We start from the raw sequence: 50163 nt of genomic DNA, 5'->3' as shown, positions 1-50163 counted from the left end.
AAAAACCTGAGCCCGGTGGAATACCGGACGCAGGTTCTAAAGGTCGCCTAACGAAACTATTTAGTGTCTAACTTTTTCGGTTCAGTTCAAACGTGACGGATTCTTTTTTTGTTGGAAAGGGAAACGATGGAATCTGTCGAATAAGAACTATGTAAGCGAATTGCGGTCATACATACAGGATACCGCACAACGAAAAAGGAGGAATCACCATGTTCCATCGTCGCAAAACGTATACGATTCGACCTGAACGCCTGCAAGAATTCACCGACTTTTTTCATACATACATCTACCCGATCCAAGCGTCCCATGGCGCTCGTCTTGTCGGACGCTGGGTGACGGAAGACAAATCTGAGGTTATGGCCTTATGGGAATACCGGGACCGTGAACATTATGAGCAAGTCGAACGGGATTACCGAGGCAGTGCGTTACGGCGAGAAGCGATGAAAAAACGAGCCCGTCTCGGAAAAGACTTGTATATCAAATCGAGCGAAGAGTTCATGATGCCGACGGGACATTATACGCCACCTCGTACTATCGTCTCTGTGACAGCCCATATCACGAACGAAGCGGGCGAGGTCCTACTCGTCAAAAACATGCATCGGAACGACTCGTTCGAAATGCCGGGTGGACAGGTCGAAGAACATGAGTCACTCGTTGACGCCATCCATCGCGAAGTGCGAGAAGAGACTGGTGCAGAAATAGAAGTGGAAGGCATCACCGGGATTTATCAAAACGTCTCATCCCGCGTCCTCTGTGTCACCTTCCGCGCGAAATACGTATCAGGTGAGCTCAGGTCACAAGCAGGCGAGACGCAAGAAGTCGGGTTCTATCCGATTGATGCGGGTAACGTCGGCGACTATATCAAGCGGGAACATTTCCAAATGCGCTTCCTTGATGCAATCGACCCGATTTATATGCCGTACGCGATTTATAAAGTACGTCCATATGAATTGATTGAACGGATCGAACGCCAATCGGTATAACAAAAAAAGAGATGATTCGCTCATAGCGAATCATCTCTTTTGCTTATGCTTCTTGCTTCGATTGGCCGGTCTCCACTAATAGCTTACGGACGCGACGTTTTTCCACGTGGAGGACGGTGAACGTCATGTCTTCATACATGACTTGCGCACCTTTCTCCGGGATGTCACCGAGCAATTCAACGAACCATCCACCCATCGTGTTTGAATCGATGTCTGGGTCTTTGATTCCCATTTCTTCTGCGAACTCATCAACATCCATATCGGCCATACACTCATACACACCTTCACGGAGACGTCTGAGATAGACGACGGATTCGTCGTGCTCATCCCAAATATCACCGACAAGTTCCTCGAGCATGTCTTCTAGAGTGATCAAACCTGCTGTCCCCCCGAATTCATCGAGGACGACAGCCATGTGAGACTGTTTCTGTTGGAGAATCGGAAGCAGTTCAATCAGTTTTGTCTGCGGTGACACGAACGTGACCGGTCGAATGAGCGAACGGACATCGGTCACTTCATCTCTCATCATCGAACGCAAGAAGTCTCGCTCCGACAAGACACCGATGACGTTATCAATCGAGTCTTTATAGACCGGTAACCGTGAATGACCACCACTGAAAATCGTATCTTTGATCTCATCGAGCGTATCATCGATGTCGACGGCCAAAATATCAATACGTGGTGTCAGGACGTCATCCACGGAAATGTCGTTAAAGGCAAATGCGCTGTGCACAAGCTCAGCTTCCGTCTCGCCGAGTACACCTTCTTCTTCACCCATATCGACGAGCACTTTCAACTCTTCTTCTGTGACTGATGGCTCTTTATCTTTCATCCCGATGAGACGTAATGTCACATTTTTGAGACCTGTGAACACAACAGTGACCGGTTTGAGGATTTTGACAAGAAAGACAAGAATCCCGCTGATTGCGAGCGAGTACTTCTCTGCGAATTCTTTCGCAAGAGACTTCGGTAAAATCTCACCAAAAATCAAGATGAGAATCGTCGTTACGAATGTCGCAACAAGGAGTCCCGTCCCTCCGGTAAAGATCGTAGTCGCAATCGTAGTCGAGACCGTCGCCGAACCGATGTTGACGATGTTGTTCCCGACGAGGATTGTCGAGAGCGTATCATCGAAATTGTCGACAAGGCTGAGGACGCGCTTGGCACGTTTATCCCCATCCTCTGACATTCGAATCATCCGCACTCGGTTCACACTCGATAAGGCGGTCTCAGATGACGAGAAGAACGCTGACAATAGAATCAAAACTGCATATAGAATTAAACTTGACGAGGGCACAGGGTCCACGTTAGCTTCACACTCCGTTTCTTCTTAACAAATAATTTTTTACTCCACAAATTCGAATTCGAAATCGAGGATTGCGACGACGCTACCGTCTTCGGCACCCAATTTACGAAGATCGTCATCGACGCCCATCTGACGCATTTGACGAGCGAATCGCTTGATTGACTCATCATGGTCGAAGTTCGTCATCTTGAAGAGCTTCTCGATACGTGGTCCCGTGATGACGAAGCGTTCGTATTCATCGATGTGGATTTGATAACCTTTTTCTTCCTTCTCATAACGATACACGACACGAGGCGTCGCTGTCTTCTCTTCAAGCTCATCGAGTGGGAATTCAGGCGTCGTATCGACGAAGTTCGCCACTTCAATCAACAAGTTGCGAAGACCATCTTGAGCGAGTGCAGAGATTGGGAAGACTTTGACATCGTCCCCTACCTTCTTCTTGAACTCTTCGAGATGTTCCTCTGCGTCCGGCATATCCATTTTGTTCGCCACGACGACTTGTGGACGCTCGAGGAGGCGTAAGTTATACGACTCGAGCTCACGGTTGATTGTCGTGTAGTCCTCGAACGGGTCGCGTCCTTCCATTCCGCTCATATCAATCATATGAACAATGACTTTCGTCCGCTCGATATGACGCAGGAATTGGTGACCGAGACCGACGCCTTGACTCGCTCCTTCAATGAGACCAGGAAGGTCGGCCATGACGAAGCTACGGTCGTCCGCTGTCTTGACGACGCCGAGATTCGGTGTGATCGTCGTGAAGTGGTACGCCCCAATTTTAGGACGTGCAGATGAAACGACCGAGAGTAGCGTAGACTTTCCGACAGACGGGAAGCCGACGAGTCCGACATCAGCGAGTAATTTCAACTCGAGACGTAACTCGCGCTCTTGACCTGGTTCTCCGTTCTCTGCAATTTCAGGAGCCGGGTTGGCTGGTGTCGCGAAACGACAGTTCCCCCGTCCACCACGTCCACCTTTGGCAATCGTTGCTTGTTGTCCGTGCTCGGTCAAATCGGCGATGACCGTATCCGTTTGTGCATCGAACACAATGGTACCAGGTGGAACTTTGACGATGAGCGGCTTCGCTTTACGTCCGTGCATCCCTTTTGACATCCCTTTTTCGCCATCATAGGCGATAAACTTCTTCGAATAACGGAAATCAACGAGTGTACGTAACCCTTCTTCTACTTCAAAGACGACATCTCCACCGTGACCACCGTCACCACCTGCAGGTCCACCATCTGGGACATACTTTTCGCGGCGGAAGGCAACCATACCTTTTCCGCCGTCTCCAGCTTTTACAAAAATATTAACCTGATCGACAAACATTTATTTCCCCTCCTTTATGTGAAACGTAGTACTATCTACGTTCTGTTCGTACACATCGGCTGATGGGTTCACACCTGCCGGGACAGTGCCCGTGACGCGAACCATCAGTCCGTCCGTGAACGTCACATGAATCGGCCCGTCCGTGTCTTCTAATAAACGGACAAGCATCTCTGCCACTCGCGCGTCATCGATGGCAAGTTGGTCGGTCGAAATCGTATACGTCATCCGTCCTTCCCAATTCGCTTGAATCACGACAAGGCTCGTCTGCGGCACGTTCAGACGAACGAGCGCACTCTCCTCGTCAGCCTGTTTCCGATAGCGTTCGTAAAGTTCCTCGAGCTTAGTCGGATCGAGTGCCGCATAGAGTGAGATCAATTGAAGCCGATTCATCCATTCGTGACGGACGGTCGATAAGAGCTCGAGTGTCTGTTCTGAATCCATTTGTTCCTCTCCTAGAAAAAAAGACTCTAACCAAAAAAGTGGCTAGAGTCTTCTGCGTCGTTCAACTTACGCGCCTGGGTAAACGCTCACTTGTTTCTTGTCGCGACCAAGACGCTCATAGCGTACTACGCCGTCAACTTTCGCAAACAAAGTGTCGTCGCCACCACGGCCAACGTTTTCACCTGGGTGAATCTTTGTACCGCGTTGGCGGTAAAGGATTGATCCAGCTGAAACTGTTTGTCCGTCAGCGCGTTTTGCACCGAGACGTTTCGAAATTGAGTCACGACCGTTTTTAGTCGAACCAACTCCCTTTTTCGAAGCGAAGAACTGAAGGTTCAATTGTAACATGAGGTCCACCTCCTATTGTTCAATTTGGATATATTCACCGTAGCTTTGGGCGATCGTGTCTAACTGCACGAGCATCCCTTCTAATAACAGTTGGGTGCGTTCCATATCCTGCGGTGATAAGTCAGGATACGTCTCGACATAAAAGTAACCACCCTCTGTTTGATCTGCCATTTCTACAAGAAGCGATTGACCCGCAAGCGTTTCGACGGCGTTATAGGCACCAAATATGATGGCTGAAACACCGGCGCACACCAAGTCAGAACCAGGTTCTGCAAAGTTGGCATGACCAGTCACTTCGACAGAGCGAATCAAATTCGCTTCGTCTCGTCTTACCTTGACCCGAATCATAGCTTACGCTTCGATTTTCTCGATGCGAACTTTCGTGTAAGGCTGACGGTGACCTTGCTTACGACGGTAGTTTTTCTTAGCTTTCATTTTGAAGACAGTGATCTTCTTAGCGCGGCCGTGTTTTACCACAGTACCGACAACTTTAGCTCCTTCTACGAGTGGAGCGCCGACTTTAACATCGTCACCACCAACAAAAAGAACCTCACCGAATTCTACAGAACCTTCGACATCAGCATCGAGTTTTTCGATGTAGATCTCTTGACCTGCTTCAACTTTGATTTGCTTACCACCAGTTTTGATGATTGCGTACATATACGTGCACCTCCTTGTTAAACTCAGACTCGCCATCCTGGGCAGGGCAAAAACCTTTAAAAACCCGTTCTGTGCGGTTGTAGCCATTTGGGTGCTTCCAAACGAACTAACGTTATAGATAATACCATTCTCAATTATTCATTGTCAACGACGAGATAAGAAATTCTGACATTCTTCGGACGTCCCGTAAAAGGCGAACTCTGGATTCCCTTCAACGAGGTGCACCTCGATGTCACATTCGTGCCAAGAAGCATCGTGCCACTTTTTTGGTAGCGAGAGTACGACCGCTTCATATTGATCGTTCAAATCAAGTAGTGCACGTTCGAACTGTGAGAAGATGGCCAGTTTCGAAGGCTTGCCGGCATACGTCATTCGATCTTGAATCGAGCGTCCTGTCCGTTCACGTGATAGTTCGAACAACCCCATCCGCGTGAATCCATACACCTCGACACGTCGCGGATCACGCGCCCCAAGTTCTTTCATCTTTTTAAGGAGCCGAGTCTGACCTTCTTTCGAACCGCACAAGAAATCAATAGTAATCATGCCTCCGATGTTACGCAAGCGCAACTGCTCCATGATCGTGTAGAGGGCGGCCTCGTTAATCGTGTCGGCCGCTCGTCCTTTGTCTTTGACGGCAACGTTCTTTCCGCTGTTCACGTCAATGACGGTCATCGTCTCGACTTGTTCGATTAGGACGAATGCCCCTCCGTCTAGCCAGACGACACGACTCTCGAGCTTCTCAATTGCGCCGTCGAGACGTTTCGCCTCAGGCATTCGTCCTTTCCCGATGTGACGTTTCACGGGGACGTCTAATCGTTCGATTCGTGTTTGTCCTTCTTTGTCGTTCAGAAGAACCGATTCGACTGCATGACGCCTCACGAATTGTTCGCATAGTAACTCATCCTGACCGTAGCGTTGATCGATTACAGCCATGGCACGTTCACGAAGAAGGTTCAGTTCTTCCTGTAAAGCATCAGGGGCCACTTGTCCGGCTTCCGTCCGAAACAAGACCCCTTCCTCTTCTGAAAGCTCGAGCACCTTCGAGAGACGATCCTGCGTGACGAGGTCAAGCTTCCGACTAAACAATTTCCGCCGACCGAACGGGAAGTAGACGAGATAGCGTCCGCCGAAACGAATATTTTCTGTCACTTTATGATGCTTACCGTTGATTCCTTCTTTCGTCACTTGAACGAGTCGCTTTTCCCCGACGATAGCAGCCTGACCGATTGCCGGCACCTCTGGGTAAGAGGCGAGCGCACGGAGCGTCTCTGCGATCGGCAGGAAGAACGTCGTCTCACCGTCCGTCAAAAAGGCTGCACCGAGCGACGGATGAATCCGTTCGATTGCAGCTTCGACGATCGTACCGACCGACAGTTGGTCGACAAACCGTTCCTCGACTTCAAGTAAACGTTCTCCGTCCACGAGCATTGCCCGCTCAACCGAAGGGGTGCGTTCATAGATTAACTTCATGTGCATCACTCCTTTCGACAGAAAAAGGCAACTTTCGTTGCCTTTACACTTTTTTCATTCCAAACTTCATCATCAGTTTTGCCCAGAAGCCGACCGGTGCAGCGTCCGTCTGAATCGACATGAGCGGGACCGATTCGCCGAGGATACGGCGTGTGATGTTCCGGTACGCCTGTCCAGCATAGTTATCTGGGTTCATCGTGACCGGGACCCCGCGGTTTGCAGCAGCAATCACTTCCTCATCGTCAATCACGACGCCGAGCAGGTCAATCGAAAGAATCCGCATGATGTCATCGATGTCAAGCATATCACCTGACTCGACGAGGTGATTCTTGACTCGGTTGACAACCAGCTTTGGTGCATCGATATGCTCCGCTTGTTCAAGCATCCCGATGATCCGGTCTGCATCCTGAACAGCTGCCTTCTCAGGTGTCGTGACGACAATCGCCTCATCCGCTCCAGCAATCGCGTTCATGAATCCTTGCTCAATTCCTGCAGGACAATCAATCAAGACGAAATCATATTCCGTCTTCAACTGGTCGACAATCTCCTTCACTTGTTCGGGATTGACCGATGTCTTATCTTTTGACTGTGCTGCCGGGAGTAGGTACATCTCCTCGAACCGCTTGTCGCGAACGAGCGCCTGGTTCAATTTACACTGCCCTGTGATGACGTCGACGAGGTTATAAATGCTCCGGTTGTCGAGTCCGAGAATGATATCGAGGTTACGTAATCCGATATCAGTGTCTACGAGACAGACCGAGTGACCAGACAAGGCGAGCCCCGTCCCGATGTTCGCGGTCGTCGTTGTCTTACCGACGCCCCCTTTTCCTGATGTCACGACGATGGCTCTGCCGTTTTTCACTTCTTTTTCTGTATGTACAGGCTCCACTACTTGCTCCATTCCACTCACCCTCTCTGTAATTCCATTGCATATGCGTCTTTCAGACCGGTCATGACGTGCCGGAGACGTGTCATCTCAATCCCGTCACTCGTCTGATACGCACAACCCATCTCGATTTCAGGAAGTTCTTCCTCGTCGTCGGAGGTGAGAACATGTTCGCCGATTGCTAAAAATTTCGGATGGAGCAGGCTCGCGGTAATCACCGCTTCTTCCCATCCTTCGACACCCGCACGTACATTTCCTCGTATCGTTCCTAAACAATAGATACTTCCTGTCGCCCGGACTTCTGACCCGGGATTGATATCCCCAATCACGAGCACAGAACCATCAAACGTCAGGACTTGCCCGCTACGAATCGTCCCACTGTGATAGTGGAACGTCTTTCTGCCGTACGTCGCTTTCGCTTCTTCCGTCAACATGACATCGCTCGACAAGTCTTCAATATAAAAAACGCCATGACGAGCGACGACCTCACGAATTTGACGTGACAGCTCCTCGTCAAGATAACGAGTACCCGCATGCAACTTCAGGGCAATCTTCCCGGACGGCGGCTCCATTTCTTGCAATGTCGCTTCTAAGTCCGTAAGCACCTCGTCGATGCCACTCTTCGGATTGAAGTGAATGGCAATGCCGTTGCGATGTCCTTTAATCGTAATGTGTCGTTTACGCTCCATCATGGCTACCCTCTTTTCACAACAGGTCGTGTCGTCACGTATCGCGTCATCGGATAATAAAGAATCACGATGGCGATGGCATTGACAAACATCGTCCCTGGAATCTGTTCAACCAATAGTGTTTGAATCGTCATCAACGTCCCACCAATCGCCGCCATGATCCCGTAAATCGAAACGGTGAAAACGAGAATCATAAACGTAAATGTGATGGTGACGGAGAAAAAGTTCTCACCTATATATTTTAACACGAAGCTGGCTAAGAGAGGAATGAGTGAAAAAGTAAATACGTAAATTCCGAGCAAGTCGGTGTAGACGATGTCATACAGCAATCCGAATACAAGACCAAACCCGAGCGCCGTTTCCCATCGACCGTACAGACTGACAAACATCAGCCCGATGAGCGTCAATAAGAGAAACGGCGTCGCATAGTGCCAAGAGAAAATCGATGCCCATGTTCCTTCAATAAGAAAAAGGAGGAACAGGGCGATGAACACTTTCATGTTACTCACCCGCTGCTCCTCCTTCCTCGGGACCCGTTAGAAACGGTTCGTCTAGTGTCCGATTAATCACGTACATTTGTGAGAACTCATTGAAGTCGGCCTCTGGTTTAATTCGGGCGACTTGTGAGACGCCGTATTCGTCCGTCTCAATCGACTCGATTGTACCAATCACGAGTCCGGCCGGGTAGCGTCCCCCGAGTCCAGAAGTCGATACGAGTTCTCCTTCTTTCAACTTGACGCTATTCGATACTTTCGTGAAGAACAATTCGTTCGTTTCGGTATCGAATCCGTCAATAGTTCCATATGTCGTTTTTCCATCCGCATCTTTGACGACAGCCGAAACGTTATTCGTCCGATTGTTGTCGCTGAGCAACTGAACTTGTGACGTATAGGCACTCGTCTGGATGACACGACCGACCATCCCACTTGCCGCGGTTACGGCCATGCCTTTCTCAACGCCTCGTTCTGAACCGACGTTGATAGTGACGTAGCGTTGCCAATCGTTCGGTGTACGACCGATGACTTCCGCGGGAATGAGGTCGAAGTCGCGTAACGACTTGTCTTTCGCTTCGACCATCTTTCGAAGTTCCTCATTCTCACGACGCAAATCATCCGCTTCAACCGATACCTCGGCGTACTTCGCCAAATGTTCTTTCAGCTGGCGGTTCTCTTCGTAGATATCGCGGACGTCTGAGATGGAAGAGACCGTCGAGTCCATCCATCCGATTGGTACCGCGAACACTCGCTGGAACGTGCCGACCACATCACGCGTGACGTCTTGGTACCAGGCTGATTCCGATCGTCCTCGAATCGAAACCCCTAAAATGACAAAAAACAAGATCATTACAACTAGCGTGATGATGAGCTTTTTATTACGTACGAATCGGCTCATCGTGTCTCACCTCTCATCGACGTGACGAGATGCCTGATTTCGAACGGAGGACGTCCATCATTTCAAGAGATTTCCCTGTACCAATCGCAACGCAGTCGAGTGGTTCATCCGCAACGAGTGTCGGGATGTGTGTCTCGTCTGAAATCACGTCGTCCAAGTTTTTAAGGAGCGCGCCGCCACCAGTCAAGACGATTCCGCGGTCCATCACGTCAGCTGCGAGTTCAGGAGGTGTTTGTTCGAGCGTCTGCTTGACACCTGCTAAAATCGCTTCGACCGTATCCGAAAGTGCTTCACACACTTCTGTAGATGTGACTTCGATTTGTTTCGGAAGTCCTGTCACGAGGTCGCGACCACGGATTTCCATCTTTTCCGCTTCGTTCGATGCATCGATGCGCGCCGAACCGACTTCCATTTTGAGCGTCTCGGCCGTACGTTCCCCGATCATGAGGTTGTACTTGTTTTTGATGTAACGAATAATGGCATCATCCATTTCGTCACCACCGACACGAATCGATTGGCTTGTCACGATGCCACCGAGTGAGATTACTGCGACTTCGGTCGTTCCGCCACCGATATCGACGACCATCGAGCCAGTCGGTTCCCAAACCGGGAGGCCTGCACCGATTGCTGCCGCGAACGGTTCTTCGATCGTATATGCTTCACGAGCACCTGCTTGTTTAGCAGCGTCTTCCACGGCACGTTTTTCAACAGACGTGATACCGCTCGGTACACAAATCATGACGTTCGTCTTCGATGCGAACAAACCGCCTTTTGATTTTTGAGCTTGTTCCATGAAGTATTTAATCATCGTTGCAGTCGTTTCAAAGTCAGCGATGACGCCGTCTTTCATCGGACGACGTGCAGAGACGTTCCCTGGAGTACGTCCAATCATATCTTTGGCCTGGTTACCAACGGCCTCAATTCTTCCTGTATCAGTGCGGAACGCCACGACGGACGGTTCACGTACAACAATTCCTTGACCTTTTACATAAACGAGCGTGTTAGCCGTTCCAAGGTCGATTCCGATTTCTCGGTTAAAACTACGAAACATAGGTGTTGCTCCTCTCTTCGTTACACTATTTTTTATTATAACGGAAAAATCATGTTTGAAAACGTTCATTCGATTACAGGTTATTTACAATAACCGCATCTCAGTCCTGTCTTACCGTCTTTTAGTTTGCCTTCTTTTCGGTAAAAAGGCAAATCAAAAAAGCAGACGCGAGTAAGCGTCTGCCTAAGAAGAGAACGGTTACAATCCTGGTTGGAGCGGGATGAGTAACATCGCCCCGTAGAAGAAGACCGAGAAAATTAATACTGGTCGAAAGAAGCGGGACGGCTTCAGGCGCGTCGCCCCGGCTAAAAAGCTCGATGTCGTCACGACGAAAAGGTAGATGCCGACGTACATGAGCATGAGGCGGACGAGTACCGTCCACATGCCGAGTTGGTCGATTTCGTTAAAAGAGAGCACAATTAGACCAATATAAGCGATGAGCGATAGAGCACCGACCCCTATACCGACGAGCGGTGAGACACGATCGAGCCAATGGTCTTTGTCGAACCGGAGGAAAAGCACCGTACTTACAAATAAAAACAAGATAAACAAGACAATCGAGAAAAGCGTCGGCTCCAAGTGTATGTAGCTGACGAATAGTGACATCCCGATCATCAAAACCCAAATGATTTTTTCCATGTTGAACACCTCATTTATCATTTTACCAAAGTCACTTTCCCGAATGGAGAAAACTGTATATTCTTTTTGAGGTTGTCATAATTTTTTAATGTAATGAGGATGGACTGTCGTAGCGGCTCATGAATATCCTCTTCACTTAGCCGGATATACAGACTCTTCAAAAATATTTTCACGTTGTGGACGACATACCAATACGTTTCCTCATCAAGTTGTTGTTTACGTTCCTCTAAGAGATGTGGGAGCCTCTCCACATGATGAAGGATGATTTCAGAATCCATTCCTCGTTCGAGTAAACGTAGGAGCGGATGGATAAGACGTTAATCTTCGTCATGCGCCAATACGTCGGAACGCATGATTTGATTGATGATGATGTGGAAGAGTTGCGGAAATGACTCCGGACCGAGTTTCGGATTTGCAATCAGTTCGTCCACCGCGTCTGCCGCGTGGGCAATCGAATGGGCCCACCCACTCCCATCCACATAACCTCTTGTATCTCTTTCAAGTTGGAGATATCGAATCAAACCTTCTGCTGCCTGTTGGAATTGCTCTTCTGTCAAAAAGTTCTCTTCTACATCCCGATGCAGAATCAAAGCCATCAATAAAGTCGTAAAGGCTCTCGTGAAGATAGCGTCCGACTGTGTTTCCTCAATTCTATGAAACAAAAGAGCATGCAAGGACGTCTCAAGGAGTTCACTCATCTTGTCGAAATCGATGTCTTTTTGTTCAATGATGAGGCGAAAGAACATCGTGTATATGAGTCAATCACGGAGTTCACCATCCGTTGATCCAATCTGATCAACCATGCTGGTGAGGATACTTTCTTTGTGGACTTCGTAATACGTCATATCCCCTTCCTTCATCATCCGAAGGGTTTCTTTTAATTCATCATTCGTCATAACATTCATATTCGTACACCGCTCTTTTCAATTTGATTCTTCATCTGATTTTTAGTCGAATGACAGTCTAGATAGCGCTGTTCATTCAGGCCATCCATTCGAATGTTGTGATGTTTCTTCTTCACCGGAATAAATCATCCACAAACTCAACATCAAACAAATCAATCCGCCCAACCCAGTCGTAATCAACGACAATTGCTCACCAAAAAATGATTTACTGACTGATAAGAAAATGAGAAACACCCAACCGATCACATTCCATACCGTAATACGCGACATTCGATAACCTCCTATGAACAAACTCATACATCATCATTCCTACTCTTTTCAAATTCTACATCTTCATTTATCATTTTCCAACTATATCCAAAATTGAATGCGGTGCCATGCTTCTCTTAAAAAAACAAAAAAGCAGACATCGCAATGCCTGCTTCCTACGCCTTACCCATTCATATACCCCCGCTGCTTCATACTGACATAATGGTCTTCCCCGATGATGACATGGTCGAGACAGGCGATGCCGACGATATTGCCTGCTTCGACCAAACGTTCGGACACCTCGATGTCTTCCCGACTCGGGGTCGCGTCCCCGCTCGGATGATTGTGCACAGCGATAAAGCATGCCGCCGACAACTTGAGCGCCTCACGAAACACATCGCGCGGGTGGACGATTGACGAGTTGAGCCCTCCGACGAAGAGCGTCTTCCGCGCAATCAGTTGGTTCTTCGTATTCAAATACAAACAGACGAAATGCTCCTGATTCAACAGTCTCAATTCATCACGCAACAACTCATAGGCGTCTTGCGGCGAACGAATCGTCGGCATACTCGCTTTCGGTTCCTCGACGTATCGAATCCCGATTGTGAATGCGGCGAGGAGTTGCTCTGCTTTCTTCTTCGTCATCCCTTCGATTTTGCATAAGTCGTGGACGGACGCTTGTGACAACGCCCGTAACGTCGGGTAGACGTCCGAGATACGACGAGCCGTCTCCATCGGGTCAGGTCCCCGTCCTCCGATTTGAAGCAATCTGGCGATGGCGGTCTCTACACTACGGTCAAGCACCATGGTCATTCCTTCACCTACTTTCAAGTTCACAGGAAGCGAGGCGTCACCCCATGCCGGTCGAGCGTCTTGACGAGCGGATGAATCGGCAATCCGACGACATTATAAAAATCCCCTTCGATTCCTTCGACGAAGAGACCACCCGATCCTTGGATGCCATACGCGCCAGCCTTATCGTAGGGCTCTGTCGAATCTAGATAATCTGCTAGCCAGGTTTCAGGAATCTCAGCGAACGTCACATGCGTCGTCGTGACGAACAAATCTTGAGTCGCACCGATGATACTCACACCCGTCAGCACTTCATGGGTCGAACCGGATAATCGTTCAAGCATCCGTTTCGCATCCTCCTGGTCTGACGGTTTCTCTAAGATGACCCCATTCAAGACGACGACCGTGTCCGCTCCGATGACGATGGCATCACGGTGTTGTCTTGCCACATCCATCGCTTTCTCCCGGGCCAGACGAGCGACATAATCACTCGGTGTCTCCCGACCGTCTGTCCCTTCCGTCACGGTCGATGGGATGACCTCATGCTTGATTCCAGCTTTCGTCAATAGCTCGGTACGTCGCGGTGACATCGAGGCGAGAATGACACGCTTCTGTGTTGAATTCATTGTATCGACTCCTTCTCTTCTTCCAAAACGGCGTTCCTTTCCGTTTCGGTCTTCACTGTTGATTGTAGGCAACGTGCCTCCTAAACACAATTACCTGCGACGAAAAACACGTCCCTTCAATTGCGAAGGGACGTGCCGATTTATGGTGTCGTATAGTCGTATACCGGGATATCCTTTTGCTCAAACGCCGGTTCCGGAATGTATCGGTCTGGAACGAGTTGGTCGAGGTCTGGACGATAGAAGGCATCGAGCTCGACTGTAAACTCGAGCGACTGCACTTCTTCGACCGTATTCGGTCCCGTCTCGGCAGGTCCGGTAAATTGAACCGTCCGTAACACGTGAATCCGATTCATCGACTCGATCGACTCCAAGAACGAGACGAGCGCTTCATACGTCTCTGCTTGAAGATTGACCGTCGAACGGACCGTCGAGGCATTGACGGGTGCAACGTCCATCGGTTCAGCCGGTTCGTTCGTCGCACTCACGTCAGCCGGATTGAACGGCTCGACCGTTTCTGGCACCTCCGACTCGGCCACGACGCCATCCGCAAATGCGATGCTCGTCACGTTGACACCCGCAAGAAGACTTGCCTGTGACAACGCTTCGACGACCGTGTCGAGGGCAGGCATCGTCGGAACGCGTGTCTGAAGCGTCTGAGAGTCCGCTACGTCAACAGCCTTCCCTTCTTGACGCAACAACTCCAGTTTTGTCTGCTCGAGCGAGAGGTCGCGTTCAAGCGCTTCGACCTCACCTTGTTTGACGTAATACGTATATCCGAAGTAAGCCGGTGCGATGATTGCGACGAGGAGGCAAATCGCAAATAACGCATAGATTGTCGAACGTTTCATTGACTCACCACCTCCTCATTCGTGTCCTCTTCTTCCGTCAATTCTTCCTCTACGTCCTCGAACATGAACGTGAACTCGCCGATGTAACGTGGAAGCGGATCCTCTTCAAACGAGTTCTCTTCTTCTGAATCCACATCCGCTTTCAACTCCGTCGTCACACCGAGGAGATTGACGTCGAGAAAGCGCTCGTCGGTCATGAGCGAGCGTTGGAATTCATTTAAATCCTCTAACGTCTCGAACTGAGTCCGTACGCTCATGATGGAACCGTCAGCGTAGTTATACGTCAAAACGTAGCCTGTCGGCGGCAATTGTTCGGTCAACGCGCGCAGTGCCGGTACCGCGTCTTTTTCCATGTCGGTCAATGCCGTCACGGTTTGGTCGAGCGAGAGCACTTGTTGCGCTTTCGAATTCACTTGTTCCGTTTGATAAATTTGGACGAGCTGTAACTCTTCTTCGATTCGCATCTGTTCTGCTTCCAATTGGTCGACCTCATAGTACAAGTATCCGGCCGCCCCACATCCAAGAAGAAGCGCGACAAGACCGGTCACGATCGGCCAACGAAGCGTCACATCGGTCGAGTTGATGAAGTTCGTGTCGCGATCCCGTTGAAGCGTCGCCATTCCGAGGAGCGGGAGCATTTGATGCGATAGCGGTGTCCCGTGAGCGATGGCGAGCGGTTGCTCGACTCGCGTCACTGAGACGAGTGACTCTGACTGAATCATACGGACAAGGTCATCTACCTCAGGGACAGTACCGGAAACGTATAACTCATCGATGGCCCGTCCGTCTGTCCGTAATGAATACCGATAGAAGTCGAGGAAGCGAGCGAGTTCGTTCAGCCAGTCATCCAGTTGATTCGCCTTCATCTCGCCGGTACCATCATATGTATACGTCACGACCCCGTCTTTCGTCCCGACCTGATACGGAAGATCCAATTCAATGGAACGAATGAAACGAATTTGTCCTTCTTCGAGCACGAGCAACTGATGCGAAAATGGCGTGATATGCCAAAGAAGCGTCGACTGGAACGGGTCGATCTCCGACAAGCGCATGACCCCGTTGGCGACCGCGACGGAACGTGGTGTGATCTTCTTCAAGGCGAGACCACGTTTTTTCATATAAGAACGGAGCGACTTCGTCAATTCAATGGAAACGGCATGTAACATGACGTCCGTCTTGACCCCATCTTCTCCTAACACTTCATAGTCGAAAGACACGTCATCGAACGGCAAGATGATCGAGCTCCCGATTTCCATGAAGAGATAACCGCGAATCTCGTCCTTCGGAATCGAGGAAGGAATCTCGACTTTCCGTGACAACACCTCGGTCTCGTCCAATGCGACCGCACACGTCATCCCACGACGGACTTTCAACTTACGACAGAGTTCATCGAAAGCGAGCGTAAACGCTGTCTCATCAAGAATCTTACCTTCTCCGTATGCATCTTTTGCTAACTGAACCGAGGCGCTTCGTTTGAACACCCCTTGTTTGATGACGGCCCCGTGGATGCTGAGTGCATCAAACGAAAAATACGTGACCGTCCCTTTCTCTATCCCACGACTCATGATCGTTTCCCCCTACATCAACTCAAAATACCAATCAAAAAAGCTTTCACTAAACCAAAACGTCAACATCGTCCCGAGCGCGATGGATGGCACGAACGGTATCGGTTGTTTTCGTCCGATTTTCTTTGTCATCATCAACCCGATCCCGACAATCGCCCCTATCAAGCTCGATAAAAACAAGGCGACGAGCACGTCACGCGGACCGAGCACAAGACCGATCATAGTAAACAATTTGACGTCGCCTGCCCCAAGTCCCCCTTTTGACACGAAAAAGACGGTCGCAAGAAGCGAAAATCCGAGGAGTGCTCCCGCAAGTGGTGTCCACCAGTATGCTCCAGCAATGTATGTAAGGACGAGTAGTACCGGTGCCGTAATGCGCAAGATGACGTTCGGCACGAGCATCGTCGATAAATCAGACATCGCCAGCGCCAGGAGGGTCGACAAGAAAGCGAACGCGAGAAGCGTCGTCACACTGAAGCCATAAAGCGAAAAGCTATAGCCATATCCAATGGCTCCGAGCAGTTCAAATATTGGATACGTCGGCGCGATCCGCTCGCCACATCCGCGACATCTGCCTCTTAAAGCAAGATAGCCGAAAATCGGGATGAGTTCCCACGGTGACAATTCGTGACCGCAAGACGGACAATGTGACCGAGGTGTCACAATCGATTGCTGACGTGGCACGCGGAGCCCGACGACGTTAGTGAACGACGTGATGACCGCCCCAAGGACGATGCTATATAGGAATCCAATCAATTCAATCAAGGAAGGATCCTCCTTTTGTCAGTATATGCCAAAAATAGAAAACCGGCTAGGCTGAGCGAGTGCCCAGCGCCAGCCGGAGAATATATCATTCCTTTGTTTTTTCCAACTCAGTTTTATTTAAGCTTGATTCTGGAGATGCTTTAAAGCTATATTTTGTTTCTTCACTAGTCAAAGTAACTGAATAGTTATATTTACCGGCCGCTTCAGTAATAGCTACAGAGGCTGCAGAATAAGATTCGGAACCTGATTCATCGAATGGATCTTTTAGACCAGAAATATACTTTTTACCTTCTTCACTTGTAAAATCAAGGGTAGTTGCACCTGGATTAGAAGCGGTATGTAACTTCGCCGCACTGACCATCTGCTTCGCATCAGCAACCATTGCATCTTTCTTCGAGTTCTCAATGATCCCACCAATCGCAACGACTGCGATGGCTGCGATAATCCCTAAAATAACGACGACGACGAGTAACTCGACGAGTGTGAGTCCGCGCTCATCTTTTAACTGTTTAGCATCTTGCCAAATCATTTTCAACTTTTCTACCATGATTCATTCTCCCCTTTTGTGTAAAGTACTGTGATTAAACTAGATGAATTACTAAAGACCTAATATAGAAGTAGAACAATTTTACTATACCTTCAAAATATAGTATTGAAAAGGCATATTTTCAAAAGCCTGCATATTCTTTCTACTGATTCTGAATATCCCCATAAATTTGGAACATCGGGACGACAATCGAGATGACGATGACTCCGACTACACTTGCCAATACGACAATGAGAAGAGGCTCAATAATCGACTTCAATCGGTCGGTCGTCGTCTCGACCTCGGTCTCATAAAACTCCGCCACTTCGTTCAACATCGAATCTAAATCCCCACTCTCTTCCCCGACCGCAATCATCTGGGTCATAAGTGCCGGAAAGTTCGAGTTACGCATAAGTGGTTCATGGAGCGGCACCCCTTGCGCCATCATGTCACGAGCCTCCATCAGTCCTTTTCGGATGACGCGGTTTGATACGATGCGCTCGGTGATTTCAATCGCCGTCAAAATCGGCACGGCCGCCTGTAAGAGAACAGCTAAACTTCTTGTCAATAACGCAATCTGAGACTTCATCACAATCGTCCCGAAAATTGGCATCTTTAGTAGCAACCTATCGATAACGAACCGCTCCCGATCCCGCTTCAACATCCAAGTGAAGGTGAGGACTCCGAGAATTGCGAGTCCGAGCAACAGCCACCAGTAGGCAGCGATGAAGTCAGAGATCGCGACGACGATTTTTGTGATAAGCGGTAGCTCACCACCGAGTTGACCGAAGATACTCGCGAACGTCGGAACGACGTTCACCATCAAAAAGGCGACCACACCGATGGCGACGATTGAGACGACCAACGGATAGGTGAGAGCGGAGATGACTTTCCGCTTTATATCATATTGCTTTTGGAGTTGAAGCCCGATTTGGTCGAGCGCTTCCTCTAAGTTACCGCTCGTCTCCCCGGCGAGTGCCATCGAACTAAAGAAGTTTGAGAAGACGCGCGGATGTTTTTGAATCGCGACGGAATAGGCAATCCCTTCTTTTAAATCATCCTCGATTTGACTAAGTGCTTTCTTCAACACTTTCGATTCAGTCTGTACCCGTAAAATCGAGGTCGCGCGAACGATTGGGACACCTGCCCGGATGAGCGTCGCAAACTGTCGAACGTACATGATCAGGTGTTCAATCTTCACACGTTCCGGAAGTAAATTCACTTCCATATTCAGTCCGGTCGACTCGAGCTCGGATAGGTCTGTCACGAGAATCGATTCTTGACGCAATTTATCTTTCGCCTCCCGAAGTGAGACGGCCGTGATGCGCCCTTTCTTGCGTTTCCCGTTCAATAGTTTCCCTTCATACTGGAATATCGCCATCACTCATCACCTCATCTCTTCTGTCGGGACGGCATTTGGATTGATGATTCCTTGCCGTACCAATTGCTCGATGGCAGCATCCATCGATTGCATCCCGTTTTGGCGACTCGTCTGGATGACGGTCGGCAATTGGAATTCTTTTTCATTTCGAATCAAATTGGCGACAGCCGGATTCCCTAACATGATTTCCATGGCGGCGACACGGCCTTTAGGCACATCGATCCGAGGAAATAACCGCTGACTGACGACCCCGAGAAGGACGTTGGCGAGTTGCGTCCGGATTTGGTCTTGTTGCTCAGCTGGGAACGCATCGATGATTCGGCTCACGGTCGACATCGCACTCGATGTATGGAGCGTCGCCATGACGAGGTGACCCGTCTCTGCCGCCGTCATCGCCGTCGAGATCGTCTCTAAGTCACGCATCTCCCCGAGCAAAATGACGTCCGGATCTTGACGTAAAGCAGCCCGCAACCCGCTCACGAACTTCATGACATCGGAGCCGATCTCCCGTTGGTCGACGATGCTTTGGTCATGGGAATGCAAATATTCGATTGGATCTTCTAACGTGATGATCCGTTTTCGCTGTGTCCGGTTGATCTCATGAATCATCGCCGCAAGCGTCGTTGATTTTCCTGAACCGGTCGGACCCGTCACAAGGATGAGACCGTGCGGCTTTTCAATCAAGCGCTTCAACACCGTCGGAAGGTTCAGCTCATTCAATGTCGGGATTTCCCCGGAAATGGAACGGAATGCGATGGCAATCGTACCCCGTTGATAGTAAGCATTGACTCGAAAACGCGAAACGCGTGGAACACCGAACGAGAAGTCAAGATCCCGGTCACGCTCTAAACGTTCCCGCATGTCCTCCGTCATAATTTCTTTTAAATATCCTTCGAGATGATGAGGCAATACCTTCTCCTCGCCCATCGTGATGAGACTCCCATCTACTCGAATGATCGGAGGTGAGCCTGCCGTCAGATGAATGTCTGAGGCACGTTTCTCGACCGCATTCGTCAAGATGACTTCAATCGATTGATTAATCATAAGCATTCTCCGAAATGACCGTTCGTAATATTTCTTCTGTCGTCGTCAAACCGGCGGCGACTTTTTCTAGCCCATCGGCAAGCAGGAACGTTGCGCCTTGCGACTTGGCGTAATCGACCATCTCGGACTCGGTCGCTTGGTTCATAATCATCCGACGCAAACCCTCATCAATCGGAATGACTTCATGAATGGCAAGGCGACCCCGATAACCCGTGAAGTTACATGAGGTACATCCTTTTCCACGAACGACCTGTTCGATGTGAACCCTTTCCGTTTCAAACAGACTCTGTTCACTTTTCGAGACTGGTTCGGCATGCCCACAGTCACGACAGACGCGCCGAACGAGACGTTGCGCGACGAGTCCGGTCGTCGAAGCGGCGACAAGAAATGGCTCGACGCCCATATCGACGAGACGTGTGATGGAACTGATTGCTGAATTCGTATGTAGCGTTGATAAGACGAGGTGACCGGTGAGCGAGGCACGAATGGCAATCTCAGCCGTCTCGGTGTCACGTATCTCCCCGACCATGACGATGTTCGGGTCTTGTCGCAAAATTGAGCGAAGACCTGACGCAAACGTCAACCCGACTTTTGAATTGACCTGGACCTGGTTGATGCCATCAAGTTGGTATTCGACCGGGTCTTCAACCGTGATGATGTTCTTCGTCTCATCATTCAATTCTTTCAACGATGCGTATAGTGTCGAGGACTTCCCTGAACCGGTCGGACCGGTAATCAGGATAATGCCATTCGGACGTTTCAACATGTCGCGGTACGACTGTTCGTTTCGTTCACCGAATCCGAGTTTCGTCAAATCGGTCAGTCCTTGTGATGAATCAAGGACCCGAATAACAATCTTTTCCCCATACATCGTCGGGAGCGTCGACACCCGGAAGTCATAGGCCCGGTTGCGCAGCGTATACTTGATCCGACCATCTTGCGGCAGACGACTCTCCGTGATGTCAAGGTTACTCATGACTTTGAGACGCGTCAGCATGACGCTTTGAATTTTCTTCGGGTAGACCGTTTCTGTCCGTAAGTCCCCGTCGATCCGAAAACGCACATGAAGTTGTTTCTCGTGCGGATCAAAATGAATATCCGATGCACGTTGGTCAATTGCACTTAAGAACAGTTGGTTCACGAGTCGGATAATCGGGGCATCATCTCGACTGGCCGTGTCTTGACGCTCAATCTCTGGAGCATCCTCTTTCAAAATTTCGATGAGCGAATGGTCCATCTCGTAGTAGCGACTGATCGTCTTTCGAATTTGCTCTCTCGTCGCGATTCCGAGTTCAATATTCATACCCGTCTGTAAACGAATGTCGTCAATCGCAATTAAATCGAGCGGGTCAGCCGTCGCAATATGGAGCGTATTCCCGTTCAACTCAAATGGCATGATGTCGTGTTTTTGCGCCAACGCTTTCGGCACGAGTTTCGTGACCGTTACATTAATGTCATGGGAATACAATGCAATGATTGGAACTTGCAACTGTTCATGAATCATTTGAATCAACTGCGTCTCCGTAATATGGTTCAGTCGGATCAGCGCATCACCAAGTTTTTCTCCGGGACGCTTTTGTTCGAGTGCCTCGTCGAGCTGACCCGTTGTAATGAGTCCTGCTTCAATTAGCATCTCGCCTAATCTACGTTTCGTTCGTCTCACGTTACTTCACCATCCTTCGAGGAGCCTCCTCTTGCTTGTCTTTGTCTTCACGTTCTTCGATAAAGACACTCACAGCTACCCCTCCAATCAATGCAACAACAAGAATGAGCCATGCCCACCACGTTTGGACGAGCGCTTCTTGTACCATCAAATAGATGCCACCAGACATGAGGGCCGTCCATAGACTGATGACGAGCTTCGTTTCACGCTTGCGCATCATCGGGACGGACAAGGCGAACAACGTCAGGGTGGCGAGTACCCAAAATCCAAGTAAAATCAAATAGCCAATCATCCGACAGCTTCCTCCTCTGTAGGGACCTCTTCCAATACGGGTGGTTCTGCCTCAAACGGATTTCCGTTCGAATCCTCTGTGAACGGATCTTCTTCATTCTCATCCGGGAATGTCGGAATCACCGGTTCGACCGGGTCAGGTAGCGGGAGTGGAACTGAGCTCTTCGTCACGATTTCCGGTGTCGGGGCATAAAAGTCAAACCCGAGCAATTCCATTTTTTCCCCTTCTTCTGTCACTGTGACACGGTAGAGCTTACCTGATTGTCCATCTTGACCAGACTGCGTGACAGATGAACTGCCAGACGGGAGCGACGATGAGAAACGGACGACTTTTTGATGCGGAACCGTCTTCACTTCCTCCACCCTTGCCTCAAAGGCAGCTTCAAACGGCTGACCTAATAACTGAACTGTCACCGTGCCTCCTTCATTTAAGACTAGGATTGCGTAAGATGAATCCTCACGATTTTGGACTGCAAAGTTCGAACGATCGTCCACTTTCGTGTCATAACCTAGCTCCACACCAGGCGGAAGCGTTTCATGCGGGACCCGTTCAAGAATCGCAAACGGTGTCGCGGCGAACATTCGATAGAGCGAAGAGCCGAGCGTCGTGAGGGCTTCATAGTCTTCCCCGAACGCTTTGAGACTAAAGATATCCCCAGAGGCCATCTCAAATCCGCTCATCCGATCGAGTGCCGACTGCATCGCCGGTGTCGGGCTCACAGTGAATGAGGCGACGACTTCACTTTCAGCCGCGACTTGCTCTAACGTCACAGTTGATTCAAGCATAGATGCAGCTTCCATCAATGTCGGAACAATCATCGTCATCGTGACAGGTTGCCCTTCAAGATAAGGTTCGACCTTTGCTTCGTCAACAGACGTTAAAAGTGGATAAGCGCCCGTGTCCTCGATGGAGTCAAGCGTATTCGATACATCGAACGTCACGATTTCTTTCCCAATCTCCATGATCGTTCCATCCACCAAATTGACCGAAAATGGCAACGTATTAAAATCTTTGATTGCATTGTCAAGACGAACGTTCGCTTCTTCCTTCGTCATCCCTGACACGTCGATGCCTGCGACCGTCGTCTCGATATATGTAGCACTCGACTCAGCAGACGCGTCTAAATAATTGACGAGTCCGATCGTCGGCAATGTCACGAGTACGACGAGTCCAATCAAAATGACTAGATGCATCCCATACCGCTTCATGTAAAATTCCCCCCGTGTCTGATCCGACTTCTATTCTATGTATCCGTTTAGCGTATAACTTTAGTATAATATGTATTGTACAAAAAATAACATTTAATTCAGTATTTCATACGTTATTTACCGAATGTTTTACTTTTTTGAATAGGAGGTCAATGTCTTGTCGCATTCCGAAAAAGGTTTTACGCTCGTAGAAGTACTCGTCTCCATCGTCGTTCTATCAATTGTCTCATTTTCTCTACTTACCATTTTTAGTCAAAGCTTGAAGACGACCCACGATAGTCTCAATCAAACGATTGCGAACCAAGTGGCGCAAAACACACTACATACGTTGAATCGGCGGGCGGCTTCCGTCGATCAACCGCTCGAGCTACGTCAATTATTGAATCGGGACGGCATCAGCCTCACATGCGACTTCTGCGAAGATACGCGGATTCATGGGGATACGTATGTCGCAACGATTCAATCGTTATCCACCGCACCCGGACACACGATCGAGGTCGAAATCTCGGTGACGACCGACCGATTACAAACACCCGTCACCTTGAAAGGAGTCATATCGAATGCGACATTGCGCGAACCGTTCCCTGAAACGGCTGTCCCGACAACTGACTGAGATAAAGAAACGAGAAGACGGCTTCACACTCGTCGAGTTGCTTGTCACCGTCGTCGTCGCTTCGATCTTAAGCGGAGTCATCATTACGGCTTTCATCACGGGCACGCTCGGTTTTCAAATGACGAACGAAACGAGCGAACTCCGCAGTGAGGCGGATTATTTGATTGCCTCGGTCCTCTCCGACGTGAACCGGACCGAATTCGATGCGGTGACGGAAGTGGGCGGCACGTTCCAATTTTATCGGTTATCTGCACCAGGCATCTCAGAGGCCGGAATGATTTACCGAGAGGCGGGATACGTTCCGACCGATTTGGTGCTCTCAGAGGAATCGTTCACCCCATCCAATCCGCAAATCACAGTTGAACGGTTGACGATTCAATTGAAAGATCCGGTATTCGATCCCCGACGCCCCACATATACGACGGGAGGTCTGATTGAAATCGAAATGGATTTGACCCAGACGAACGATTCTGATTCAGTGACCACATTTGAAAGCTCAATCCCATTTTAAGAAAGGAGGCATCCCGATGCAAAAACGTGAAGACGGGTACGTCCTCGTGCTCGTCCTCGTGACGATGGCGGCTCTCGCCGTCTTGTCGCTCGCTGCTATGCAAGTGAATTTATCGACGAACAAACTGACAGTCATCCGGACGGAAGATACCCAATTGAATGAAGATGCGAAAAGCGCGCTCCGTCTCATCGCCGACGAGGTCCGGACCCAGTTCCCGCTCCACGGTGAAGCGGAAGTCCCTATCCATATGGAGTCCGAAACTGCATTCAATAACAAGATACAGTCTCTCATTATCAATGACGAACCGTTTACAGCTTTGACGACAGATAGCGAGGTCCGCTACTCGATCGAACTGAAGAAAGATGCGACGGATACCACCATTCAGACGGCGCCGTTCACGATGATTCTTCAAGTGAATGTCACGGCATCGCGTCAAGTGAACCCGGAACAGCCCGTGCTCGCGGTCGAATACACGCAAGATCTGTATTTGACGGCGCTCCCGTCCTTTTTATACTACGTCCTCGGGTCCGACCAACAGTTAAACGTGAATGGTATGCCGACGGTTCAAGGAAATATCTATTCAGGTGGTCCGCTTTCCTTCATGCGTAAGGCTAACTTTCAATTAGATGGCGTGCCCAAGCAAATCGATAATGTGGATACAAGCAGACTTCATTTAGACGGTCGAATTGATTTGTTGCAGTTGAACGACTGCTTAAGTTGTCAACAAGAAAACTATTTCACGGCAGGTACGGAACAGGCTGGTGAAAAAGCGGACTTTGGGGTGTCCCCAAGTCGCTTCTCCCCGTTCCAATATGACTATTCGATCATTGAATTTTTGAATCGTCGACTCGACACACCCCTCACCTTCACGAACAACGTCAACTCGAAAATCTTTGATGAAGGGCTGATTGCCTCGACGAATCGAGTATTCGAGCTCGAACGGGTATTGTCGGAAGACGGCTCTTCAATCATCGAACGACCGACTTCATATTTACGGGCGGATGCCTATAACGCTTTAACGGATCCGACCATTTTGACATTGCCTACTACCATTTCTGATCGTGCCATGTACGTCACCGAGTCCATTACCGAATCGAACGCCCCGCTCCTATTCGATGGAGATGTCGTGATTGAATCACTTAACAAACTGACGATTGCGCGCCCATTAATCGTGCGGGGAAATTTGACCATTAAAGGCAATGTGTCATTCAGTTCAACTGTCTACACGCTCGGCGACACCTTCATCGACCGTGCCAATATCCTTCCAATCGATGCAGAGAAAGGGAACTCCCTCATCCTCTTGTCAAAAGGAAAGATCTTATTGAACCGAATCAACGAGTTTGATGACACACCGACGACGCTCCAGGCGTTCATGTATAGTGACTCGAACGAACCGACCTATGTCTATGCGGTCGGCTCTATCCTCGAAGTCAACGGGGGTCTATACAGTAAGGGACCACTCGAAGTGAACGTCTTCAGAGGGGAATTTAATGGGGGCAACGGCTTAAGCCCTGCTGAGAACTTCGACCAACAAATCCCTCGCCAAGAAGCTATCCATTCTCGGTTAAAACTGACGTATAACGATTCCGTGTTTAATCAACTCGAAACATTACCGGTCACGAATCAACTTCAGTTCTTCGTCAGTCACCCCGTTCAATTGAAATGAATTCAAAAAATCGGCTTCCTCTCTGATTGAGAAGAAACCGATTTTTTTAGTTCCCCATCTTTAGAATGAGGTCCGAGTTGTAGTCTTTGGCCGTCTGTTCCATAGCATTGGTCCACTTCGCACCGTTGTCGAGCAGCAGTCGAGTCAACTCGACCTGGTTATGACGGACCGGCTGCAATAACACCGATTCGTCATCTTGAATCGGATAGCCCTGATCGAGGAGATGTTTGACTGCCTCAAGATTCAACGAGTCGACAGCAATCCCGAGAAGTCGCTCATCCTCGACATAACGTATGGCGAGCTCCCATTGCTCGGGACTGCCGTTTGCGCTGAACAAAGGCGTGATGATCGGCATCCCTTCCACTTCTTCAAACGGGTCGAGCCCTTGCTCGAAATACGCTTCAATCACGTCCATCGGTGCAGTAGTCACCGCCGTCGCAAATTGCTCGGCTGTCGGCACAACTTTTTTGTCTTCTAGAACAAGTCGGACGGCCTTCCATTCCTCTCTTGCCTGTAAATCTGTCAATTCTTCTTCTGTTACCGAAGAGCGTTGATTCACTTCTTTTACTAAATCGTCACCGGATAACTGTGAAAGCTCGGGTTGGGATTGACTCCAGTACAGGAGCCCTCCCAATCCAATCACGAGAATCAATCCGGTGATGCCAATCATTATTCGCTTGCGATTCATCATTCGCCAACTTTCTGCCATTCACTTAATAACGGTCATCATCCTGTCCTGAGGCATTCGTTTGGATGATGCGTACATAAAACGTGTCCTTCACGGCTTCAAACGGTTTTCCAGCCGGGAGAGTTGTATATACTTCCACTTTGGCCACACCCGGTTTCACTGGAATCAACTTTTTTCCTGACGCACTGACTTGAACAAATTCTTCACCAGACACAATCTCCATCTGATAATCACGCCAAGTCGAGGTCCTCGGCCAGTACTCGAGAAGCGGTGGCCGTGGTGCCATTCCTTCACCGATATTAATCGTCATGTCTTTTGACATCAATTGGTTCGGATATTCGTTGACACGTACGATTGAAATGTTTGAACGAATGTTCCGTAAGGCATTGTCATTAAATGTTGTCTGAATCGGAATGTCCGTAACGATCCCGTTATTTCCATATCCATGATTGGCACGTAATTGGTATCCGGTCGCACTTTCGGTGACCGTCAAAGCCGACGGGGTGGTCCCGATTCGTTCAAGCGGGATGGTTACACTTGGTGATGAGGTCACTTGAATCGTCGCGACTTCATTCACTCGTTTTTCTTCGTCCACACTATCCCATACCCACAAGTCGAGTTGGCTCGGTGTTTGGCTCAAGGATGGTGCCGTGACATTGATTGTAAAGACAGTACTAGGTGCAGCGATATTTAACCCACTGAAAAAGTCACCGACGTCAACAGTCGCCTTGAATTGAGTCATCCCTGGTTTTAATCCAACGATTTTCAGGTTGTTTCCGTCCTGTTCGAAGCGGACACTGTCACCGGATTCAACGACATAACGAACCGACTTGTACTGTGCCGTTTCCGGCATGACTTTTGGTGTCACGGTAGTCGCTTGACCGACATACAGTTCTTTTGACTGAACGGTAAGCTGTTCAGGCGGGCTGATGACCTTTACGTTCGACTCCGCTACGACACGTGGTTTCCCATCACCTGGATCAATCGTCAACCGTAACGTGGCAGTTCCTGTCTTCAGTCCGGTCACAATCGCATTGTTTCCTTGTGAGACAAGTTTGGCGACACCGTTCGCATCGATGATTTCCCATTTCAAGCTTTTCCATTTCGGGTTTGAATAAGGATCCCCTTTTGCATCGGTGATGGTCGGACTGACAATCTGTTGTGCACCAATTTGCAGTGTGACGTTCGGGATCTTCGCACCGTACGCATACGGTGCCCCAATATTGATCAATAAATCAGGGAACGAAGAGTGAACGATCTGCTCCTTATCCCAGTCGTTGTGCTTATCTAAATTATGACCTTGCTTCTTCGCATACTCAATCAATGTCGTCAATTGGTTATCCGCTTTTTTCAGTTGAATGAGCGAGGAAGAAGACTCGATGGCACGGACAACTACTTCAAACGTCACAGTCCGGTCACCACTCTCGTTCGGGAGAAATACGTTCGAGTTCCCGTGTCGCTCGTAATACAGATTCGGTTTTAACTCTAGATTGATTTCATTTAGATTCGTGACCGGATAGTCTGTTCCATTTCCATCACGAATCGCAACGATTTCAAGTTGTTTTGGCAACTTCTCTGTGAAGGTCGTCGAATCAATCCGCAGGAACTTGTCACCCTTTTGGTCTTTCGATCGATCAAATTGTTCTGGATATTGAACTTGGTATCGAATCGTTCCCGTCTCAAACAAGTTGATGGTCGAAGGATCAATCGAACGGGACACTTGAATCAAGTCCGATACATTCTCCGCACGTTTTACGTTAATCGTGAACGTATCAATCACTTTGGCATTCCGTTGATCGGACGTCTCGATTTTCACTTCAATCGGTCGGTTTGCGACAACGTCCGCTGCAGGAATCGTGAACTCTTTGACTTCATAGTTTTGCAATTCTTCAAATGCTACCGACTTTCCGTTGTATGTGATTGTTGAATTCAAAAATAAGTCTTGGAAGTCATAGTCACTCGGACGCCACATCAACTTGACATCTTTGCCAGCAGTCACTTCAACTACTCCAGCTTCTATGTCGGAAGAAGTGTATGAGTTTGTAGAATCGCTGACTGATTCGATCACATTATAAGGTTTGTGGTTCGCCCCGATAAAAGCGCGATACATCGTATTGATAAAGATTTTTTTCTCGTCTTGAACTGAAAACTGATTCGTGTGACCCGCGCCCGAATAGGTGAAGTTATTTTTCGTGTACGTGTAGTAATGGTTACTCGCATCTCCATATGACCGTTCCTTACTAGAATTATCCGAAGACAAGTTGTACCAAGGTGTAACTTCAGGGTCATTCAAATCAAGCGTGAAATATTGGTTGTGCGTTTTTGAGATCTTTTTAGGCTCATCATTCAAAGCATATGGATATGAAGTGAAAATTCCATCCTGCACTTTTTCAATCACCTGAGTAACTTGCGGTGCACCATAACCCATATTCGTATAGATTTTTTGTCCTGAAATATTCTTTGTGGAGTCTGAATTGACAAACTGACGTTCCCACTCCGAAGTGGCAGAGTTCCCACCACCGGAACGGAAAATTGTATCATGGGTCAACATGACTCCTTGTCCCGTTTCTGAGAACGTCTTTACTTTGGAAGTAGCCGCAACGTTCATGCTACCTTGTGTGTTATAAGAATCCTGAAAACCAAAAATCAACATATCATACGTATTATTATTCAAACCTTGATCGAACTTACCTAGTTGAAAATCACTGGTTGTTCCATTATTTAACGTGAATTGATATTGACCGTTACTGTCTGTCAGCATATTTGACAAGTAGTCAGAAATTTTTCCTTTACTCGCTGTTCCTGCAGTTAGTTGCAAGATGTTTGCTTCTACTTTTTGATCGATATAGAGGAACGTCCCCTTTTTATAATCTTTACGCCCGGTTACTGTATCTTTAGCAACAATCATCCAATTCTTCGGACCGGTATACGTAGGTCGAGATAATAGAAACTCGAGTTGATTCGTTGAATTTGCGACTACTTCTCTCACCTTATCTTCAGCATCAAAGCGATCGTTGTGATTAAAATCAATGTATAATTCTACAATCGTGCTTGAAGTTGGTGGGTTTACAAATTGATAGTTGAACTGAAACGGCTTTCGATCATTGTTTTTGATTTGTACCGTTTGATTCACAAGCGGTTGTTGATTATACGTCACGTCAACATTCGACAACAATGGACGAATGCTCGATTGATTGACTAATTGATTGATCAGCGCCCCGTCCGTATCAAACTGTTTGACGTTGGCATACTCTTTGAATGCGGCTATTTTTTTTACATTTTCTCCACCGAGCAACAAATCTTTATGAAGGTATACCGGTAACCCTGTTTTTACGTAAAATTCTGTAATCTCATCGAACTTTAAATCTGTTAAATCATTTAAAATCGTCGTCGTATTATGTTCAGTATTACGATTCGATGTACTTTTTATTTTATTCACTTTATTAAGTGCTTCTTGATACTTTTCATTTTCACCAAGTGGGCTACTTGCCAATACAATCGCATCGTAAGCTCCATCCATCGGGAAACGAGTCGCATTGAATTGTTTAACCGTTAAAAAATCGATCTCTAACTTATTCAATGTATTCAAATCGTTTACTAATGTCTTTTTATACGAGTCAATCGCCGTTTCTAAAGCATCTTGAGTCAATACATTGCTTGCTGTATACGCATCTCTTAAATATAGTACTTTATATTTCGGTAATTCCTGCGCCTCTACAAACTTGCTTTGAGGGACGAACGAAAATAGTAAAATGAAGATTATGGCCACATGCATGATTTTACGCAATGTATAGTCCTCCCTATTTTTAGTCTTCACTACTAATTATCCCACCCCCTTGAAAAAATATACATCTATTTCTTTGACATCAGGTAAATGTTTTAGCTCAAGAAACGTCTCACTTCACTGATGAAATAAAGAGACCCGGTCACGATCAACGTCTCGCTTGTCGGCGACTCGACCCACTTCCGTAGCCACGCTTTCCATTCGACAAAGCACGCCCCATCTTTTTCTAGTTGGGCTTTCGTTCTCGCACGTGGAAAGTCAAACGTCGTCTCATATACATCTCCGACTTGTTGAAGTGAACGAACCATCGTATCGCGGTCTTTATCCTCTAAAATGGCGGTCAGCACGGTCACGTCTGTCTCTTGTTTAGCTTGTAAAACTAATGCCTCGATGCCTTCCTGATTATGTGCCCCATCTAAAATAATACGCGGTCGTTTTGATACGAGCTCATATCGTCCCGGGTGTTGCGTTCGCTCGAGACCCGATTGAATGGCTTCTTCCTTCCAACCGAGGTGACGTGCCACCGCCACGGCGCATGCCCCGTTATAGGCCTGATGATGCCCTGTCAATCCGAGCACGACAGGTGGCATGGCTTGATATGTCACGACTGTCTCTGCCCCGTCTTCAATCTTAGTCACGAGCGCACGTGCGTCATGAATTTGTGCATCTAAGGCCTCACCTTTTTTTTGCAACAACTCAATCAACTGGTCCTTCTCGACACTATGGAACATCGGCACACCGCGTTTCATGATGCCATACTTCTCCATCGCAATCTCTTCAAGCGTATCGCCGAGAATGCCTTGATGATCATGTCCGATCGACGTCACGACGGTCGCAAGTGGATGTGTCAACACATTGGTCGAATCGAGTCGTCCCCCAAGACCGACTTCCCAAATGATCAGGGCAGGATGTGTGTCATCAAAATAGCACCATGCCATCATCGTCAATAGCTCGAATTCCGTCAACGTCTCCGGCGCTTCGTCCGCACAAACTTTGACACGGTTCGCCACATCGACGAGCGCCTCTTCAGGAATCGGTTCGCCGTTCAACATGATCCGCTCCTCGAACTGAACGATGTAAGGGGATGTGAATGTACCGACGGATAAACCGTTCTCCATCGCCATCGCCCGTAAAAACGCGACGGTCGACCCTTTTCCGTTCGTCCCGGCCACATGGATCGATGGGCGTTCTTCTAACCCTAACTGCTCAATCATCCAGCTCATCCGCTTAAGACCCGGTTTGATCCCGAAGCGAAGCTGTCCACTCAACCAATCGAATACGTCTTGTTTCGTCTTCATCTTCCACACTCCTACTGTTTACACTTCTGTTTCATCTTATCAAAATTCATGACAGCCGTTATGGAAAACAGTCTGTGCTATACTCGAAGCGAAGAAGGAGGCATGCGCCATGACAACTGACTGGAACTTCGAGGCGACGTACCTCGAACTACGTGATATTTTTTACGAACGTGGACCCATCCATCCGGTCGACAACCCGACACTCGTCTTGTTTAACGATTCATTAGCCGCTTCGCTCGGCCTTGATGCGGAAACACTCAAACAAGACATCGCTTTACTTGCCGGCAATCGTCAAACCGAGACGTCTTTCTCTCAAGCATACGCCGGACACCAATTCGGCAACTTGACGATGCTCGGGGACGGACGCGCACTCATGCTCGGAGAACATGTGACTCCGAATGGGAAACGTGTCGATGTGCAACTGAAGGGATCCGGACCGACAGAGTATTCTAGAGGGGGAGACGGACGGGCCGCACTCGGGCCGATGGTACGCGAGTTCATCATGAGCGAGGCGATGCATGCTCTCTGCATCCCGACGAACCGTGCGCTCGCCGTCGTTCAGACAGGGGAAGCCATCATGCGTCAAGGTCCAAAACACGGGGCCATCCTGACTCGGGTCGCTTCAAGCCATCTTCGTGTCGGAACATTTCAATTCGCAGCAGGCGCCGGCTCCATCGATGACGTCATCGCTCTTACTGAAGTAGCAATCAAACGACACGACCCAGACTTGATTGATGCACCGAATCGCTATGAACAGTTCCTCGGACGCGTCGTCGAAAGACAGGCGAGACTGATTGCCAACTGGCAACTTGTCGGTTTCATTCATGGGGTGATGAATACGGACAATATGTTCATCAGCGGAGAAGGTCTCGATTACGGACCGTGCGCGTTCATGGACACGTATCATCCGGAGACGGTCTTCAGCTCGATTGACCGAGACGGACGTTACGCCTATGCGAACCAACCATATATCGGGTCTTGGAACCTCGCCCGACTGGCAGAGACATTGCTGCCGCTTCTTGGCGAGACGAAAGAGGAAGCGGTCGATGTGGCGAACAAACAGCTCACCCGTTATACCGAGTTGTATAAAGAAGCGTATTTCACTGGACTCGCGCATAAGATTGGCCTATTCGTCCGAAAAGACGGAGACGATGCGCTAACGGATGAACTGCTTCGATTGATGGTAGAAACGGAGGCAGATTATACGAATACGTTCCGCTCGTTAACGCTCGGTGAGATCGATTCGCTCCCATTCGCAACCCTTGAAGACGGGAAGGCGTGGCTTGGTGCTTGGCGTAAACGCCTGAGTGAGCAAGGTCTCCCGGACGAGGACGTCAGTCGAATCATGTGCCAATATAATCCGGCCGTCATTCCCCGAAATCATCATGTTGAAAAAGCGATTCAAGCAGCAGAGTGCGGTGACTTCGGTCCGACCGAGGCGCTACTCACCATTTTGCGTGACCCGTATAACTACGACTATCCGTCTGAATACGTATCGGCAGGTCCACCACGAACATATCCGTATCAAACGTTTTGTGGCACGTGAATCATTTCGCATTCGCGAGATGGTTTTTTTGAAACTTATTTTTCGCTCATACGTACGATGAGGTGTTCTTATTTGAAAGGAAATGATCATGATGAATGAAATGACACTCGCTTATTGGAATAAATATTTGGAAAAAAGTAAATTTCACCCGCTGACCGAAGTCGAAGCGTTTCAATTTGGTGATGACGCAAATGCGTTAGCAGAACTAGTCGTCTCTGGAAAGAAAACCGCAACATGTTCTGCATATATGCTTTATGAGATTGAGAATGAACCACTCCCTTACATCGGACAGTACGCTATCGTTCTCGATGCAGCAGATCAACCCATGGCCATCATTCAAACGACCGAAGTCACGATTCAGGCGATGAATAAGGTATCCGAAGCGTTTGCATTAGCTGAAGGTGAAGGAACATACAAAGAATGGTGGGATAATCATGAACGATTCTTTGGTGAACTACTCGGTTCGTATCAAATGTCTTTTGCACCAAACATGAACATTGTCTGTGAACGCTTTATTGTCGTGGACCGATTCAATGAAAAAGAGTGATCGAACGGGAAGATGACCTCGAGTGAAGAATAAATTTTTGATAAAGACCCGAACGTCACTCTTGACGCTCGGGCTGCTCTTTATTTCGAATTATGGAACGGGAATGATTCGGACGAAGGATCCGGTAGAGAGTCAACGAGTGTCAACAACTCTTCTTCCGAGACATTTCCCGTCACAAGAATCAGTTTGTCTTGGCTGATGTAGTATAATCCATTCCCACTTGGCTGGTTCAATCGATACCGCTCCGCCCCATCGGCATTCTGATTGATCGACTCCCCATCCCCTACACTGAATGCGTCGGTCATCAAAATGGTGACCAATTGCGTCTCATCATACAAAGTCCACAGTTTTACAGGTCGTTCACTATCATCAATTTCACTATCGATTATGTACATCGAATCTTGTGGGAGCGCCAAACCATGTTGTGTTTTTTCAGAAACTTCAGCTATCCCAAAGTGCTTCATCCCGTGCATGACCCATTCCTTGTCACGTGAATAGTGATATACCCCGAAGGATGGTGTTTGATCCGGGTGACCAAGCGCGATCAGACCGATATTTCCAACTGTCGTCTCATAGATGACATCGTTTTTAGAAAGGTGTCCTTCTGATCCGTCCTTATATTGAAGCGTGATTTGTTGAACCACCGCATCTGATAGCGATTCGGTGCCTTTTGGTACGTCTTCAACCAGCGTCCCTACCCATTCACTCGTTTCAATTTCCTCTCCACCTGTCTCGACAAACTCCATCTCTTCTGACGGCGTACACCTGGCCAATCCTAATACAAGAACACCTATTATCCCGATTCGTCTCATCTCATATCCCCTTTTCCATCCATCTCTCCAAATTCTACCAAAACATAAAAAAACCTTCTATGGAGAATCAATCTCCAGAGAAGGTTCATGTCTTACTTACGCAACTCTTCCAAACGGGCGCGGACCGCGTCACGCTTGTCGAGGTAGTCTTTTTCTTTTGCTTTCTCTTCGTCGATGACGTGAGCCGGCGCCTTGGCGATGAAGCCTTGGTTTCCGAGTTTCTTCTGCACGCGCTCGACTTCTTTCTCATACTTCGCCACTTCTTTTTCAAGACGGGCGATTTCTTCTTCGAAGTTGATCAAGTCTGCGAGCGGGATGAAGAGCTCCGCTCCTGTCATGATCGCTGACATCGACTTATCCGGAGCCGTGAGACCACGTCCGATTTCAAGCTCTGTCGCGTTCGTGAACTTGCCGATCGTCATTTCGTTCGCGCTCAAGTAACCTTGTGTCGTATCGTCGCTCGTCGAGATGAAGAGCTGGATCGTTTTCGACATCGGTGCGTTCACTTCGGCACGGATGTTACGAACCGAACGGATGACGTTCATCACCGCTTCAAACGCTGGAACCGAATCCGCAAAGTGAAGGTCGTCACGACGTGTCGGGTAGCTTGCACGAACGATTGAATCGCCTTCGTGCGGCAAGTGCTGCCAGATTTCCTCTGTGAGGAACGGCATGAACGGGTGCATGAGACGCATGATCGAATCGAGCGTATGCGCGAGGACCGAACGTGTCGTGTGCTTCGCTGCTTCGTCCTCACCATAGAGCGTGAGTTTCGCCATCTCGATGTACCAGTTACAGAACTCTTCCCAGATGAAGTTGTACAAGTAACGACCGGCTTCACCAAACTCGTATTTGTCGACGAGACGAGTCACTTGATCGATCGTGTCGTTCAAACGAGTCAAAATCCACTTGTCAGCAAGCGTCTTCTCACCCGTGAGGTCGATGTCTTCCACTTTGAGTCCGTCCATGTTCATGAGGGCGAAACGGCTCGCGTTCCAAATCTTGTTCGAGAAGTTCCACGTCGACTCAATCTTCTCCCAATAGAAACGAAGGTCGTTCCCTGGTGTCGATCCTGTGAGGAGGAACCAGCGAAGTGAATCCGCTCCGTATTGGTCGATGACTTCCATCGGGTCAACGCCGTTTCCGAGTGATTTCGACATCTTGCGCCCTTCCGAGTCACGGATGAGACCGTGGATGAGCACATCGTTGAACGGTTGCTTCCCTGTGAACTCGAGTGATTGGAAGATCATGCGTGATACCCAGAAGAAGATGATGTCATAACCTGTAACGAGTGCGCTCGTCGGGAAGTAACGGTTGAAGTCCGGTGCGTCCGTATCCGGCCAACCCATCGTTGAGAACGGCCAGAGTGCTGACGAGAACCATGTGTCGAGGACGTCCTCGTCTTGTGTCCAGTTCTTACTGTCCGCTGGCGCTTCTTTCCCTACATACACTTCTCCTGTCTCGTTATGGTACCAAGCCGGGATGCGGTGGCCCCACCAAAGTTGACGGCTGATACACCAGTCGCGGATGTTCTCCATCCAACGAAGGTATGTGCCTTCGAAGCGTTCTGGGACGAAGTTGACTTTCGTTTCGTCGTTTCCTTGTGCCTCGAGTGCCGTTTTCGAGAGTGGCTCCATGTCAACGAACCATTGTTTCGAAAGGTATGGCTCGATGACTGCGCCAGAACGCTCTGAGTGTCCGACCGAGTGCGTGTGCGGCTCAATCTTCACGAGTGTGCCGTCCGCCTCTAGGTCTTTGACGAGTTGCTTCCGGCATTCGAAGCGGTCAAGCCCTTCATAAATGCCTGCGTTCTCGTTCATCTTCCCGCCTTCGTCCATGACGAGGATGCGTGGAAGTTCATGTCGATTCCCGATTTCAAAGTCGTTCGGATCATGCGCCGGTGTGATTTTCACGCAACCTGTACCGAATTCCATGTCGACGTAGTCGTCCGCAACGATTGGAATCTCACGGTTCATGACGGGAAGCATGATCGTCTTGCCGATGAGGTGTGTGTAACGCTCATCTTTCGGGTTCACGGCAACCGCTGTATCACCGAGCATCGTCTCGGGACGTGTTGTCGCGATTTCGATGTGACCAGATCCGTCAGCGAGTGGATACTTCATGTGATAGAACGCACCCTCGACTTCTTGGTAAATAACCTCGATATCTGAAACGGCCGTCTTTTGAGCCGGGTCCCAGTTGACGATATATTCGCCACGGTAGATCAAGCCTTTTTCATAAAGACGGACGAATACTTCTTGAACGGCTTTTGAGAGCCCTTCGTCAAGTGTAAAACGTTCACGCGAGTAGTCGAGGCCGAGTCCAAGTTTTGACCATTGGTCGCGAATCGTCTTCGCGTACTCGTCTTTCCACTCCCACGTCTTCTCGAGGAACTTTTCACGTCCGAGGTCGTAACGCATGACGCCTTCTTCACGGAGCTTTTGCTCGACTTTCGCTTGTGTGGCGATCCCGGCATGGTCCATCCCTGGGAGCCAGAGCACGTCATAACCTTGCATACGCTTGAGGCGTGTCAACAAGTCTTGAAGCGTCGTGTCCCAAGCGTGACCGAGGTGAAGTTTCCCCGTAACGTTCGGTGGCGGGATGACGATCGTGTACGGTTGTTTCGAATCGTCCTCGTCTGCTTTAAATACATCGTTCTCTAACCAGTAGTCGTACCATTTCGATTCCGTCGCACTTGGGTCGTACTTCGTCGGCATGGTGATTTCATTTGTCTCATGGGCCATGTGTAGCGCCTCCTCTATCTTATTGGTGAACACAAAAAACGGCTTCTCTCGTCCTATACGCTAAGGACGAAAGAAGCCGAATCTTCCGCGGTACCACCTTAGTTCGCCAACAAAGTGGCGCACTCAAAATCGAATAACGGTCGATAGACCGAACTTTCCTACTCCATTCAGAAAGTCAGCTCCGAGGCGACTTCCGCGTCCATCCCTCGCAACCTTTCACCAAGCGGTCACGTCTCTAAAAGGAATGAATGATGCGTACTACTCCTCATCAAAGCAATTCATCGTATCTGTTAAATAATTGTAGCGACAGAAACGTCAGCAGTCAAGATTAGAGTGAAAACTCTTCTTGAAGCTCCTTGAATGTCGCTTCGACCGCTGCGATCGTCTTCTCGATATCCTCATCCGTATGAGCAGTCGAGAGGAATAAGCCCTCGAACTGTGACGGTGGCAAGAATACGCCGCGTGCTGCCATCTTCTGATAGTACGAGCGGAACATCTCAAGGTTCGCCGATTTCGCTTTTTCGAAGTTCGTCACTTTCTCGTTCGTGAAGAAGAAACCAAACATCGAGCCGGCACGGTTCGTATCGTGCGGGATGTTGTATGTTTCACCAGCCTGCGTGAATCCTTCGGCGAGACGGTCTGCCTTACGCTCGAACTCGGCGTAATGCTCAGGTTTCAGTTGCGAGAGTGTCGTATAACCGGCAATCATCGCGAGTGGGTTACCCGAGAGCGTACCCGCTTGATAGATCGGACCTTGCGGTGCAATCTGTTCCATGATTTCACGTTTTCCGCCGTATGCACCGACCGGAAGTCCGCCGCCGATGACCTTACCGAGACATGTGAGGTCCGGTGTGACGCCAAAGTAGCCTTGGGCACAATTGTACCCGACACGGAAGCCCGTCATGACCTCATCAAAGATGAGGAGCGCGCCGTTTTGCTCCGTGATTTCACGGAGTCCTTCGAGGAACCCTGGTTGTGGTGGCACGAAGCCCATGTTCCCGGCTGCGGGTTCAACGATGACACCGGCGAGATCGTCACCGTACTTCTCAAAGACGACGCGGACTGCGTCCAAATCATTGTAAGGAACGGTGAGCGTATGGCTTGCGAGTTCTTTCGGTACACCAGGTGAGTCCGGGAGACCAAGTGTCGCGACACCAGACCCTGCTTTAATGAGAAGTGAATCACCGTGTCCGTGGTAGCACCCTTCGAACTTCAAAATCTTTGTCTTTCCTGTATAGCCGCGTGCGAGACGAAGTGCCGCCATCGTCGCTTCCGTACCCGAGTTGACCATGCGGACCATCTCGATCGATGGGACGCGGTCGATGACGAGTTCTGCCATCTTCGTCTCAAGCTCGGTCGGTGTCCCGAACGTCCAGCCTTTTTCAGCTTGTTCTTGAATCGCTTTCGTGACGACCGGGTCACGGTGACCGAGGATGAGTGGTCCCCATGAGAGGACGTAATCGATATACTCGTTGCCGTCGATGTCGTAGACGCGTGAACCTTCACCGCGTTCAGCGAAAATTGGAGTCATACCGACCGATTTATAAGCTCTGACCGGGCTGTTGACACCGCCTGGCATGAGTGGACGGGCTTGTTCGAACGCTTCTTCTGAGCGCGTTTGGTTGTATGTCATGCGTAGTCTCCTTCCAAATAGCGACAGACGTCTTTTGCGAAATACGTGACGATGAGATCTGCACCGGCACGTTTGAATCCGACCATCGTCTCCATGACGATGCGTTCTTCGTCGACCCAGTCGTTGAGTGATGCGGCTTTAATCATCGCATACTCTCCACTCACGTTATACGCCACGATTGGCATATCGAGTGAGTCGCGCATGTCACGGATGATATCCATGAACGCGAGAGCCGGTTTGACGATCATGAAATCGGCACCTTGCTCCACGTCCGATTGCGACTCGCGGAACGCCTCGCGACGGTTCGCCGGGTCCATCTGATATCCTTTACGATCGCCTTCACCTGGAGCCGATTGGGCTGCGTCACGGAACGGTCCGTAATAAGCAGACGCATATTTGACGCCATAGCTCATGATCGGGATATGGCTGAATCCGTTTTGGTCGAGACCTTCACGGATGGCTGCAACGAATCCGTCCATCATCGAACTTGGTGCGATGATATCGGCACCCGCCTGCGCTTGTGTGATTGCTGTCTGGACGTGAAGTGGAAGTGACGCGTCGTTATCGACGTCCCCGTCCTTCACGAGGCCACAGTGACCTGTCGACGTGTACTCACAGAGGCACGTATCGGCGATGACCGTGAGCTGTGGCGCCCACTCTTTCACTTTACGGATTGCTTCTTGGACGATGCCGTGGTCGTGATACGCTTCACTGCCTTCCGGGTCTTTATGTTCTGGTACACCGAACAAGAGCACGGATTGAAGACCGAGGTCGACGATTTCTTTAATTTCTTCTTCGAGTCGGTCAAGTGAATAATTGAAGACGCCAGGCATCGAGCTGACTTCACGTTTAATGTTAGTCCCTTCAATGATGAAGAGCGGGTAAATCAAATCTTCTTTTCGAACATGATTTTCACGTACGAGGGCACGCATCGACTTCGATGAGCGAAGACGACGGTGACGGTCAAACTGGTTCATGAAAAATCCTCCCCTACACACTGTATTAATGCATCCATAGTATAACATTCTGGCACTCGGACCGGTAATGTCGACACTTGTCGTACGGCACGCTCGGTCACTTCGCCAATGGCGTACCATGTCCCGTTAAAGTGGGACAGATGTGGCGTGAGCGCATCGACGGCCGACGGGCTCAAAACGAGCAGCGCCTTCACCGTCTCGAGTTGATGTTGTTGCACTGGCGTCAGTTGGACAGGGATTGTCTCGTAGACGACCCAGTCATATACATGAGGCAACATTGTCATATGGGACGTATTCGCCAAATTGCCGCGCGCGAACAAGACGATGTCATCCTTTGAGGCGACTTCACGCAACTGCTGAAAGAGTGCCTCACCGGTAAATGTTTCCGGCATGAGCGAGACAGTAAACCCTTCTGCTTCAAGTGCTCGTTTCGTCTTCTCTCCTACAGCGGCGACTTTCACGTCCCGCGTCAAATCTCGAAGCGCAGGTACCGCGTTTTGACTCGTGACGACGAGCCAGTCGAATCGTTCCACGGGTGGTGGTACATGCGTTTCTCTCGTTTGAATAAGCGGGACATGATGAACGGAAAGACCGCTCGCCTCGAGCAGCGCCCGTTGCGAAGCGGTCATTCGTTTCGTTCCCGTGTACCAGAGGTCACTCATTGACCGAGGCGAGGATTTCACGTCCGCCACGTTCAAGCAATTCTTCTGCGACGTCCATTCCGAGTGCGATCCCGTCCGTTGATGTTTTTGTCGTACGAAGCACTTCTTTTCCGTCCACTGATGCGATGAGACCTGTGAGCGTGACTTCGTCGCCATTGACTGTTGCAAAGCCACCGACCGGTACGTGACAACTTCCTTCAATCGCTTTCAAGAAAGTACGTTCCGCTGTCGCAGCTTTCGCCGTCACATCATCATGCAAGAGTTGAAGCACTGCCGTCACATCTGCATCGTCCTTACGGCTCTCGATGGCAAGCACACCTTGTCCTACTGCAGGTACCATCAAATCTGGGTCGAGCGCTTCAAAGTCGACACGATCCATCCATCCCATCCGTTCAAGCCCTGCTTTCGCGAGCAGGATGGCGTTATAGTTCTCCGAATCCAATTTTTTCAGACGAGTATCGATGTTTCCTCGAATCCATTGAATTTCAAGGTCCGGACGTGCCGCCAAAATCTGTGCCCCACGACGGAGAGAGCTCGTTCCGACGATCGCTCCTTTCGGAAGTGTGTCGAACGTATAGCCATTCTCACAGATGAGAACGTCACGAGCGTCAACACGTTTCGGCATACAGCTGATATAGAGTTCTTCCGGAAGCTCAGCCGGAACATCTTTCATACTGTGTACGGCGAAATCGATGTCCCCATCAATCATCTGTTGTTGAATCTCTTTGACGAACAGACCTTTCCCACCGACTTTCGAAAGTTGGACGTCGACGATTTGGTCTCCTTTCGTCACAATTTCTTTAATTTCAAATTCGTTTTTTGCTCCAGCTTGCTTCAATTGCTCGATGACCCATTTCGTTTGGGTCATGGCGAGTTGGGAACGGCGTGAGCCGACAATAATTTTCCGCATGTTGAGTCTCTCCTTCATAGAAAAAGGCGACACATGTCGCCTTTTTGTCTTGTTAGCGCATCAATGCGCGAAGTGGTGCTTTGGCAGAAGTAGCATCTGTTTCTTCCACTTCTTCTATTGATTGCTTTGGTAACTCGACATCGAGGTCGAATGTTTCGACAAACTGGGCAATCCGAACGTTTGCATCCGGCTGAGCCGCAGCGTCTTTAATATAGTCAATCGGGTCACGAAGCATTTGGTTAATGATTGACTTCATATGCTTCCCGATGACTTTTTTGTCTCGCGCAGACAAGTGGTCGAGCTTTCGCTCTAGACTTGTCATCGTGTCTTCTTGAATATCAAGGGCACGAGCACGTAACTCGTTCATGATCGGCACGACTCCAAGTGTGACGAGCCATGTTTGGAACTCTTGAATCGCTTCATCAATTTTCATCTCAATTTTCTCAGCTTCGATGAGACGTGCCTCAAGATTTTTGTTGACGATTCCATTCAAATCATCGACATCAAACAAATGAACACCCGGAAGTGTCGCGACCGCTGGATCGATATCTCGCGGCACAGCGATGTCAATGAGAAGAAGTGGACGTTCACGGCGTAACAGTTGTGCCGCCGCTACATCGTCATATCCAATGACGGCATCTTTCGCTCCGGTCGAACTGATTAAAATATCGGCATCAAGTAATCCACACGCGATTTCACGAATGGAATGAGCACGACCTTTAAATTTGTCTGCGACGGCTTTCGCCTTACTCTCTGTTCGGTTGAAGACGGCGATTTGTTTGGCTCCCGCTTCGAACAAGTTGAGTGTCGTGAGTTCACCCGTTTCTCCGGCTCCGACAACGACAACTTGCTTGTCCTCGAGCTGTTGGTACATCTCTTGTGCGAGCGTCACGGCAGCTGAGCTGACCGATACAGACATTTCCCCAATTTGTGTGTCCGTATGGGCGCGCTTGGCGAGTGTGACCGCTTCTTTAAACAATTTGTTGAAGACGGTTCCCGTCGTTCCATACTCTTGGGCACGGAAGAAACTTGTCTTCACCTGACCTAAAATTTGTGTTTCCCCGATGATCATCGAGTCTAGGCCCGATGTGACACGGAACAGGTGACGAATCGCCTCTTCCCCTTCTCGAATCGACAAGTAAGGTGTGAACTGCTCCATCTCTAAATTGAACCAGTTCGCCAAGAAACGTTTCGTGTAATAACGTCCCGTATGGAGTTGATCTGTCACGACGTACAACTCCGTCCGGTTACACGTAGACAAAATAACTGACTCGAAAATGCTCTTCTCTTCGCGAAGTGCAATCATCGCATCCACGATTTCTTGCTCCCCAAACGAGAACTGCTCCCGAATCGCGACAGGGGCTGTCTTGTTATTTAGTCCAACGACGACAATATGCATGTATCTCTTCCCCTCATCTAAAATCCACCGACAGTTGTCTCTTCTTTTTCATTCTCTACGGTACATTATAGCAATTTTTATCTAGGAACTATAATCTTCTGTTTGATTTTCCTGAAATAAAATAAGAACTTTTTGTGACAAAAAGAAGTAGAAATGGAGAAACTCCATTTCTACACTCTTTCTTATGAATTTGGCGCGTTTGGCTCCGTAATTATCGTACTTTCCGTCTCTTCACTTTCTAAATATTGTTCGCGTTCCCTTAATTTATAGATGCGAACGATATTCTGAACAACTGTTTTAGCAACCGCATAGAACGGTACAGCAATGAGCATCCCGATAATACCTGCCAAATTCCCGGCCACAAGCAAGACGATGATAATCGTGAGTGGGTGCACTTTCAAAGACTTCCCTTGAATGAGTGGCGAGATGACGTTTGACTCGATTTGCTGGACGATGATAATGACGACGATCACCCAAAGAACTTTAATCGGATCTTGAATGAACGCCACGACGACCGCCGGTGCAGCCCCTAAGAATGGACCGACATACGGGATGATATTCGTCACCATCATGAAGAGCGCAAGCAAGATGGCGTAATCTACGTTGATAATCAAAAGACCGATGAACGAGGTGATCCCGACGAAGAACGCGACGAGTAATTGTGCATTCACATAGTTTCGGACCGTTTCGTGCATATCGTGCAAGATATGGCGTGTTTCTTTTTCATAATTCGACGGGAGCAGTTTGACAATCGCATCGGGCAGACGTTTACCGTCAAGCAACATATAGAGAAGCATGAACGGGATGACGACGATTGTGATGACGGCTGACGTCACAAACCCAACCACTTGACCGAGTGACGATGCGATATTTCCGAACAAATCTCCCAAGTAAGAGGTAATGTTTGTCGTCAGGTTGCGGAACACCTCATCGTTTTGCGCCATGAAGCGCGATAAGAATTCGTTTTGCATCAATGTATCACGAACAGCGAAAGCCTGTTGCTGAAGTTCTTTTGCGATGCTTGGCATTGCATTGACTAAAGATGTGATCTGTTCCCCTAATACAGGACCTAAACTACTAAAGACGATCGTAAAGATGAGGACGAGACCGATCAATGTAATCGCGACCGCTAATGGTCGTTTTCCTTTTAAACGCTTCTCTAAAAAATCGACGATGCCGACCAAGAAATAAAAGAAGAGTCCTGCCACAATGAGCGGTACGGTAACTAGTGCCAAAATAACTTGGACCGGCTCAAACACAAATGAAATCTGTGTTCCGACCCAAATAACTAAAAAGATGGTCAGCGTCCAAAAGAGGGCGCGGTACCATTTGCTTTCAAACATGCGTTGCATCTCTCCACCTCATTTGCAATTATGACTATGTACTAACTATGATTATACGATAATTACCCGCTTGGGGGATTAGAAAAACAAAAAGACGAAGGAATCCCTTCGCCCTTTCTCTTATTCACCATCTGTGATGAGTGCATAAATCGCTTTCCACGCCTCGTCTTTTCCTTCCGCCGTTTCAGCTGAAAAGGCGACAAAACGATCTGATGGGTCAAATTGAAGCTTGCGTTTCACTGCCGCTTCGTGTTTTTGACGTTGACCCTTCTTGATTTTATCGAGCTTCGTCGCAACGACGATGACCGGAATCTCATAGTGTTTCAAGAAGTTGTACATCGTCACATCATCACCGGTCGGCTCATGACGGATATCGACGAGTAAGACAACGCCACGAAGCGCCTCTTGGCTCGTCAAATATTGTTCCATCATAACGCCCCACTTCTCTCGCTCCGTCTTTGATACTTTCGCGTATCCGTAACCTGGAACGTCAACGAACATGATTTCATCATTGATGTTGAAGAAGTTGAGTGTTTGTGTCTTTCCTGGTTTCGAAGACGTGCGCGCAAGCGCCTTTCGTTGACAAATCTTATTGATGAACGACGACTTCCCGACGTTCGACCGGCCGGCAAGTGCCACTTCCGGCAATTCATGGACCGGATAATGGTCTGGCGCGACGGCACTCGTCACAAACTCTGCTTTGTTGATTTTCATTTAATTTCCTCCAAATGCTACATCTAGTACTTCATCGAGTGTCGTCACTGGAACGAACGTCAATTTCTCACGTACCGTCTCTTGAATGTCATCGATGTCTCGCTCATTATCTTTCGGAATGACGATTGTCGTCAATCCGGCCCGATGAGCGGCGAGCGCTTTTTCTTTTAACCCACCAATCGGCAAGACGCGTCCACGGAGCGTGATTTCGCCTGTCATACCGACGTCGCGATGAACTTTTTTACCGGTCAGTGCGGAAATCAGTGCCGTCGCGATTGTAATCCCGGCCGACGGTCCATCTTTCGGCACGGCGCCTTCAGGGACGTGAATGTGGATATCTTGTCGCTCATAGAACGTCGGATCAATCTCGAACCGCTCTGCATTTGCACGGACATAGCTATACGCTGTCTGCGCTGACTCCTGCATGACGTCGCCGAGTTTACCGGTCAACTGGAGCTTACCTTTCCCTGGGGCGAGAGCCACTTCGATGGTGAGCGTGTCTCCACCGAAGGCAGTATACGCAAGACCCGTCACTGCACCGATCGAATCCTCTGTCTCACCTTTTCCGTAACGATACTTCGGTTTTCCGAGATACGTGATGATTGCTTTTTTCGAAATCGTGACGCGTTTTTTCTCACCGATAGCGATTTGTTTCGCCGCTTTTCGGCAGAGTGATCCGATGACGCGTTCCAAGTTACGCACGCCAGCTTCACGTGTGTAGCGGCGCACGGCCTCATAAAGCGCATCTTCTTTAATGGTCAGTTGACTTTTCTTCAACCCATGTTCTTTCAGCTGTTTCGGCACGAGATGGCGTTTCGCAATTTCCACTTTTTCGTGCTCTGTGTAGCCTCCGATTTGGATGAGCTCCATCCGGTCAAGGAGCGGTGCCGGAATTTGTGAAACATCATTCGCCGTCGCGATGAAAAGGACGTTCGATAAGTCAAACGGTTCTTCGATATAATGGTCCGAGAATGAGACGTTCTGTTCCGGGTCGAGCACTTCGAGCATCGCTGACGCCGGGTCGCCTCTAAAGTCAGAAGCCATCTTGTCGATCTCATCAAGCAAGAAGACCGGGTTCTTACTTTCCGCTTGCTTTAACCCACGAATGACCCGCCCCGGCATCGCGCCGATATACGTACGACGATGTCCTCGGATTTCCGCTTCATCGCGTACTCCACCAAGGGAGACGCGAACGAAGTGACGTTCAAGTGCTGATGCAATCGAGCGGGCAAGCGACGTCTTTCCGACTCCCGGAGGCCCCGCGAGACAGAGGATTGGTCCTCGGAGCGAATTCGTCAATTGTCGGACGGCCAAGTACTCGAGGATTCGGTCTTTTACCGACTCCAAGCCATAATGGTCGTCATCGAGAACATCCGCCGCGTGTTTCACGTCAAGCTTATCTTCCGTCTCAATGCCCCACGGTAGTGACACGAACCAGTCGAGATAGTTACGAATGACCGCGTACTCTGGAGATGTTTGCGGTACGACGTTCAATCGTTCCGCTTCACGCATGACATTCTTCCGTGTCGTTTCTGGCAAGTCGAGCGCCTCTAACTTCTCCCGAAGCCGATTCGGCTCAGACTCTTGCGTTTGGTCGCCGAGCTCTTGTTGAATCGTCTTCATTTGTTCTCGTAAGTAATATTCGCGCTGCGCCTGCTCAATCGACTTCTTCGTCCGCTCACGCATCTCTTGCTCAAGTTCGATCACTTCGACTTCATGGGCAATGATTTCAAGTAGTTCGAGTCCGCGCTTGACCGCATCCGCTTCTTCGAGCATCGCCTGGCGAAGTTCGACATCGACATCGAGTTTTGACGTGATATAGTCCGTGAGTGATTCGAGCCGTTCATACATTTCAAAGCGACGACGCTCATCGGGTGACATTCCTTTAATGTTCGCAACTAGTTTTCCGAACTGTTCTTTTAGCAGACGGACAAGTGCCGTTCGTTCGACCTCTTCCCCTTCTGTAAGTTCAACAGGTTCAATGTTGGCAAACCAACCTTCATCCGTCGATTCGATTGAATCGACGCGAACGCGCTCTTTCCCGACGATGCGCACCCGAAGTGTCTCATTCGACAATTCGCTCATCTTCGCGATATGGACACGCGTTCCAATTGCATATAGGTCCTCCGGTTCTGGGGACTCGTTCCCTGTTTCTTTTTGGGTAACGACAATTAAATCTGTCTCATGCTCCTTTGCGGCAAGGAGCGCCCGAAGCGATAACGGGCGTCCGACATCAATGGTCACACCGATGAGCGGATATACGACGACTCCTCGCAAAGGAAGGATTGGTAATTTTTCCATCTACTACGCCTCCTGTGCAAAAAGGCCCAAAACTCGGATATGCCGAGTGTTTGAGCCTTCTTTCTTAAAAGAATTATGCTGTCTCTTTGTTATCCCCTGTCTGTTCGACAGTACCATCACGAAGGACGTATTTCGGACCGGCAAGACCCGTAATCGTTTCATCCGTGATGACGACTTTCTCGATATCGTCACGCGATGGGACGGTAAACATCACATCGAGCATCATTTCTTCGATAATCGAGCGGAGACCGCGAGCACCAGTCTTACGTTTGATCGCAAGTTTAGCAATCTCAATCAACGCCTCGTCTGTGAACGAAAGTTCGACATCGTCAAGTTCTAGCATCTTCACGTACTGACGAACGAGTGCATTTTTCGGTTTCGTCAAGATTTCAACGAGTGCTTCCTCATCGAGTGTCGTGAGCGTAGCCATAACTGGCAGACGACCGATGAACTCTGGAATCAAACCGAATTTTTGAAGGTCTTCAGGGAGTGCGCGGGCGAGCAAGTCTTCTTGCGTTAACTCGCGGTTTTCTTGATCATTCCCAAACCCGATCACTTTTTTCCCGACGCGTCGCTTAACGACCGATTCAATACCGGCGAATGCACCGCCGACGATGAAGAGAATATTCGTTGTATCGATTTGGATGAATTCTTGATGCGGATGCTTACGTCCACCTTGTGGCGGAACGCTTGCTGTCGTACCTTCAAGAATTTTAAGAAGTGCTTGCTGAACCCCTTCTCCGGATACGTCACGCGTAATCGATGGGTTTTCAGACTTACGGGCAATCTTATCAATCTCATCGATATAGATGATTCCTTTTTCGGCTTTCTCGACATCATAGTCAGCTGCTTGAATCAACTTGAGCAAGATGTTCTCGACGTCTTCACCGACGTAACCCGCTTCTGTCAAACTCGTCGCATCCGCGATTGCGAACGGGACGTTCAAGATGCGTGCCATCGTTTGGGCGAGGAGCGTCTTCCCGCTACCTGTTGGTCCAATCATGACGATGTTCGACTTCGCAAGTTCGACGTCATCTGCACGTCCACCTGCATTGATACGTTTATAGTGGTTATAGACAGCGACGGCGAGTGAACGTTTCGCACGATCTTGTCCAATGACATATTCATCTAGCACATTGCGGATTTCTTGTGGTTTCGGAATGTCTTTGAATTCGACTTCTTCCTCGACACCGAGCTCTTCCTCAACGATTTCATTGCAAAGTTCGATACATTCATCGCAAATGTATACGCCAGGACCGGCGACTAGTTTACGGACTTGTTCTTGCGATTTCCCGCAAAACGAGCATTTGAGTTGCCCCTTTTCCTCGTTAAATTTAAACATTCGATACACCCCTTCTGTGGTGAAAATGGATGTAAGTGCGATAAATCGCGATTTGTATTTTCTGGTGCGATGCACCGCGAAAAGACATTTTACATCTCTGCGTTGAAATAATTGTAGCATGAACATATTCCGACTTCAAAGAATTACACATGCAATGTGTTGTGACAGAAAAAAGGACGACCGCTAGGCAGTCGTCCCTTCGAATATCAACTTACTTTGCTTTACCGTTTTCAACGAGGATGTCAATCGCTTTACGGAATTTGAGGTCACCTTTAAGTGTCTCAAGACCGCCTTGTGGAGCGAGCATCGTACGGAGTTGGTCTGGTGCGATGTTGTAAAGTTTAGACATTTCTTCAAGTTCTTTCTCAGCATCTTCGTCAGATACTTCGATTTCTTCTTTGTCAGCAATTGCTTTCAAGACGAGACGAGCTTTAACACGCTCTTCAGCTTGCTCTTTCATCTCTTCACGCATTGCTTCTTCAGAAGTACCAGTGAGTTCGAAGTACATGTTAAGGTCGATTCCTTGTGAAGATACACGTGAACCGAACTCTTGTACCATGCGGTCTACTTCTTGGTCAACGAGAACTTGTGGTACGTCGATTGTCGCGTTCGCAGTTGCCTGCTCGACGAGTTGATCGCGCATCGTACCTTCAGCTTCTTGTTTCTTGCCAGCTTCTAAACGCTCACGGATGCTTGCTTTCAACTCGTCGAGTGTAGAAACAGACTCGTCAATGTCTTTTGCAAACTCGTCATCGAGTTCAGGAACTTGTTTTGCTTTTACTTCATGAAGTTTGACTTTGAATGTCGCTGGTTTACCCGCTAAGTTTTCAGCGTGGTACTCTTCAGGGAATGTTACTTCAACGTCTTTTTCTTCACCAGCAGTCAAGCCGATCATTTGCTCTTCGAATCCTGGGATGAATTGACCAGAACCGATTTCGAGTGTGTAGTTCTCAGCTGTGCCGCCTTCGAACTGCTCACCGTCAGCGAAACCTGCGAAATCAAAGACAGCTGTATCGCCGTTTTCGATTGCACCTTCTTTAACAGCGAGTTCTGCGCCTTGCTGTTGAAGTGCTTCAAGTTCTGCTGTCACTTCGTCTTCTGTTACTTCTGTAGCAACAGCTTCGTACTCAAGACCTTTGTATTCGCCAAGCTCAGCTTCTGGCTCAACCACGAATGTCACTTTGAACGCGACTGGTTTGCCTTTCTCGAGCGTGCCGTCTACATCGATGTTTTCGAGCGCGATTGGTTCGAAACCAGCTTCTTCAACCGCACCTTGGATTGTATCGCGGTAGAGAATGTCGAGTGCATCTTGATAGAGTGCTTCTTCTCCATACATTTTGTTGAACATTGGGCGTGGCAATTTACCTTTACGGAAGCCAGGCACGTTCAAGTCTTTGACGACTGTTTTAAATGCGGCGTCAACTGCTTTATCAAAAGCTTCTGCAGGAGCTTCGTACGTGAGTACGCCTTGGCTACCTGATGTTTTTTCCCATTTTGCTGTCATGCTAAGTCCCTCCAACAATTCGTTTATACCGTACAAAAATGTACAACAATCCGTATTATAGCATAAATCCTCTATGTGCACACAAGGATTTAGTCTAATAACGCCTGTGTG

49 protein-coding genes and 2 other annotated features (1 of these 51 running past the window's edge) are annotated in these 50163 nt (G+C 48.9%); of the genes, 6 read left to right on the top strand and 43 right to left on the bottom strand.

From position 1 onward, the window contains the following. Window positions 1-209 precede the first annotated feature (209 nt). Window positions 210-983 carry an NUDIX domain-containing protein gene (locus KNO76_RS04650; protein ID WP_026826461.1) on the top strand — a complete coding sequence of 258 codons (774 nt, stop codon included), beginning with the start codon at window positions 210-212 and terminating at the stop codon, window positions 981-983. A gap of 43 nt (window positions 984-1026) precedes the next feature. Here the strand turns inward: KNO76_RS04650 and KNO76_RS04645 are convergent, their stop codons facing one another. The 27 genes from KNO76_RS04645 to KNO76_RS04520 all read right to left on the bottom strand — a co-directional run bounded on the left by KNO76_RS04645 (window position 1027) and on the right by KNO76_RS04520 (window position 23058). Continuing rightward, window positions 1027-2289: a hemolysin family protein gene (locus KNO76_RS04645; RefSeq protein WP_214883038.1), complete on the bottom strand. Its 1263-nt coding sequence runs from the start codon at window positions 2287-2289 to the stop codon at window positions 1027-1029. A 39-nt stretch (window positions 2290-2328) separates the two neighbouring features. Next, window positions 2329-3618: a GTPase ObgE gene (gene obgE / locus KNO76_RS04640; protein ID WP_026826463.1), complete on the bottom strand. Its 1290-nt coding sequence runs from the start codon at window positions 3616-3618 to the stop codon at window positions 2329-2331. Beyond that, a complete protein-coding gene (locus KNO76_RS04635) occupies window positions 3619-4059 on the bottom strand; it encodes a Spo0B domain-containing protein (protein WP_026826464.1) in 441 nt (146 codons plus the stop codon). It lies immediately after the preceding gene. A 66-nt stretch (window positions 4060-4125) separates the two neighbouring features. Continuing rightward, window positions 4126-4407, bottom strand: a complete 282-nt coding sequence (rpmA, locus tag KNO76_RS04630) for a 50S ribosomal protein L27 (protein WP_026826465.1) — start codon at window positions 4405-4407, stop codon at window positions 4126-4128. Window positions 4408-4419: 12 nt separating this feature from the next. Continuing rightward, entirely contained in the window at window positions 4420-4755 is a 336-nt protein-coding gene (locus KNO76_RS04625) for a ribosomal-processing cysteine protease Prp (RefSeq protein ID WP_026826466.1), read from the bottom strand. 3 nt (window positions 4756-4758) lie between these two features. Continuing rightward, entirely contained in the window at window positions 4759-5067 is a 309-nt protein-coding gene (gene rplU / locus KNO76_RS04620; protein ID WP_026826467.1) for a 50S ribosomal protein L21, read from the bottom strand. Between the two features lie 15 nt (window positions 5068-5082). Further along, window positions 5083-5156 (bottom strand) — a sequence feature (ribosomal protein L21 leader region). A 55-nt stretch (window positions 5157-5211) separates the two neighbouring features. Continuing rightward, on the bottom strand, window positions 5212-6537 hold the full coding sequence (locus KNO76_RS04615; RefSeq protein ID WP_214883036.1) for a ribonuclease E/G: 1326 nt from the start codon (window positions 6535-6537) through the stop codon (window positions 5212-5214). 43 nt (window positions 6538-6580) lie between these two features. Further along, a complete protein-coding gene (gene minD, locus KNO76_RS04610; RefSeq protein WP_051545985.1) occupies window positions 6581-7438 on the bottom strand; it encodes a septum site-determining protein MinD in 858 nt (285 codons plus the stop codon). Window positions 7439-7443: 5 nt separating this feature from the next. Next, on the bottom strand, window positions 7444-8112 hold the full coding sequence (locus KNO76_RS04605; protein WP_235181854.1) for a septum site-determining protein MinC: 669 nt from the start codon (window positions 8110-8112) through the stop codon (window positions 7444-7446). 5 nt (window positions 8113-8117) lie between these two features. Then, window positions 8118-8612, bottom strand: coding sequence for a rod shape-determining protein MreD (mreD, locus tag KNO76_RS04600; RefSeq protein ID WP_051546024.1), 495 nt, complete (start codon window positions 8610-8612; stop codon window positions 8118-8120). A 1-nt stretch (window position 8613) separates the two neighbouring features. Then, window positions 8614-9504, bottom strand: coding sequence for a rod shape-determining protein MreC (gene mreC, locus KNO76_RS04595; RefSeq protein WP_214883033.1), 891 nt, complete (start codon window positions 9502-9504; stop codon window positions 8614-8616). Window positions 9505-9517: 13 nt separating this feature from the next. Then, window positions 9518-10555: a rod shape-determining protein gene (locus KNO76_RS04590; RefSeq protein WP_026826473.1), complete on the bottom strand. Its 1038-nt coding sequence runs from the start codon at window positions 10553-10555 to the stop codon at window positions 9518-9520. 198 nt (window positions 10556-10753) lie between these two features. After that, the gene (locus tag KNO76_RS04585) at window positions 10754-11194 is read right to left on the bottom strand and encodes a hypothetical protein (RefSeq protein WP_214883029.1); all 441 of its coding nucleotides are present in this window, start codon (window positions 11192-11194) and stop codon (window positions 10754-10756) included. Between the two features lie 317 nt (window positions 11195-11511). Continuing rightward, window positions 11512-11892 carry a DUF2785 domain-containing protein gene (locus KNO76_RS14285; protein ID WP_251127884.1) on the bottom strand — a complete coding sequence of 127 codons (381 nt, stop codon included), beginning with the start codon at window positions 11890-11892 and terminating at the stop codon, window positions 11512-11514. A gap of 60 nt (window positions 11893-11952) precedes the next feature. After that, window positions 11953-12099 carry a hypothetical protein gene (locus KNO76_RS13995; RefSeq protein ID WP_251127877.1) on the bottom strand — a complete coding sequence of 49 codons (147 nt, stop codon included), beginning with the start codon at window positions 12097-12099 and terminating at the stop codon, window positions 11953-11955. A gap of 72 nt (window positions 12100-12171) precedes the next feature. Continuing rightward, the gene (locus tag KNO76_RS04575) at window positions 12172-12369 is read right to left on the bottom strand and encodes a hypothetical protein (RefSeq protein WP_214883024.1); all 198 of its coding nucleotides are present in this window, start codon (window positions 12367-12369) and stop codon (window positions 12172-12174) included. A gap of 162 nt (window positions 12370-12531) precedes the next feature. Then, a complete protein-coding gene (gene radC, locus KNO76_RS04570; protein WP_015881143.1) occupies window positions 12532-13161 on the bottom strand; it encodes a RadC family protein in 630 nt (209 codons plus the stop codon). Window positions 13162-13181: 20 nt separating this feature from the next. Then, entirely contained in the window at window positions 13182-13766 is a 585-nt protein-coding gene (locus KNO76_RS04565; protein WP_214883021.1) for a Maf family protein, read from the bottom strand. A gap of 140 nt (window positions 13767-13906) precedes the next feature. Then, window positions 13907-14614 carry a hypothetical protein gene (locus KNO76_RS04560; protein ID WP_214883018.1) on the bottom strand — a complete coding sequence of 236 codons (708 nt, stop codon included), beginning with the start codon at window positions 14612-14614 and terminating at the stop codon, window positions 13907-13909. Then, the gene (pilM, locus tag KNO76_RS04555) at window positions 14611-16179 is read right to left on the bottom strand and encodes a pilus assembly protein PilM (protein ID WP_214883015.1); all 1569 of its coding nucleotides are present in this window, start codon (window positions 16177-16179) and stop codon (window positions 14611-14613) included. Before pilM ends, KNO76_RS04560 begins: the two co-directional genes overlap by 4 nt. A 12-nt stretch (window positions 16180-16191) precedes the next feature. Beyond that, window positions 16192-16944 carry a prepilin peptidase gene (locus KNO76_RS04550; protein ID WP_214883012.1) on the bottom strand — a complete coding sequence of 251 codons (753 nt, stop codon included), beginning with the start codon at window positions 16942-16944 and terminating at the stop codon, window positions 16192-16194. Between the two features lie 85 nt (window positions 16945-17029). Then, complete coding sequence (locus KNO76_RS04545; RefSeq protein WP_214883008.1) at window positions 17030-17491, bottom strand: prepilin-type N-terminal cleavage/methylation domain-containing protein; 462 nt, start codon at window positions 17489-17491, stop codon at window positions 17030-17032. Between the two features lie 142 nt (window positions 17492-17633). Beyond that, window positions 17634-18851, bottom strand: a complete 1218-nt coding sequence (locus tag KNO76_RS04540) for a type II secretion system F family protein (protein ID WP_214883005.1) — start codon at window positions 18849-18851, stop codon at window positions 17634-17636. A gap of 6 nt (window positions 18852-18857) precedes the next feature. Then, complete coding sequence (locus KNO76_RS04535; protein WP_034771165.1) at window positions 18858-19895, bottom strand: type IV pilus twitching motility protein PilT; 1038 nt, start codon at window positions 19893-19895, stop codon at window positions 18858-18860. After that, window positions 19888-21558, bottom strand: coding sequence for a GspE/PulE family protein (locus KNO76_RS04530; protein WP_214883002.1), 1671 nt, complete (start codon window positions 21556-21558; stop codon window positions 19888-19890). Before KNO76_RS04530 ends, KNO76_RS04535 begins: the two co-directional genes overlap by 8 nt. Before the next feature lies 1 nt (window position 21559). Next, the gene (locus KNO76_RS04525) at window positions 21560-21850 is read right to left on the bottom strand and encodes a hypothetical protein (RefSeq protein ID WP_214882999.1); all 291 of its coding nucleotides are present in this window, start codon (window positions 21848-21850) and stop codon (window positions 21560-21562) included. After that, the gene (locus KNO76_RS04520) at window positions 21847-23058 is read right to left on the bottom strand and encodes a G5 domain-containing protein (protein ID WP_214882996.1); all 1212 of its coding nucleotides are present in this window, start codon (window positions 23056-23058) and stop codon (window positions 21847-21849) included. Before KNO76_RS04520 ends, KNO76_RS04525 begins: the two co-directional genes overlap by 4 nt. A gap of 157 nt (window positions 23059-23215) precedes the next feature. On the opposite strand from KNO76_RS04520, the gene KNO76_RS04515 reads away from it, so the two are divergent. The 3 genes from KNO76_RS04515 to KNO76_RS04505 are packed head-to-tail and all read left to right on the top strand — an operon-like array spanning window position 23216 to window position 25848. Then, entirely contained in the window at window positions 23216-23671 is a 456-nt protein-coding gene (locus KNO76_RS04515; protein WP_026826499.1) for a type IV pilus modification PilV family protein, read from the top strand. Then, window positions 23619-24182 carry a prepilin-type N-terminal cleavage/methylation domain-containing protein gene (locus tag KNO76_RS04510; RefSeq protein WP_251127878.1) on the top strand — a complete coding sequence of 188 codons (564 nt, stop codon included), beginning with the start codon at window positions 23619-23621 and terminating at the stop codon, window positions 24180-24182. The genes KNO76_RS04515 and KNO76_RS04510 overlap by 53 nt, the downstream gene beginning before the upstream one ends. 16 nt (window positions 24183-24198) lie before the next feature. Then, window positions 24199-25848, top strand: a complete 1650-nt coding sequence (locus KNO76_RS04505) for a hypothetical protein (protein ID WP_214882993.1) — start codon at window positions 24199-24201, stop codon at window positions 25846-25848. A 46-nt stretch (window positions 25849-25894) separates the two neighbouring features. Here KNO76_RS04505 and KNO76_RS04500 read toward each other — a convergent pair whose 3' ends face one another. The 3 genes from KNO76_RS04500 to KNO76_RS04490 form a co-directional block, all read right to left on the bottom strand. After that, on the bottom strand, window positions 25895-26539 hold the full coding sequence (locus KNO76_RS04500; protein ID WP_214882990.1) for a hypothetical protein: 645 nt from the start codon (window positions 26537-26539) through the stop codon (window positions 25895-25897). A gap of 22 nt (window positions 26540-26561) precedes the next feature. After that, a complete protein-coding gene (locus KNO76_RS04495) occupies window positions 26562-30323 on the bottom strand; it encodes a DUF5057 domain-containing protein (protein ID WP_214882988.1) in 3762 nt (1253 codons plus the stop codon). Between the two features lie 92 nt (window positions 30324-30415). Further along, window positions 30416-31618 carry a bifunctional folylpolyglutamate synthase/dihydrofolate synthase gene (locus tag KNO76_RS04490; protein ID WP_214882984.1) on the bottom strand — a complete coding sequence of 401 codons (1203 nt, stop codon included), beginning with the start codon at window positions 31616-31618 and terminating at the stop codon, window positions 30416-30418. Between the two features lie 109 nt (window positions 31619-31727). On the opposite strand from KNO76_RS04490, the gene KNO76_RS04485 reads away from it, so the two are divergent. Both KNO76_RS04485 and KNO76_RS04480 read left to right on the top strand, forming a co-directional pair. Further along, window positions 31728-33164 carry a protein adenylyltransferase SelO gene (locus KNO76_RS04485; protein ID WP_214882981.1) on the top strand — a complete coding sequence of 479 codons (1437 nt, stop codon included), beginning with the start codon at window positions 31728-31730 and terminating at the stop codon, window positions 33162-33164. Between the two features lie 91 nt (window positions 33165-33255). Beyond that, a complete protein-coding gene (locus KNO76_RS04480) occupies window positions 33256-33711 on the top strand; it encodes an ASCH domain-containing protein (protein ID WP_214882977.1) in 456 nt (151 codons plus the stop codon). Between the two features lie 80 nt (window positions 33712-33791). Here KNO76_RS04480 and KNO76_RS04475 read toward each other — a convergent pair whose 3' ends face one another. The 13 genes from KNO76_RS04475 to KNO76_RS04415 form a co-directional block, all read right to left on the bottom strand. Further along, window positions 33792-34523 carry a hypothetical protein gene (locus KNO76_RS04475; RefSeq protein WP_214882973.1) on the bottom strand — a complete coding sequence of 244 codons (732 nt, stop codon included), beginning with the start codon at window positions 34521-34523 and terminating at the stop codon, window positions 33792-33794. A 92-nt stretch (window positions 34524-34615) separates the two neighbouring features. Continuing rightward, the gene (locus tag KNO76_RS04470) at window positions 34616-37267 is read right to left on the bottom strand and encodes a valine--tRNA ligase (RefSeq protein ID WP_214882971.1); all 2652 of its coding nucleotides are present in this window, start codon (window positions 37265-37267) and stop codon (window positions 34616-34618) included. 59 nt (window positions 37268-37326) lie between these two features. Next, window positions 37327-37548, bottom strand: a binding site (T-box leader). 47 nt (window positions 37549-37595) lie between these two features. Then, window positions 37596-38900, bottom strand: a complete 1305-nt coding sequence (hemL, locus tag KNO76_RS04465; RefSeq protein WP_214882969.1) for a glutamate-1-semialdehyde 2,1-aminomutase — start codon at window positions 38898-38900, stop codon at window positions 37596-37598. Further along, window positions 38897-39877: a porphobilinogen synthase gene (gene hemB, locus KNO76_RS04460; RefSeq protein ID WP_015881120.1), complete on the bottom strand. Its 981-nt coding sequence runs from the start codon at window positions 39875-39877 to the stop codon at window positions 38897-38899. Before hemB ends, hemL begins: the two co-directional genes overlap by 4 nt. Continuing rightward, entirely contained in the window at window positions 39874-40506 is a 633-nt protein-coding gene (locus KNO76_RS04455) for a uroporphyrinogen-III synthase (RefSeq protein ID WP_214882966.1), read from the bottom strand. Before KNO76_RS04455 ends, hemB begins: the two co-directional genes overlap by 4 nt. Window positions 40507-40531: 25 nt before the next feature. Further along, window positions 40532-41449 carry a hydroxymethylbilane synthase gene (gene hemC / locus KNO76_RS04450; RefSeq protein ID WP_214882963.1) on the bottom strand — a complete coding sequence of 306 codons (918 nt, stop codon included), beginning with the start codon at window positions 41447-41449 and terminating at the stop codon, window positions 40532-40534. 52 nt (window positions 41450-41501) lie between these two features. Continuing rightward, a complete protein-coding gene (gene hemA, locus KNO76_RS04445) occupies window positions 41502-42848 on the bottom strand; it encodes a glutamyl-tRNA reductase (RefSeq protein WP_026826512.1) in 1347 nt (448 codons plus the stop codon). A gap of 182 nt (window positions 42849-43030) precedes the next feature. Then, entirely contained in the window at window positions 43031-44200 is a 1170-nt protein-coding gene (locus KNO76_RS04440) for an AI-2E family transporter (protein WP_214882960.1), read from the bottom strand. A gap of 111 nt (window positions 44201-44311) precedes the next feature. Then, window positions 44312-44905 carry a ribosome biogenesis GTP-binding protein YihA/YsxC gene (yihA, locus tag KNO76_RS04435; RefSeq protein ID WP_214700635.1) on the bottom strand — a complete coding sequence of 198 codons (594 nt, stop codon included), beginning with the start codon at window positions 44903-44905 and terminating at the stop codon, window positions 44312-44314. Then, window positions 44906-47206 carry an endopeptidase La gene (lon, locus tag KNO76_RS04430; RefSeq protein WP_214700633.1) on the bottom strand — a complete coding sequence of 767 codons (2301 nt, stop codon included), beginning with the start codon at window positions 47204-47206 and terminating at the stop codon, window positions 44906-44908. It abuts the gene before it with no gap. A 73-nt stretch (window positions 47207-47279) separates the two neighbouring features. After that, the gene (clpX, locus tag KNO76_RS04425) at window positions 47280-48548 is read right to left on the bottom strand and encodes an ATP-dependent protease ATP-binding subunit ClpX (protein WP_026826516.1); all 1269 of its coding nucleotides are present in this window, start codon (window positions 48546-48548) and stop codon (window positions 47280-47282) included. Window positions 48549-48759: 211 nt separating this feature from the next. Beyond that, the gene (tig, locus tag KNO76_RS04420) at window positions 48760-50052 is read right to left on the bottom strand and encodes a trigger factor (protein WP_026826517.1); all 1293 of its coding nucleotides are present in this window, start codon (window positions 50050-50052) and stop codon (window positions 48760-48762) included. 89 nt (window positions 50053-50141) lie between these two features. Then, window positions 50142-50163, bottom strand: partial view of a hypothetical protein gene (locus KNO76_RS04415; RefSeq protein WP_026826518.1) — the 3' portion only. Its footprint extends 890 nt past the window's final position; the window shows 22 of its 912 coding nt (coding positions 891-912); the start codon falls outside the window, past its right edge; the stop codon is at window positions 50142-50144.

It is taken from the genome of Exiguobacterium sp. s101, from assembly GCF_018617835.1.
GTDB classification, from domain to species: Bacteria; Bacillota; Bacilli; order Exiguobacteriales; family Exiguobacteriaceae; genus Exiguobacterium; species Exiguobacterium marinum.
Note: the sequence above shows the minus strand (reverse complement) of the source record. Positions and strands in the feature narration are given on the sequence as shown.

Bases quoted from the DNA above. Each gene is read 5' to 3' on its own strand.
- KNO76_RS04650 (WP_026826461.1), top strand. From the start codon at position 210: ATGTTCCATCGTCGCAAAACGTATACGATTCGACCTGAACGCCTGCAA.
- obgE (WP_026826463.1), bottom strand. From the start codon at position 3,618: ATGTTTGTCGATCAGGTTAATATTTTTGTAAAAGCTGGAGACGGCGGA.
- KNO76_RS04635 (WP_026826464.1), bottom strand. From the start codon at position 4,059: ATGGATTCAGAACAGACACTCGAGCTCTTATCGACCGTCCGTCACGAA.
- rpmA (WP_026826465.1), bottom strand. From the start codon at position 4,407: ATGTTACAATTGAACCTTCAGTTCTTCGCTTCGAAAAAGGGAGTTGGT.
- KNO76_RS04625 (WP_026826466.1), bottom strand. From the start codon at position 4,755: ATGATTCGGGTCAAGGTAAGACGAGACGAAGCGAATTTGATTCGCTCT.
- rplU (WP_026826467.1), bottom strand. From the start codon at position 5,067: ATGTACGCAATCATCAAAACTGGTGGTAAGCAAATCAAAGTTGAAGCA.
- KNO76_RS04615 (WP_214883036.1), bottom strand. From the start codon at position 6,537: ATGAAGTTAATCTATGAACGCACCCCTTCGGTTGAGCGGGCAATGCTC.
- minD (WP_051545985.1), bottom strand. From the start codon at position 7,438: ATGGAGCAAGTAGTGGAGCCTGTACATACAGAAAAAGAAGTGAAAAAC.
- KNO76_RS04605 (WP_235181854.1), bottom strand. From the start codon at position 8,112: ATGGAGCGTAAACGACACATTACGATTAAAGGACATCGCAACGGCATT.
- mreD (WP_051546024.1), bottom strand. From the start codon at position 8,612: ATGAAAGTGTTCATCGCCCTGTTCCTCCTTTTTCTTATTGAAGGAACA.
- mreC (WP_214883033.1), bottom strand. From the start codon at position 9,504: ATGAGCCGATTCGTACGTAATAAAAAGCTCATCATCACGCTAGTTGTA.
- KNO76_RS04590 (WP_026826473.1), bottom strand. From the start codon at position 10,555: ATGTTTCGTAGTTTTAACCGAGAAATCGGAATCGACCTTGGAACGGCT.
- KNO76_RS04585 (WP_214883029.1), bottom strand. From the start codon at position 11,194: ATGGAAAAAATCATTTGGGTTTTGATGATCGGGATGTCACTATTCGTC.
- KNO76_RS14285 (WP_251127884.1), bottom strand. From the start codon at position 11,892: ATGAGTGAACTCCTTGAGACGTCCTTGCATGCTCTTTTGTTTCATAGA.
- KNO76_RS13995 (WP_251127877.1), bottom strand. From the start codon at position 12,099: ATGAATGTTATGACGAATGATGAATTAAAAGAAACCCTTCGGATGATG.
- KNO76_RS04575 (WP_214883024.1), bottom strand. From the start codon at position 12,369: ATGTCGCGTATTACGGTATGGAATGTGATCGGTTGGGTGTTTCTCATT.
- radC (WP_015881143.1), bottom strand. From the start codon at position 13,161: ATGACCATGGTGCTTGACCGTAGTGTAGAGACCGCCATCGCCAGATTG.
- KNO76_RS04565 (WP_214883021.1), bottom strand. From the start codon at position 13,766: ATGAATTCAACACAGAAGCGTGTCATTCTCGCCTCGATGTCACCGCGA.
- KNO76_RS04560 (WP_214883018.1), bottom strand. From the start codon at position 14,614: ATGAAACGTTCGACAATCTATGCGTTATTTGCGATTTGCCTCCTCGTC.
- pilM (WP_214883015.1), bottom strand. From the start codon at position 16,179: ATGAGTCGTGGGATAGAGAAAGGGACGGTCACGTATTTTTCGTTTGAT.
- KNO76_RS04545 (WP_214883008.1), bottom strand. From the start codon at position 17,491: ATGGTAGAAAAGTTGAAAATGATTTGGCAAGATGCTAAACAGTTAAAA.
- KNO76_RS04540 (WP_214883005.1), bottom strand. From the start codon at position 18,851: ATGGCGATATTCCAGTATGAAGGGAAACTATTGAACGGGAAACGCAAG.
- KNO76_RS04535 (WP_034771165.1), bottom strand. From the start codon at position 19,895: ATGATTAATCAATCGATTGAAGTCATCTTGACGAATGCGGTCGAGAAA.
- KNO76_RS04525 (WP_214882999.1), bottom strand. From the start codon at position 21,850: ATGATTGGCTATTTGATTTTACTTGGATTTTGGGTACTCGCCACCCTG.
- KNO76_RS04520 (WP_214882996.1), bottom strand. From the start codon at position 23,058: ATGAAGCGGTATGGGATGCATCTAGTCATTTTGATTGGACTCGTCGTA.
- KNO76_RS04510 (WP_251127878.1), top strand. From the start codon at position 23,619: ATGCGACATTGCGCGAACCGTTCCCTGAAACGGCTGTCCCGACAACTG.
- KNO76_RS04505 (WP_214882993.1), top strand. From the start codon at position 24,199: ATGCAAAAACGTGAAGACGGGTACGTCCTCGTGCTCGTCCTCGTGACG.
- KNO76_RS04500 (WP_214882990.1), bottom strand. From the start codon at position 26,539: ATGATGAATCGCAAGCGAATAATGATTGGCATCACCGGATTGATTCTC.
- KNO76_RS04490 (WP_214882984.1), bottom strand. From the start codon at position 31,618: ATGAAGACGAAACAAGACGTATTCGATTGGTTGAGTGGACAGCTTCGC.
- KNO76_RS04485 (WP_214882981.1), top strand. From the start codon at position 31,728: ATGACAACTGACTGGAACTTCGAGGCGACGTACCTCGAACTACGTGAT.
- KNO76_RS04480 (WP_214882977.1), top strand. From the start codon at position 33,256: ATGAATGAAATGACACTCGCTTATTGGAATAAATATTTGGAAAAAAGT.
- KNO76_RS04475 (WP_214882973.1), bottom strand. From the start codon at position 34,523: ATGAGACGAATCGGGATAATAGGTGTTCTTGTATTAGGATTGGCCAGG.
- KNO76_RS04470 (WP_214882971.1), bottom strand. From the start codon at position 37,267: ATGGCCCATGAGACAAATGAAATCACCATGCCGACGAAGTACGACCCA.
- hemL (WP_214882969.1), bottom strand. From the start codon at position 38,900: ATGACATACAACCAAACGCGCTCAGAAGAAGCGTTCGAACAAGCCCGT.
- hemB (WP_015881120.1), bottom strand. From the start codon at position 39,877: ATGAACCAGTTTGACCGTCACCGTCGTCTTCGCTCATCGAAGTCGATG.
- KNO76_RS04455 (WP_214882966.1), bottom strand. From the start codon at position 40,506: ATGACCGCTTCGCAACGGGCGCTGCTCGAGGCGAGCGGTCTTTCCGTT.
- hemC (WP_214882963.1), bottom strand. From the start codon at position 41,449: ATGCGGAAAATTATTGTCGGCTCACGCCGTTCCCAACTCGCCATGACC.
- hemA (WP_026826512.1), bottom strand. From the start codon at position 42,848: ATGCATATTGTCGTCGTTGGACTAAATAACAAGACAGCCCCTGTCGCG.
- KNO76_RS04440 (WP_214882960.1), bottom strand. From the start codon at position 44,200: ATGCAACGCATGTTTGAAAGCAAATGGTACCGCGCCCTCTTTTGGACG.
- yihA (WP_214700635.1), bottom strand. From the start codon at position 44,905: ATGAAAATCAACAAAGCAGAGTTTGTGACGAGTGCCGTCGCGCCAGAC.
- lon (WP_214700633.1), bottom strand. From the start codon at position 47,206: ATGGAAAAATTACCAATCCTTCCTTTGCGAGGAGTCGTCGTATATCCG.
- clpX (WP_026826516.1), bottom strand. From the start codon at position 48,548: ATGTTTAAATTTAACGAGGAAAAGGGGCAACTCAAATGCTCGTTTTGC.
- tig (WP_026826517.1), bottom strand. From the start codon at position 50,052: ATGACAGCAAAATGGGAAAAAACATCAGGTAGCCAAGGCGTACTCACG.